Genomic DNA, 56101 nt, shown 5'->3' on the forward strand with positions numbered 1-56101 from the left:
CTGGCAAGGAGAATGCTGAACAAGTATACAATATCACCATATCTTCGAGGACGTGTACTTTCCCTCTTGGATGAACTGGAATTAGTTTTTGGTAAAGAAGAAAATAGCCAATCTATTCTTACAGACTTTGCCTAGCGGATCTTTATGTAATCGTAACCGCCATGCTTGCTTTCAAAACAATAGCGAACTTTCTGAAAATCCTTTCTAAATTTCTTGACGTCTAATGCCACTTTTTTCTTGTCTTTTTTGTCTATTACTACTTTTTTGATAAATCTAGCCACTTCTTTCATATCTGATTCCTTCATACCAAGCCGTGTGAGTTCTGCAACACCGAGTCTCATTCCACCTGGATGGAAGTAGTTACGTCCAGCCTTGATATCTCCTGGTATGAGTTGTCTGTTTACGATAATGTTTGCTTTTTCAAGATCTGCCTCAATTGTTCCACCATCACCAAATGAAAGCACATTTACAACTATCTGATGAGATTTTGTAAATCCTCGTTTTTCACCAAGCACTGAAAAACCAAATGAACTAAGGCTCTCTGCAAGAGCCCTTGCATTCTTTATGACTTGGACTGCATATTTTTTACCAAATTCTAGCATCTCTGCATAAGCAATTGCCTTTCCTGCCATATGGTGCAAATGATGATTACTGGTCATTCCTGGGAATGTAGCTTTTTTGATACTTTCACCATATTTTTCAAATGAACAGACCATGCCGCCCTGAGGACCAAACAAAGTCTTATGCGTGCTCATTGTCATTGCGTCTGCACCTTCTCTTAGTGGATCCTGAAACTGGCCTCCTGCAATAAGACCTGCAACATGTGCACCGTCATAATTGACAAACATATTGTAACTCTTCAGAAAATCTGCCAGCTCTTTTACTGGATGTGGAAACAAGAAAACTGATCCTCCAAACATTGCTAACTTGGGAATCTTTCCAGCTTTTTCAAGTTCCTTGACCTTGTCTTTTGTCTTGTCAACATCAATTGTCATCTCTTCAGCATCAAATGGATAAAATTCAATGTCTAGTCCATGGACAAGACCCGCAGTACCGGAATGCTCTTTTTTACCATGTGATATGTGACCGCCAGACGGAATGGAGGGAGCAAGCATGACATCGCCTGGATTTGTAAACGCGGAATAGATAGCTAGGTTAGCAACAACCCCTGAAATTGGTCTTACATCCACAAACTCTGCCTTGAATAGTTTTTTTGCCAGTTCCATGCACTTGAATTCTACCTCATCAATGTAGATACAACCAGCATAGACCCGTTCACCAGGCCAGCCTTCTGCATATCTATTGGCAAAATCTGATACGGTTGCTTCTCTGACTGCTGGGCTTGTTACGTTCTCGCTTGCAATAAGGGGAATTGAATTTGCAAACCACTGGTTATGCGTCTTTAGCATTGAAAGTACTTCATTATAGGATGATCGCGGTGAAGAACGAGACATGTTTAGTTCCGACAGTTTTCCTAATTTAAAAACATCGTTCAGGGGGATATTGAAAATTATTTATTTTAAATGTAAAGAAGTCTGTTCTCATAAGACATAATAAGGGAAAATTGACCTCATGCAAATATGTCAATTCAGTCTTCTGCTGGTGGAATACCAGTTGTCATTCTCAAGGACGGTGCCCAACAGACCAAGGGTCGTGATGCACAAAAAAACAATATTGCAGCAGCCAAACTAATTGCTGAAATTGTTCATTCTAGTCTTGGTCCACGTGGAATGGACAAAATGCTTGTTGATTCTCTAGGAGATGTTACAATTACAAATGACGGCGCTACTATTCTAAAGGAAATTGATGTTCAACACCCAGCTGCAAAAATGCTGGTTGAAATCTCAAAAGCAACTGATAATGAAGTGGGTGATGGAACCACATCCGCTGTAGTCCTAGCAGGCGCATTATTGGAAAATGCCGAGGCCTTAATTTTGCAAGATGTACACCCAACAATTATCGTGGATGGTTATAGAAAGGCTGCCCAAAAGGCAGTAGAACTCTTGGAAAAGATTGCAGACAAAGTTTCTGCAACTGACAAGGATGTACTTGAAAGAATTGCAAGGACATCAATGCAGACAAAACTTGTCAGAAGAGATTCTGCTAACCTAGCAGACATGATCGTAAAATCTGTAATTGCAGTAGCCGAGAGAAAAGAAGACGGTTATCTAGTTGACATTGATGATATTAAAGTAGAAAAGAAGGCTGGTGGCTCTATCAAGGACTGCGCAATTATCAAAGGAATAGTACTTGACAAAGAAGTTGTTCACAGTGGAATGCCAAAGAAAATTGATAATGCAAAGATTGCTCTAATTAACAATGCACTTGAGATTGACAAGACCGAGTTTGATGCAAAGATAAACATCACAAATCCGCAACAGATGAAATCATTTCTAGATGAGGAACAAAAAATGATCAAAAATATGGTAGACAAAGTAATTGCTTCTGGTGCAAATGTTCTGCTTTGCCAAAAGGGAATTGACGATATGGCACAACACTATCTTGCAAAGGCTGGAATACTTACAGTAAGAAGAATAAAAGAAAGTGATATGACAAAACTGGCAAAAGCAACAGGTGCCAGAATTATTAGTAATTTTGATGACTTGTTTGAAAAAGATCTTGGTTCTGCTGAACTAGTAGAAGAAAGAAAAGTAGAAACTGATAAATGGACTTTCATTGAAGGCTGCAAACATCCAAAAGCAGTTACTCTTCTCCTAAGAGGTGGTTCCCAACGAGTAGTTGATGAGGTAGAAAGATCAGTTCATGATGCACTAATGGTTGTAAAAGATGTAATGGAAAAACCATTCATAGTAGCAGGTGGAGGCGCTCCAGAAACTTATGCTGCAACAAAATTACGTGAGTGGGCAAAAACACTTGAAGGTAGGGAACAACTTGCAGTAGAAAAATTTGCAGACTCTTTAGAAGTAATTCCAATTACACTTGCTGAGAATGCAGGAATGGATCCAATTGATACATTGGCATCGTTACGCTCAAAGCAACTTAAAGGAAACAAATGGACAGGCATTGATGTTATGAAGGGCCAGGTTGCTAGCATGCATGCTAGCGATATCTTTGAACCACTCTCTGTCAAGATCCAAATAATTACATCCGCAACAGAAGCAGCATCGATGATACTAAGAATCGATGATGTTATTGCAACTGCAAAATCTGCAGGACCACCGCCAGGAGCTGAAGGCATGGGCGGAATGGGAGGCATGGGTGGTATGGGCGGAATGGGAGGCATGGGTGGTATGGGCATGCCACCTATGGATATGTAATTAACAAATTCATATTCTCTCAAAGTTTATTTGACTATTCCAGATAGGAATTATATGCAAATAGGCGGAACCAAAATTCTAACTGGCGCAAGATACATCTACCTTGTAGTATTCTTTGCATTACTCTCTGGAATGTTCTATCCTATAATCACTCATAGCGCATGGGATCCAGTAATCGTGGGAACTCTCATTCTCTTTGTAGGCCTTGCAGGAACTGTTTCCATATACAAAGCAACTACTGCTGAAAGGCACAAGAAAGCCTATCTCATTATTGGTTTAGTTATTACTTCACTTGCATTGTTCCTTGTGTATGGTGCAATTGGTAAAGTCTAGAGGACACGTACGCAATTAAATTTACAAATTCAATCAATCGCGAAAGATTTAATCAAAAATTTCCTATTTTCTAAATATCAAAATAAAGATAGAATTCATGTGGATGAGGTCTTATTGAAACCTCGTGATCATCTGCTCTTTCTACCTCGATTATCTTATCGATTGTATCATTTGAGAAGATTGGCGAAAGGAACTTTCTATCACTCTCCAACTCATCAAGTGCCTCTCCCAAAGTTGCAGGAAGGTCTTTAATTCCCTTTGCAACTCGCTGAGCTTTTGTCATCTTGTAAATATCCTCATAAACTGGTCCACCAGGATCCATTTTCTTTTTAATTCCATCTAACCCTGCTGCCTGTACTGCTGCAAACACCAGATATGGATTTGATGATGGATCAGGTGCCCTGAATTCAATTCTCTTAATCTTGGAATATTTTTCTCCCTTGAAGTGTGAAGGAATTCTAATTATTGCTGATCTGTTGCTTGGGCTCCATGCGATATACACCGGTGCCTCATAGCCTGGAACTAACCTATGGTAAGAATTTGTAGTGGGTGCAACAATTGCAGACAATGCTCTTGCATGATTCATTATTCCTCCACAATAGTATCTTGCAATTTGACTGACTTCTTCCTTGTCATCTTTATCGTAGAACATGTTCTTGTCATCCTTCCATAGACTGACGTTTGTATGCATTCCAGAACCTGCATCCATTGAAATTGGTTTTGGCATCATGGTTGCAACTTTATCATATTTTTTGGCAATGTTTCTTATGACATACTTGTATGTCTGGGCTCCATCTGCTGCATTTGTCAGGTTATCGTACCGTATATCTATCTCACACTGTCCTGCGGTAGCTACCTCATGGTGATGATTATCACATAAAATTCCAAAATATTCATTCAAACACTCGACACAATCATTTCTAAATTCTGTCAAGGTGTCAGCTGGTGTGCTTGGGTAGTATCCTTTCTTTAATGCCATTGGATAGCCCTTGCCCTCTTGATTCCATGGGGCTTCTTTGGATTCTATTGAATACGACTGGCCTTTGTATGGAGTGAGCACATCCCAGGTAATTTTATCAAATACGAAAAATTCTACTTCTGGGCCCCAATAACTATTATCAAATCCTTGAGTTTGTAGATATTTTTCTGCCTTTTGTGAAATACCTCTTGGATCTGATTCTAATCTACCCTTGTTCTTTCCCCAATATACATCACAAATCAACCTAGCAGTCTTTGCATTTGTCATCCATGGGATTATTGCAAAGGTGGTCGGATCTGGTTTTAAGATCATGTCGGAGTCTTCTATTGATGCAAATCCTACTATTGAAGAACCATCAAGTTTTGGTAGTCCATCTTGCATTTGTTGTGGAGTAAACAGATTTGCAGAAATTGTAGTATGGTGGAATCTTCCTCTTAGGCCGGTAAATTGTAAATCGATAAATTTTATCTGGTCATGCTTTATTTTTGAAAAAACATCTTCTGCAGAGTAAGAAACTGGTACTGGTTCTCCACCAATCACTTTATATGGCAATTTTGCACCTTGATCATAACACAAAGAGGTCTATGATTTAAGTATTGTTGGATATGGAAATGTCAGAAACAAAAAAAATTGATGTAAATTTATTGTATGCTATTCTTCTTCGCGAAGTAGAAAACGATACAGTTCAGGAGGTCGATCCTAATTTGTATCGTAACATTGCAGAATTTCTCGGAAACATAAAGAATCATGATTACGATGGAATAGAATCAAAGATTACTGAATCGCTTGTAAAAATGATAACGGAGATGACTTCAATTCTTCTGAAGATCAGAATTGAAAAGGCAACATCGTTAGATGAAATTGATTATTCTAATCTTCTTGATGAAGAGAGATTCATTTTAGATTCTGAAGATGAGTTGAGGCAAAGAAAAGAAACCATTCTTTCTGCAACACTCAATGGAAGACTAAAACTTTTAGAAACTGTAGGAGAAAATCACAGAGCAAGATCAATTGTGATACGATTTCTCAAACCCATGGATCAGATAATGGGTACTGATCTCCAGTCTTATGGACCATTTGAAGCAGAAGATGTTGCTACATTGCCCTTTGAAAATGCCCGTTCACTGATTGGAAAGAAAGTGGCAGTAAAGGTAAGCTGGGAAGACTAGAAATTAGACAACTGATATTGTGATATATCATGCATAATGGGATAGATCTTGATGTCTATTTTGAGATCATAATATACCCAGTTGTTGGGATATTTGTTATAGAAATGATCTGCAGACTGGCAAAGATTCCAAACTGGGCAAAACTCTTGACCCAGGCAATAATGTGTGTGGGCTTTGGCATAGCATATCTTACAATGCAGGTTGCTCATTGGTTAACAGCTGGTGTATTGCTTGTACTTTCAATAGCCCTGTTTTATCAAGCAAGACTCTCAAAGATTAATCCGCAAAAAGCTCTGTACTAGCCGAATTTTCCAAAAATTCGCTTGACAAAACTTTGCCTGCCTATACCTTTTGTTCTATGGATCTTTTTTTCTCCAAATCTCTTTGCTCTAATTTGAAATAGTTTTACACACCTGTGTGACTCGGGTAACCTATGCTCTGCACAAAATTTATCGTTGCAATAATTGCACTCAAAAGGCAAATCTTGTGTTTCTCCACAGTATGCACAATCAAATTGTTCCATACTTGTAATTAATTGAGATCCTAAATTAGTGTTAGTGAACAAAAGTACTTTTAACAAAACTTATTTACGCAAGAAAGCATGATGAAAAATAGTTTTCAGTATGATAAAAGACCAAGTAGCTGTAGTAACGGGCGCTAGCAGCGGAATAGGATATGCAACTGCCATTGCAATAGCAAAGGCTGGTGCAAAGGTTGCAATTGGTGCCAGAAGGGTTGACAAATTAGAACAGCTAAAAAAAGACATTGAAAAAATTGGAGGAGAATGTATTACTGTATCATGTGATGTAACAAAGCGCAATGATTGTGAAAATTTAGTTAATTCTGCACTAAAAAAATGGAATAGAGTCGATATATTGGTAAATAACGCAGGACTGATGCCCTTGAGTTTTGTAAAAAACCTCAAAATAGACGAATGGGAACAAATGATTGACGTAAACATCAAAGGAGTGATGTACTGTACAGCAGCTGCAATTCCTCACATGATCACACAAAAATCTGGTCATATAGTAAACATTTCATCAATTGCAGGTAGAGTGGTCTTTCCTGCAGGAAGTGTTTACTGTGCAACTAAATTCGCAGTATGGGCTTTTAGCGAGGGACTCAGACAAGAGCTATCTGTCAGAAACAATATTCGAGTTACAACAATAGAGCCTGGAATAGTAGATACTGAACTTACAAATACCATTACCGATAAATCTCTTGAATCGTTTGTGACACATTCAAAAACAATCCAGTCCCTCAAGGCAGAAGATATCGCAAATTCCATAATCTTTGCACTCCAATCTCCACCTCACATGAATGTAAATGAGATTACAATCAGGCCAACTACACAAGAAAAATAGGGACTGTGACTTTGAGACCAATAAACATTGTAATTTTAGGTGGGGGCTTTGGAGGTCTTGCTGCTGCAAATGAACTCCGAGAAAATCTTACACAGGATACAAGAATCACAGTAATTGATAAAAAAGATTGGTTCATGATGGACCTAGTCAAGTTATGGATAATAAATGGAACAAGAGAGTTTGAATCTTCCAAGAGACCGCTGGAAAATGTTACCAAGAAAGGCATTGAATTTGTAAATGAAGATATACTAAAGATAGATCCTATCAACAGATCTGTCCGAACAAAGTACAGGCAATTTCATTATGACTATTTGATAATAGCCCTAGGTGTAGAGCTTGCACCAGAACAAATTCCGGGTTTGAAGGAAAATAGTTTTGTACTTTATGACATTAATGATGTTCCAAAAATCAGAGACACATTAAGGCAGGTCAAGTCCGGCAAGATTGTAATGGCAATCACTGGCCTTCCATACAAATGTCCTCCTGCACCCTTTGAGGCAGCTCTTCTGATACGATCTGTACTCGAGGAAACAGGGGCAAGCGATTCTGTCCAGATGGATTTCTACAGCCCTACTCCAATCACACTTCCTGCAGGAGGTCCGGATGTAAGTGAAAAAATATTTCAAATTCTAAAATCAAAAAAGATAGAGTTTCATGGAAATCACAAAACCATTGCAGTAGAGCCAAACAAAATAAAATTTGAAAATGGGGAGACAAGTTTTGATATTTTAATTTCTATTCCACCTCACAAGGCTCCTTCAGTTGTGATAGAATCTGGTTTTGCAGAATACGGCAAGTTTGTGGCAGTAGACAAAACTTGCAAGACAAAATATGATCATGTCTATGCAATAGGGGATGTAAATCAGATAATGGTGACAGAAAAGATAGCTGTACCAAAGGCAGGAATTTTTGCCGAATCCGAGGGAGTAACTGTTGCAAGAAATATTGTTGCACAAATAAAAAACGAGTTTGAAAGTGCAGTATTTGATGGAAAAGGAGGATGTTTTCTAGAAACTGGCAAGGGAACTGCAGGATATATTCAGGTTGACATGTTTGCAACACCAGATCCTCTGACCCAACTAAAATCTTCATCAACAGAACACTTTGCAGAAAAAGAAAAATTTGAGCAAGAAAGACTGAAAAAATGGCTCTAGATTTTCAAATACAAATTTCTTGGCATCAAGTCAATACTACAATTTAATAATTTCAACAATAGCCAGCACCTTGAGGGGCCGTAGTCTAGCTTGGTTATGATGCTAGCCTGGGGTGCTAGAGGTCGCCGGTTCAAGTCCGGCCGGCCCCATTATGTACAAAGATATGGTTAAGACTAGGTTTTGTGCAGATAAGTCAATACGAACAAATCCACGAATTTTTCGTACTTGATAAATCCTGATCTGAAACCGAGGGAAGTAATAACATTATTTGTTAATTCTGGCATTAAGAGACCTGTCAATAATGTTGTAAGAATAAAACGCATGATTGAAAATGCAAATCTGATAATATGTGCAAGAAATGACACAAAGCTAGTTGGAATATTGCGCGCTGTGACTGACTTTAGTTATTGTTGTTATGTATCTGATTTGGCAGTTGATAAAAAATACCAACGCCTTGGAATTGGAAAAAAACTGCTCAAATTAGCGCAAAAAACACTTGGAAAAGAAACCATGATACTTTTGTTATCTGCCCCAGAAGCAGACTCATTTTATTTGCATATTGGGATGGAAAACATACAAAACGCTTGGAAGATTGCTCGCAAAAGATAGAGTTCATAATATGGTGTAAAATCAGCTGCCTAGAAATCATGTCTCATCTATTTTCATATCGCATACAAAGCAAATTTTGTCATAATTTACAATCTACTTGCTAATGTCAAATTGTCAAGTCATTTTTTGTATAATTGTGATTGTAATGGATACATGGGAAAACGAAAATTCACTATTGATCTTGGCAGCGAAAAGATTGAGGTAGAAGGACATCTTCACAAGAATGTTGCAATCAAGTACCTCATGAAGAGACGAAGATCACTGCTTATGACGCGAGACAAAGAAAAGGTAGAGAAACTCTTCCAAGATGCGCCAAAAACAATCTCAATAGTGGGTGGTCATCTGATCAAATCTTACAAAGTAAACTGGGAAAGAGAAGGAACAACTGAATTTGAAGGTTCCAGATTTGTCTTCACCTTAACCGATCTACCTGACAAATCAGTACATGCAATTACAAATTGATTTCCCATCGGTGCTTTTTTTGAGTTAGAAAATTTTTCTTACATGGTAGACTTCATGCTTGATTCATAGCTTGGAAATCCCAGTACATCTTGGTATGATTTTGGAATCATTGATTTTGATTGAAGCAAGAGATCACTTGCGGCAGAATCAAGAACATATGTAACAGCCCAATCCTCCTCACTTCTGATTGATCTACCAAAACCCTGCAATAGCTTTGTAAGTGTCTGTGATTTGTACCATAAAGGAAACTTTTGCATCTTGATCTTGGTTCGTTTCTCGCTAAGGTTTGGATATGGTACCTTTGCTATTATCTGAAATCTTGACAAGTCATCTTTCAAGTCAACTCCTTCCCATAATGATGATGACAGCAATACACCATCTTCATCAAAAGAATGTTCATGTAATACCTCGTCTTGTGTCATACCGTTTTCATTCCTGCTATGGCATATTCTGATTCGCCGTCTATTTTTTTCAGAGAGATTATTTTTTATGTCAAAACATCTTTTCTCTGAGGAAGTAAGTATCAAACCCCTCTCTGTACCATGCTGTGTCATTAATTCATCAATTTTTTTTATTACAGCAAGCTCATCATCCTTACTTGAAGAATAGCTCAGTTTTTTTGTATTAAGAAAATTGATTCTTCTCTTATCAGGTGGAAATGGAGATCTTGGGGTATCAACAAATCCGACTTTTGATGGATCAAGTCCCGTATTTTCGCAAAAACTATCCTTGTCTATAGTAGCAGACATGAAAACCTGATTTTCAATGTCAAAGAATGTCTTAACATACTTTGAAATGTCAAGTGGCTTTACAGAAATTGATCTGAAATTTCCTCGTTCATCATTAAATGGATCATTTACCACAAAATTATTCTTGTTTGAATATATCTCTGCATGGGAATTAGCCATCTTTTCATATCTTGATTCTAGTTTTGCAAGCAAGGCGTAGTCAGGGTTTAGCATAAATGACTTGCTTTCCTGCAAATCAAGTATCTGCTTTGAATATGATCGTGCCAAGTCATCAAGCAATTGAACTATCATACCAATATCTCCAAGATCGTATGTCTTTGCATCAATGCCACATTCAGATAGATATCCATTGTAGATGTCTACACCTATGAACTGGATTATCTGGTCTTCTATCTTATGTGCCTCGTCAAAAATTGCTATTGGTTTTGAGACATATTCGGAATAGGACTTTCTGTTGAACTTCATTAATTGAAAATATGCGGCATAGTTCCAGATAGAGTGGGGCGAAGTTAGTGCACGATATTTCTGTTCATAATAGTGACACAAATCCTTGGTTACATCTTGCGGCTCTCCAAGTTTTGGCTTGAACTGACAAATCTCCTTGATTTTCTTCCCGTTCTTCATTATTGTCTCTTCACAAAGGCCTTTCTCACAAGTAAGGCCTTTCTGGACTGCACTTCTTGTATCTAATTTTCCAATTGATTCTTGTTCCATCAGTTTAAGGCAAGCAAAATTTGATTTTCCCTTTACAGGCATGAGAAATTTTAGGTCTTTAGAATACTGGTCCTGTAATTGTTTTGACGCAGTAACTATGAAAGAACTACCATAATATCTTGCAAGTGTAGCAGCAATGAGAGATTTCCCAACTCCTGTTGGTGCAGACAAAATGATTGTCTTGTATCCAGACTTGATCTTTTGCTCCATTCCCTGCAAAATTTCTTTTTGTATTTCTCTTGGCTTGAAATCATCTGGAAAGTGTTCTAGAACAGTATTCATGTTGCTCGGTTGATAAAACATTCAAAGAACAATACTTAATCGCTTGTTTTGGCATTACAATTTTTAGCCACGTTCAATATCCGGTAAATAATAAATCATTAAATCTTGTTGAATTGTCGCAGGCTCTTCCAAATATACCATGTAGCTACAGTTCTGTATGGTTTCCACCTCTGACCAAGTTTTTCAGTTTCTATTTGTTTTGGAATTTCAGGTAACGAAAACAATATCTGTATCCCTTTTCTCAAAGCAAGGTCACCAACAGGAAAAATGTCTTGCCTTCCAAGAGAAAAAATGAGAAACATCTCTGCTGTCCACCTTCCTATTCCCTTGACCTGAGTTAGGTGGGATATCACATCCTCATCATTCATCCTTGAAATCGATTGCATATTCAATTTTCCATCATCCACATGTTTTGCCAAGTCTTTCAGATACTCAATTTTCATGCTAGATAGCCCAACTTGGCGAAGTGTGGATTTCCTAGTGGCAAGAATCTCAGAGGCAGTTGGAAATTTTGGGTATAATCTCTTGAATCTCTTAAAAATTGCATCTGCCGCGCTGGTTGCAAGCTGTTGAGAAATTATTGATTCAACAAGTACAGAAAAATGGTGATTTCTTTTCTTTAGTTTGTATTCCCCAATCATATCTATGACTGGGGCCATTGCCTGGTCTTTTTGAAGAAATGTTATTGCATCATCAATTGTCATTTCTAGTTTGGCTCTGGATGTATGGTAACTATGGCATTTTTTATCTGATCTTTAATCTTGCTTTCTATATCTGAGACAATATCGTGAACTTCTTCTATTGTAAGATTTTTTTCAAATGAGCAATCAATGTCCACTTTGAAGATATCTTGTAGATGTAATGTTATCACCCGGCCAATTTTTTTTACCTTAGTGTATTCTCTTATGATATTGGTAACTTGTTCTTCTATCGTTATGTCCTCTACTGGAACGCTCTCAGGAATTGAAACATATGGTTCAAGATGAATAGTAATGTGATTGACATTTGCAACAGATTTTTTTATTTGAGATTCTATTTCATCTGATACGTGATGAGCATCTTCAAGTGACATGTTTCTATCAACCATTACATGCAAGCTAATGAAGATGCCATTCTCTGCAGAAAATGAGGTTACATTATGGATTTCCTTTACTCCTTTGACTGAAGTTGCAACTGTATTTATGACATAGTTTGCTGGAACATCTTTCCATGTTGGTTCAAAGTGAATAGTGACATTTGAATTTGCAATTGCATTTTTGATGTTTTTTTCCACATTAGCACTAATCTTATGGGCTTCCTCAAAACTTGAGGCAGCACTCAATGATATTGTAATTTCAGTAAAGATGTCACTACCTGATCTGCGTATTTGTACAGACTCTGTCCTCATTACTCCTTTGGTATTGTTTACTATATCGTGTACTCTTTTGACCATGTTTGCAGGAACTGCGTCAGTTAACTCAAGACCACTTTTGTGGATCAATTTCAAGCTCAGTGCAGCAAGCAAGCCTCCAAGAATCAATGCTGCAATGTTATCACCTTGGTAGAATCCCATTATGACAAGCACAATCCCTACAAGTGCAACAGAGGTTGCACCCATGTCCGTGAGGGCATGGTACAGGTCTATCTGAAGTGAGGAACCATCTGTTTTTTTGAGTGCTCTTCTCAATATAGTAATCCTGAAAAAGATTGACCCTAGCGTATACATTGCCGCAATTACTGCAAGAATTCCAGGCAAAACTAGGGGTTTTGGTTCCTGGAATCTTGATATCGATTCATAAACAAAAAACAATGAAATTACAAGAATTATGATCCCTGCTACAAAACTGCCCATCGTCTCAATCTTTCCATGACCATAGGTGTGTTCTCTGTCCGGCGGCTTGGTAGACCATTTTGCAGCAACAAGCAAAACCATAGTTACAATGGAATCTAGTATAGCATGGATACTATCTGTAACAAGGGCAAGACTGTTAGACAAAATTCCGATCAAAAATTCTACTACAAAGGCAGAAAGTATCACTCCAAGCGAAATTTTTAATGCATTTGTCTTGATGTCATGCAAGCTCAATTCTTGTCCAACCCCAACATCTTCAGTATTTCATCGAAGTTTTCTCTTGTTTGATCATGTTTGTATTTTTTGAGTGGACCTATCATTTTTCTCTTGCTTGGTATCTTGATTATATTTTTGACCATGCTTGAAAGTACAGAGCCTATGAATATTGATTGGGTGGCAGATGTAACATTAGAAGTTCTTCTGTTTGTACTGGAGCTTTCAAAATCAATCAAGCATGGAAGTTTTCCCACAATTACATGCTTGTGTATATAGCTAAGCTCTCCATGATCAAGATGTATCTTATCCAAAGTGTGACAATCTTCCAAGACTTGTCTTACAACAGATCTGAGTGCAGCAGCTCTTCCCCTGCCCTTTAAATCTTGTACCCAATCAGTTATTTTTTTACCCTCAACATATTCCATTACCAAAAAATTTCTGCTACTGTCTATCATCTTTGGGCCTATATTTGCCATATTTGCAATCTCGAGAAGTTTTGCCTCACTTTGCATCTCTTGTCTGCTAGAATCTATTCTACGAATCTTGAGGGCTACATTTTTTTTGCCAAGCCTTGACAATACAACAACTCCCACATAGCCCTTACCAAGTACATGAATGTTGTTCAAAATTGTCTCCCCCTCAAACATAACTCCTGTAATTCCAAGTTTTTTAAGCTCGGTTAGCCTTTTTGTAATCTCACTCTTTGTTGCCTTTGGATATCCTAATATCAGAGAGTATGGTTCTTTGACAAGCTTACTTGTTGGAACCAAAGATGAGTTCATTGGTAGAGGTTAACTCGGCCAGAGCCTTTTTAATGGATTTGCTTGTCACCTGATGACCTCCAGATATCACAAAGCCACGTTTCATGTCAGATATTATACCGCTTGGAATGCCTGCTTTTGATAGGTTTCTCTTCAAAAGTGAGTGCAGGAATTTTTTGACATCATGAAATTCTCTTTGTTGCAGTGATAGGATTCTTCCTTGATCATCAACCCAGGTTATCTCGTTCTTGGAATTTCGTAAAATAAAGTTCTCTGATTCTGGTTTTCTAAATACCTCTGGACCATTTTTAACCATGAATTTTTCAATTATTGTAGATTGTAGAAGGAAAAGCATGGCAGCCTCTGATTTTTCATCGGTTGTAGCACTCTTGCGTAATACCTGAAATCCACCAAGCTCAAGTTGGCCAGAAAGTGCGGATGCTCCCCTTTTTACCTGACCCCAAATTATGTCAGGGCTTCTGTGTTTGTAATTGAACTTGACAACTAGAACATTTTTTAGGCTCTTTGTCTTTGGCAACAATTTTTTGCTATTGAAAAATTCAAGTGATGGCTTTTTGAGGTAAGCCCTTGCCGCAAGTATGAACTTGCCAAAATTTTGAGCAGAGATTGCGGTGCCAAGGTTTCTGTTGCTATCTATGGGATCTATTAACACCAATGATGTCTCAAACTTTTTTGTGGGATTTCCTATTGTTTGTCCTTGGGAAAAGTTTGCCGCAGCCTCTAACATTTTCATAAAGCTTCCATAATGGTAAATTAAAACCTCAGAAACATATCCTCCAAATCCTTCTATTGCTATCTCTGCACCGTAGATGCCAACTCCACCGAGAAATTTTTTGAGTAGCCTTACCTCATTTTTTCCCTCTGCATCTAATTTTTCAAGTATGAATTTGGTATGAAATGATGACCTGTCAGCTGCACTCTTCCACTGGCCTTTTTCTACGTCATAGCATGGAACAACGTTTACCTTGGTATCTTGAACTACTGCCTCAACGTATGGATGTTCCGAATATCTAACATACGGATGAAATTTTTTCATGGATTCAAAACCGATCTTTCTACCAATCTCCTCAAATCGCTTTTCGTCCGTCTCTTTTTTCATCTTGACAAAAATGTCAAGGTCCAGATTGCCCTTGAGCCATGTTCCCTTTGCATAAGACCCGCCAAGCTCAACAGATGTAATCTCTGGATATTTCACAATTTCTTTTTTTACCAAGGTGAGGAGATTTTCTGCAAGTATGCCTATTTTTTCCTCTTCCTGTCTTGTGGGAATTGATATTTTTCTTGCCTGTTCCAAAACGTTTCTCATTGAGCTAAAATCACCTGTAAATCAGAGTAAATTGGTCCACTAGGGGTTAAGATGCTTTGCTTGAACTTTAATTCTGTCATGTTATATTTTCCCAGATCAACTTTCTTGAATTTTTCCATGATGCCTAAGATATCCCCAACCTTGTTCTTTATCCTAAATATTGTCAGGTGTGGTTTGAAAGGCTTGTCTGGCCTAAATCCAAGGGGCTCTAGTTTTTTTTCTACCTGAGATGCAAGATCTACTAGATGTTTTGATGATGTGTCATCTACACCAATCCAGATAACTCGTGGAGATCTTGGGTTTGGAAACGCACCCACATGTGTAAAATTTACATCTATTTTCTTGAATGAAATTGTGCTCAATGCTTTTTTTACGCTTGACGCAGTATCTTCAGTTATTTCCCCCAAGAAAAGCAATGTAAAGTGCATATTTTTTTTGCTTACTGGCGTTGCACTTATCTTAAATTCAGATTGAATCTTGGCAATTGCGTCAAGTATACTCTCATCCTGAATCTCTATTGCAACAAAGGCGCGCATTAGTGGAACTCAGTTGTGGCATCTATAATGATTTTCGGTAACATCATTGACAAATTTTAGTGGTATATTGTAATTACCTTGTATTTTTAAGGGAATTTCTCTTCTTGGTTGCACCGTGAAAGTAACAAAATGCGTATGGCAGTACCATAATAAAAAAAACGAATTTGAACCAGTTTTTGATTATTTCAAGTATTGTGCTAATGAAGCAATTCGAATTGGTATTGAAAAGAACCTAACATCAAAATTTAATCTACATTATCAGTTGTATCATATACTTCGCTTGGATTCTCAATTTCATTGTAAATATGTATATGGTGCACTAGAATGTGCTGCTTCAAAGCTTAAGTTATACAAAAAAATAATTAAGAAAAAACCTGATGCTAAAAAACCACATGTTTCAACAAATCATTTGATAATGGATAACATGTCATATAAAATTGATCAAGACATAATTAGAATCCCGACAGAACCTGAAAAATATGTATTCATTAAATTAACAAAATATGTGTTAGAAAAGATAAGAAATATGAAACTTGGTCAAATCACAATAACTATTGACAAACTGATTATCTCATACTCCAAAGAAATTCCTGTACATAAATCAACTAATTTTCTTGGAATAGATAGAAACTTGAACAATCTCACAACATGTGATTCTTCTGGAGATTACATTATCCATGATCTAGCAAACGCCCAAAAAATAATCACATTATATGGTATAGTGAAAAGCAAATTCAAACGTAATGATGTAAGAATAAGGAAAAGAATATTTCAAAAATGGTAGATTACAAAGAAATAGAGTAAATAATATCCTGAATTGTACTTCAAAGAATATTACATCTAAAAATGCTGGAATCATAATGGAGAACCTAAAAGGCATTCGTAAAATATACAAAAAGGGAATGGTCAAGGAACAAAATATAGAGGAAAGATGAACTCTTGGTCATTCTATGAACTGCAACGACAAATTGAGTACAAAGCAAGATGGCTTGGTTTGCCGGTAAATTATGTAAAAGCAGGTGGAACAAGTACAAAGTGTGCAATATGTGGGTCAAAGCTAGTACCCGAAGAGCACCGAAAGATGTTTTGTTCAATCTGCAAGACAAGTGTTGATAGAGATATCAACGCTGCTCGTAACATCTTGCTTAGAGGCACCAAGGTTGTGCCAGACGGGATCACAAGTGAAGCGGTGATGGCGGAATCTGGAATAATTTCTGAAATTTTTCCAATAATACGTCGAGTCGATGTGATCAAATCAATTGTTGAAACAAAAATCTCAACAACTTGATAGTACCTTTCCGGTAGCTTCATAGACTAGGGGATGAAATTTGTGAGTGTGAAACTAATCATATGTCTTACAGGAATGCCCGGAGCTGGAAAAACCACAATAGCTGAGGGCTTGAAATCAAAAGGCTTTGATAAAATTACAATGGGCGATGCTGTAAGGGAAGAAGCTACGAGAAGAAAGATAGATCCTACGGGGGCTAATCTCGGTAAAATCATGATTGAACTGCGAGAAAAAAATGGTCAAGGCGCAGTGGCTGAACTCATAAAAGACGTAATCCAAAATTCCAAGTCTGATGTTATACTTGTAGATGGGGTGAGATCGCTTGCAGAGGTAAATGTCTTGAAAAAAATCGGCACTGTCAAAGTTCTTGCAATTCATGCATCTGGCGATACAAGATACAAGTTTCTAACAGGGAGGGGAAGATCCGATGCTCCATCTGACCGTGAAGACTTTACAAAAAGGGATTCAAGAGAAATTGGGGTAGGCATGAGCGAATCAATTGCACTTGCAGATGAAACAATCTCAAATAACAATATGACAATTCAAGAACTTGTTGATACTGCATATCGAGTAATCAAAGGTTGGATGAATTGAAGATTCCAAATGTTGTCTGCAAGATCGAAGTCTATGCTGCAGTAAATCCATCTGAAGATCCAGACAAAGTCAGGCTTGCCGTATCTCATGTCATACTGGAAACAGATTACCAGTACAAGGAAGGGAGTATCAAGGCAACCTCAAACCAGTTGAACTCGCTTGTAAAAATTCAGGAGACAATCAAGAAGCATCGAACCAACAAAATCTACCGAAGACAGATGCGATTTAATACCAAAGGAGATACTACTTGGTTTTACCTCAACAAGCAGGCAGCCTTTGTGGATGTCATTGCAGCATGCGAGGAGGCAGAAGAATCTGCTATGGGTCCAATCAAGGTAATACTTCATTCCAAAGACCTTGATAAGGTAGTAGACTGGCTTGCTCCTGAGATGACAGAATAACTGGATAAATTTACTACATTTACTCAACTAGTGTGCATTTGTGCTTTTTTATGAAAACCCCAAGAAAAGTATTGCTTGATAGGAAAATTGATCATTATTGGAATTATAATAGCTACAATAGCTATCTTGGTACCAAATGCATCAAAATTATTTCAAAGCGTACCATCATCTATCGATACTGTAAAAGGCAAGATTGATCAAGTTGCAGGCAGCAAGGGAATAATCAACGATTCCAAGTTAGCCATAAAGGAATTGGGCCTAGGTGCAAACTCGATCTTAAATACATCTTCAACAAATAACAACTTGACATCTGTTTATCAGCTTGCTCCACAATACGTAACTCAACAAAACTATACGGGCCAAGTCTTTGAAAAGACTGGCAATACATGTCAAATCTCTGTTCCAGGATTGGCCCAGACAATAAATGGAATAAAGCAGCTGACTGGAATAATTCAACTTGATCAATGTACATCAAATGTAGGTGATCCTGTGCAGGTGACAAAACTCACAGCAAAACCGAATTCTCCACCGGTAGATGTTCCAAGTGGCCTAACCATTTCCCCTTATTCTAATAACGGTAACACGGTCCCAACTGGTGCCACATCATCCAATACGCCTGCCTTGCCAACTCTCCCATCTTATTATCAAACAGTCCAGCTAACTACAATAAACCAAGGAAACAGTGCAATGCTAAATTTTGATGATACATCTGGTCAAACAAAATCAGTCATAGTCACAATGAGAAACAGTAACACTGTCTTGTTTACTGGAACATTTTACTCTTCAAAGTTTTCGACCGAAGTCAAGGATGTTCCAAACACACCACACATAATAGAGATGACAATAGATAATACAATTTATGGAACATTGCATGCATCTGTATATGCACCATCAAATATGCAGAACTCTACTATAACTGGAATTTTATCACAATAGGGTCAATAAGCAAATTTTGTATCACTTGATCTAGAATTTTGTAAAAACAGGAAAAGGTGTAATGGCGTGATCCTGTATAGGCAAAAGCATTCTCTTGCCGCTTCGTACAACGAATTGTACTTAACTATATACCATTTTTCACAGGATCACGCAAATTCATTTGTCAGAATTTGCATCTTTCCGCATTGTTCTTCATACGTTCTTCTCTTATTTAATAATTAGTGTGATTTATTTCATAAATAAATTTTATTTAATATAAATTATTGCGATTATATCTAAAATAATCAACAATCTCCTGTCAACTAGTAGAATTAATCTGAAAAATTTGAATCCTGAAACTAGGATAATATGTCAACAAGTCTTGGAAGTGCCTTTGCAGCAGATGTTCTAAGGGATAGGTACATGCTTGAGGACATTGGGGTTTGATCAATATTTACCTCAACCATTGTAGCACCATTCTGTCTGGCATAGACTGGCAATAGGTTTGCAGGAGAAACTACAAGCGAGGTTCCGACAACCACCATCACATCACAAGATCTTGCCTCTTCTATGGCAGACTCCCACACCTTCTGCGGTAAAGCCTCACCAAACCATACAACATCAGGCCTTAACATATTTCCACACTTGCAGAGCGGTGGAATCTGGGAGAACTCAGATGTAATCTTGTCGTTAAAATCACAAACAGTACACCTGATTGTAATTATACTTCCATGTAATTCATAAACACTTGAGCTTCCAGCCCTTTGGTGAAGACCATCAATGTTTTGGGTCAGAACAGAAATTTGTTTATACTTTTCAAGTTCTGCAATTGCAACATGGCCAGGATTTGGATTTGCATCAAGTATATTTTTTCTTCTCTCTTCGTACCACTCCCATACAAGTTTTGGATCCTCATAGAATGCATCTATTGTTGCAAGCTTCATTGGATCATATTTTCTCCAGAAACCATCTTTTCCGCGAAATGTGGGAATTCCACTCTCCTGAGAAATTCCTGCCCCTGTCACAAACACAATTTTTTTCGCTTGTCTTAGTTTATCAGATATGACATCCCACATTTTATTTGATATCAATCTCTAAGAGATCCCTTGCAGCAGTAACTGAACCATGAATTGTCTTTGCCTCATTGACAAGCTCCTCCACATCTTCATATCTTGCAGAAAAGTGTGTCAAGATAAGATTTGAAACACTTGCTTTTTTGGCAAGCTCTGCAGCTTCCTTTGATGTAGAGTGATAGTTTTCTTTTGCCTTGTCTTGCAATGCACCAGAATATGTAGAATCAAATGTCATGTAATTGCAACCCTTAAAAAATTCTGCAAGCTTGTGTGTAGGTCTCGTATCTCCTGATATGCCAATCTTGATACCCTGACGCTTTTCTCCTGTTACATCAGATGGCCTAACCAATCTCTCCCCAATTTTTATCTCATTGCCATTTTGAAGTTCATGCCAGAGCCTTCCCTCTGGAATGCCAAGTTCCTTTGCCTTTTCCGGGTAAAACTTACCAGGCTTGTCTTTTTCTGTAAAAAGATACGAATAGGCAGGAATCGAGTGCTCCGCCTCACATACGTGAATATTAAATCCTGAATCGTCAAAGACAAGCCCCTCCTTAATCCTAGTTATCCTGACAGGAAATGTCAGCCCAAAATTCAGTATTTTGAGATTTGCCGCAATAAATTCTTCAATTCCAGTTGGGCCATAGATGTCAACAGATTCTGTTCTATTCTGTAATGACATGGTCTGCAACAAGCCAAGTATTCCTACACAATGGTCTCCATGCAAATGCGTCACAAAGATTCGCATCTTTTTGTTCCAGCCAAGCTTTGCCTTTGAAAATGCAATCTGTGCACCCTCACCTGCATCAAACATCAGTATCTCCCTGTCAAGTACCAGACAGATGCAGGTCATGCCGCGTTCCGCAGTTGGCTGTGCTGCCGATGTTCCTAAAAATACTAGCTTCATCTTACTGCAATCACTCTGGTCAAGCTCTTATGCCTGTAGATCTCGTATTTCTTTGCTTTGCTTATTTCTTCCACCTCTAGACCTTTTTTGTATACCATTACAAGTTTTTTTCTCTTTGGTATGACTGACACAAAATCTTGGATCAATTTCTTTGGAGAAACAGATGACCTTGACGATATTCCATATGGAAGATCAGTTACGATAGCATCTATCTTATCCGTAATATTTTGTATCTCTTCATAGCCAGAATTTATCACCCTAGAATCAAATCCATTTGCAGCAAGATTTTTTCTTGTAATCTTACACATTATTTTATCAAAATCAATTCCAATAGAGTTTATTCCCATAGACTCTGCCTCTAACAAAATTGTACCAGTGCCGCAAAAGGGATCACAAATAGTATCTTTCTCCTTTAATCCAGACAAATTTACAATACATCTTGCAAGCTTCATGTCTAGTTCATGCGGATGCTTGATTAACTTTGTTGAAAATTTTGGTCTACTATTACAATCAGAATATCCTAGATATTTTTCCGAGTCCGTAATGATAAGATATACTGTAATCTGTGGGTCTGAGAGTGATACTCTAGAGCCCCATTTTCTTGAGAGTATTCCACCGACTTGTCTTTCAAGTGCAGACGAGCCTATATTTTTTGACGTCAAGTTTATTGTTCTGCATACAAATGACTGCGGCACAGGTATTTGCGGGTCAATCTTTGTGACATCATTAAATGTACCTGCTATAATTCCAGAATACCTGACAAATGTTGCCCTGCCTGATATCCTGTACCATGGTATCTTTGATGATACCATGACAAGTCTTGGATTTGATTTTATAGTTGACTTGGGATCATAGCTTTTTGATATTGTGATTATCTCGTCTCTTGCAAGGTCTTCATATTGTTTTTGCAATACAAAAAAGCTTGACATTCAGGTTATTGCCTTTGCAATTAATGGCGATACATCAACAATCGATGTCTTGCCTGGTATAGTATTCGCGCTGATTATCTTTGTAACTCCAGCTCTTATGATATTCTTCTCTGCATCTCCAATTAGCAGTGAATGTGTACAACATGCATAGACCTTGCCGCTTTTTTGTTTCTTTAAAAATTCTGCAGCCTTTACAATACTACCTCCTGTACTTATCATGTCATCAACTAGTATGATGTCTCTACCCCTGACTCCTTCAAGACCCTTGGATTTTATTGCAACATTTCCAGTCTTTCGGTCTCTATGTTTTTCTAGCGCGATATAGTCAACACCAAGAAATTCTGCAAAATTTCTTGCTCTTTCAACTCCTCCCTTGTCGGGTGATACCACAAGAGGAAAATTAAGAGACATTTTCTTGAAATGTCTTGCAAGCTCTTCTACTGCACTGATGTTTTTTACAGGGATATGGAAATGTTCTAGCGCAATCATACTGTGAATATCAACTACAATTATCTTGGTTGCCCCTGCTGCCTTGAACATTTTTGCAACAAGTTCCATGGTAGTAATCTCGCCTGGCAGAAACTGTCTATCTTGTCTTGCATATCCCATATATGGAATAACAACATATACTTGAGAAGAAAATACTCTTGCCTGTGATGTTATTGCCAAGCAGCGAAGAAGATTTGAGTCAACTGGTGGATAGATTGATTGTACCACTAGAATCTTTCCACTAGGTTTTCCCTTGAGTGTAATCTTACTTTCCCCATCTGGAAATACCCGTAATTCACAGCCAATGAATTTTGATTTTAATTTAAAAGCAATTTTTTTTGCCAATTGTTCAGAAGATGGTCCGCCAATAACTGTAAAATCAATCATCAATCAAATCGAGCCTTGGGCTATTCTTAAGTTTTGAGGGAAATATGAATAGGAGAATTTACAATCATACAAAACTTGAATACATGTTTAAAGCAAATGTCATTAGATGTTCACTCATGAAATTAGTCTCTTTTCTTCCAAGTGCAACTGAGATATTGTATGAGCTAGGAGTAGAAGATCAGGTCCTAGCTGTAACACACGAATGCAACTATCCAGCAGAGGCCATGACAAAGCCAAGAGTTATTCATTCCTCCTTTGATCCGCAAAAAATGTCTAGCCAAGAAATTGACAACAAGGTAATGGAGCTGGTAGATGCAGGAAAAGACATCTATATCATAGATGAACAAGTTCTCAAAAAAGCAAATCCAGATCTTATTGTAGCACAGGGAATATGTGAAGTGTGTTCGCCTTATACAAGAGAAATAAACAAAGCAGTAACACTACTTGGAGGCAAGCCAGAGGTTCTTGTTCTAGATCCGAAAAATCTTGACGGCATACTAGAAAACATCATTGAGGTGGGAAATAAAGTAGGAAAACAGGAAAAGGCAAAAGATTTTGTTATAAAATTACAGAAAAGAATTGATTACATACAAAACACCCCAAAAGTTTCAAGACCCAAGATACTCTGCATAGAGTGGCTTGATCCGTTCTTCTCAGCAGGTCACTGGATCCCTCAGATGGTGGAAATTGCAGGTGGCATAAACGGAATCAGCTCAACCGGAGACAGGTCAAGAAAAATACAGATTGACGAGATGATATCATTTGATCCAGACATTGTAATCCTAATGCCCTGTGGATTTGATGTAAACAGAACACTTGTTGAATACGAAAAATTGCTTGAAAACAACAAATGGAAAAAGATCAAGGCAGTAAGCAGGGGAGAAGTTTATGTGGTAAATGCAAATGAATACTTTAGCAAGCCAGGCCCAAGAACTGTAACAGGCCTTGAGATTTTGGCCAAAATAATTCATCCTGACACATTCCGAGAACTACAAATTCCTAAACAATCTGTTCAAAAAATTGATTCTGAATAATAAATCAGCTGACATCCTCAGGGTAGGATGATGAGGATGCAAGCTAATTTGATGATATGTACCAGACCTGAGATTATTTATTTGAGATCAAATTTTTACTTTCTTATTCTAAAATTCTAGAATGATATCATGCCAATTCTAGTCACAAATGAATTTATGTAGGATCTTTTTCCATAAATCAATTCCTCACACAAAAAATTTCAAATTAGGCTAAAAAACAACAGGTTCATTGGATCTAGTTTTTTCTGATATTCACGCAGACCTGAGCGGTCTTGACCTTATAATACAGACTGTATCAAGTGATGATTTTGTAAAAAAGTATGGTAATTTTTCAAGAATTATCAATCTAGGTGACTTGCTTGAGCGTGGTGTCCATCCAAAGCAAGTCATATCAAAATTACGCTTACTTGAAAAAAACTATCCAATATTTTCCGTGATAGGTAACCATGATGAAGGATTCTTGAGCGGAAAAAAAGTGAGTGCCAGTTCTCTTGAAAGTATGGATGCGCATGAAAGGCTTGGCGCTGAAGACCTATCATTTTTCAAGCAGAACAAAGACGGAACATTTGGTAATCAGGAATTCATCGATGTAAAAAATGGCCTATTCTGCGTTCACGGGGGACCACTAGATCCTAAAAAAATAACCCCAAAAAATGCCAATAGCGAAGCTTGGCTATATCAAAGAAATTGGCAGCGACTCACTGATGAAGGCTTTGAGTTCTTTAGTTACCATGGATATCATTACAAAGCGTCATCCGCCTTTGGAGAGGCGGGAAAACATGTACGCAATCATATCATACTATGCGGACATCAGCACATGGAGGCCGCTCTGGTCCACCAAGCGGGTAAAATTCGTGAGATTTACTCTAAACTTGAGTCAAAAAAAGAAAAAATTTCGGGGCATGTATTAGAAAGAAAAGAAATTGAAATCAATCCTACAAGTGATTATCTAATAAGATTGGGTCTTGGGGGACCTGCTGGATATTACGGTGTTGGCTCTTCCATGCCACATTTTGCCATAATCCAATACAACCCAAAAAAGGTAATACTATTTACAGTAAATCCCTAAGATATCAACAGAAACTTGACATGAGCGGAACTGAGATACTAAGAAACGATCATAGACAAATACGTAGACTAGAAAAAATAATTGTTAAATGCTATTCCATATTAAATGAGGGCAATGATGTTCCATTTTCTGATATGCAAATAATGGTTTCAATCATGTCAGAATTTTTGGATGCAATACATTATGCAAGAGAAGAAAACCAGTATTTTCCATGTGTTGCAAGCTATGACTCCTTAAAACAAGAGATCCGAGTATTTATGATCGAACACGAGTTTGGAAGAAGAATAGCATTAAACATTTCAAAGCATCTACAAAGGTGGAAATCAGGAGAGGACCAAAGAGAACCCGTTGCAAGATTTCTCAAGGCATATGCAATTTACCTAGATGATCATCTGACCAAGGAAAACAAATTCTTTGACACTGCAGAAGAACAAGTGCTATCCCCGGATGAGGAAAAAATGATGTATGAAGAATTTCAAGCAGTCACTGCAGTTGCTACAAAGCTTGATGAGATGATAAAATTCATAGATTATCTAGAATCTACGCCATGGGTGAAGGATTAATTTTCAAAAACCGATCTTATTCTAGGATAGACAGATGTTTTGTTTTGTTCCGATGTGAGTTTTTGTTGCATGTTTTTACATGGAATGCATAATTATTATATATCATCACCATAGTATGATAACTATACATACTAACATGAGTAAAATAGTAAATCTCCGCGTACATGTAGCACCTGTAGGCTTTGAAATTGACCGAATTGCAATTCCTGCAAAACAAATGAAAGCCGATAGAGTGTGGTTATTGATGCACGCAGAACCATCAAAGGATCAAGCTCAAGGGTTCATGGAAAAAATTCAAACTCATCTAAAAAAAGAAAAGATCGAAGTACAAGTTGCGCATTCTAATAGATTTGATCTCTTCAAGATCCTAAAGGCATTACGAGAAATTGTACAAAAAGAGGATGGAAATGATATTTTTGTAAACTGCTCTTCTGGATCAAAAATCCAAGCAATCGCATGTATGATGGCATGTATGATGTTCCAAGGGAAAACAAAACTCACTCCATATTATGCGGAGCCGGAAAGTTACTCTAGTGTAAAAGGGAAACAGCTATCATCAGGACTCAAGTCCGTTGTCAAGTTACCAGCTTATGAAATTCATACCCCGAAACCTGTCCTAGTACAAGCCCTGAAAATAATACAAGAAAATAATGGAAAAATAACTAAAAAGGAGATGGCAAAAATTGCATACGAAAGAAAACTTATCATGGTAAATGCAAGAGAAGAAAATTTTCAACAAGCACGATTTGCAAGCCTTGACAAAAATATCATCCAACCGCTTTTACACGAGTGGAAATTCATTGAAGTTGAAAGGATTGGAAGAACTAGGTGGATTAAGACAACTCCCGAAGGACTAGGCGCAGTAGAGTTTCTTGGCTAGCCACGCGTAGTAAGTTCTGGTTTTAAAGTCCAAGCAACTGCCATGGCAATAAATGGCACGGAAATCAAAGCTGCAATTTCTAGGTAGGTTTTGAATTGTTCAGATTGTTGGGGACTTGGATTAGACCACATGAAAGGTACAGGTAATGCTGCAGCAAACCAAATGATTGAAAGCATAATGATTATCTTTAGGGCACTCTTCCTCCTTGGGGTCATGATATAACCTTAGAATTAGGTTCTATTAATTTTATTAGGATACTATCAAATGATGAGATTTGTACCATATGACTTGACAGTACCTTATTTAGTGATGACTCCACCATCTACAGGTAAAATTGCACCTGTAACCCACGAGGAATCCTCTGAAACAAGATAGAGTATTGCTTTTGCAACATCCTCTGGCATTCCTATTCTTCCGATTGGATGTTCTGCTATTGCCATTGCTCTGTCAGATTCATTTCCAAGATACGGTCTTGTCATGTCAGTTTCTACAATTCCTGGACAGACACAATTCACACGTATCTTATATTTGGCATATTCTACTGCCCATGCTTTTGTAAGCAGGACCAGTGCTCCTTTTGAAGCAGTATACGCATCTGCTTCAAAATTTTCAAATGATTTCAGTCCGGCATCTGATGAAACATTGACAACACAACCGCTTGTTTTCATCAAATGAGGTATCACAGCTTTTGTAAAACGAAACTGTCCGGTTAGATTTACATCTATTATGTCATTCCACTCCTCTTCAGAAATTTCATGCAAAGGTTTTACTTTGGGGAAAATACCTGCATTGTTTACCAGAATGTCAATTTTACCAAAACTCTCTATAACATTTTTTACAACATTTTCTACATCTGTCCTTTTCCTAATATCCCCTGGTATTGCTACAACATTTTTCATTTCTGCCGCAGTCTTTTGAAGACTGGACTTGTCTTTTGATGTGATTATCACATTTGCTCCATGTTGTGCAAGTAACATTGCAGTAGCTTTTCCAATGCCTCTACTACCTCCTGTAACAATTGCAACCTTGCCAGAAAGTTTCATCTATGTCTGATCACATGTTGCATCAATTTAGTCTGTCGAAGATTAAAGCAAAATTCCTTTCAACGAATCTTCAAAAAAACATGTTATACTAATATGATGATCGTAAATTATGTCTAGATTTATTGAAATATTTTATTGAAATATTTTAGAAATATGTAAAAATATATATGAAATAATAAATATGATGATGTATTACAATAAATAATGCAGAAAGATGTAAGATCTACTGCTTAAGAGAGCGTGGCTCCGTAGACTCGAATTGTGGATCCCACTTGGGTGGGATAAAAGGAGGTAATCTCTATCTGTCTACGAATAAGGGCCACGCCATTAAATTCGAACCACTGAAAAGTGAAAACTAGTTTTGACGCAAAAACGATTTTACAAAAATTTAGAGTTTGAGTGATTCCTTCAATCCCTTGTATCTATTTCTAATTGTAACTTCGGTTACTCCGGCAGCTTGGGCAACGTCCTTTTGTGTTTTATTTTCTCCATTCATGACACATGACAAGTATAATGCAGCAGCTGCAAGTCCCATCGGATCCTTTCCAGCAGAGATCTCAATTTCAGCTGCATCTTTTAGAATCTGTAAAGCTCTTCTTTTTGTCTTTTCACTCAAGCCTGCCTTGCTTGCAATCCTTGCAACACATTTTATTGGATCTACAACTGGCATTTTTAGATCGAGTTCTCGTAACAACAATCTATAACATCTTGCAACATCCTTTCGCTTGATGTTGATCCCATTTGCAACATCCGTAAGTGTTCTTGGAGTTTCAGTGTCTCTACATGCTGCATATAGCGCAGCAGCTACAAGTCCCGGAATTGATCTGCCTCTAACAAGACCTTTGTCAAGTGCTTTTCTGTAAATGTAAGCAGTCTTTTCAATCACTGCATCAGATAATGCAAGTTTATCTTTTAGTCTATCAAGCTCACTGAAAGCCTGTCTAAAGTTTCTGTCTACTGGTTCATGAACCTGACTTCTGCTATCCCAAGTTCTCAATCTTTCTATAGTACTCTTCATGGATGCAGAAAGTGGTTTTCCTGATGCATCCTTGTCAGCAGGACCAATTATTGTTGCAAGTCCCATGTCGTGCATTGCAAGTGATGTGGGTGTTCCAGTTCTACTTCGGTCCTCATGTTCTTCTTTAGAAAATGATCTCCATTCTGGACCGGATTCTTCTACACGTTCTGTAAGTACAAAACCACAACCTCCGCAAAACATCTCTCCCGTAGTATTATCAGTTACCATTGGACCTTTTCCACAACGAGGACAACGTCCGCCAGAACCAAAGGATTCACGAGTCATATAATATCTTATAAGAATTTCGATTAACATAAATAAAAAGGTTTAACTATGAGTTCTCAATCTATTAATTAGTTATTTTATCATCATAATATACGAAAATTATAGATTATCTTTAATTGTTATCTAAATATTAGAATTCATGTATTGGAATTTCTTACATTGCTCTTTTTTTTCTAGATGATTATTCATGAAACAAGATCAAATTTGATCTTCTCAAATAATATTTTTTGATTTATTTTTTTAAAATTATTTTTGAAATTTTTTTACAATTTTTCTTGAAATTTTTTTACAAAATTATTTGAGGACTTGTGCAAAACCTTTAAATACATTTGTTCTGCAGAACCCGCATTAAATAAAATGGAACAATGTCCACTTTGTTGTGAATTCCAGCAGTCGAATCAGGCACTGGCTATTCACCTAAAAAAAATCCATCCACAGAGAAATACTGCTATTCAAATAATGCAATAGGACTTTGCGCGGGGATTAGTCGTAGGATGTATCCAATCATGGTTATCCACGAGTTTTTAGTTTTTTATTAAAATGAAAAGCAAGCGCAAGCTGAACCTGATCTTCTATATTTTGTCAGCTAAATTTAGTATACTGTGAACCGTATTTCACACCTGAAATTAAAAACCAACTTTATCAGTGGTAACCATGACAACATTTACAAACAATTGGCAAAGACCGCAAACACCAAGTCTTGGTGAAAAAATTAATGATGCACTAAAACCAAAAGGTGCGCTAAAACCAAGATTGGAGGCTGGAATAAAAAGACTCCAAACTCAAATTGTAAAACTTGATGGAATGATTACCAAACTAAAACAAAAAGATGAAAAGTTATTCAAAAGAATTGTAATTGCAACACAGAATCATGATATTACTGCAAGTAAAGTTTTATCAAAAGAATTAGCCGAGGTTAGAAAAGTAACAAAGCTTTTAGGAAACGCTAGGATTGCTCTAGAACAAATCGAGCTTAGACTAAGCACATTCCATGACCTAGGAGACACCGTGGTAACCATCATGCCAACAATAGGCTTGATGAAGAACCTCAAATCTTCTCTAGTCAAATTTATGCCAGAAGCTGACCGTGAGCTAACTGGAATGACTGAGATGCTCGGAGGTCTTATGACTGACACATTCCATAGTGGCGACTTTGGAATTGACTCGAGTGCAACAAGCGAGGAATCTGAAAAGATCCTCCAAGAGGCTTCTGCAGTTGCAGAGGCAGCAATTAATGATAAACTGCCTTCAATGCCTGCTGATCAATCATCTTCCTCAGCACGCTACGTCTAGGTTATCATATTATTTGATAATCTGTAGCGGAAGTATATTTTATACAATACTAGTGATACCACTAGTACTGCGGAAGCAGATAGAAACATAGTAGCATATCCCAAAAATTTTGTCAATTCCCCTGTAACAAAAGAGCCCACAAATACTCCTATACCTGTTATTGCACTGTTCACCCCAAGATATTTTCCCTCAAATCCCTGTGGAATGCTTTTGAAAAATATGACAGAGCTAGATGTACTATAGATTGAAAATGCAATTACCATCATACAAGCAGATGTCATTGTAATTGGAAAACCCAAAGTTCCTACCATGAAGAATAACGAAACAGCAGGAATCATTACTGCTAAAATTCGTGGTATATGTGCTAGAATGGTTGATCGTTCTTCTCCAAGCTTTGATATTATTTTTGGGGCTATGAAAAATACCAATAACATGGCTATCATTTGAATCGTATAATTCAGGAAGACATCAGCATTTGAAAAATTCTGATTTTTTAAAAATGGCGTCCAGGCAGTAAGATACATGTTACTTCCAGAATAGAAAAAAAATGAAGCCAGGTAGAATATGCCTATCTCATTGCTTATTCTTCCCTTGAATAGCGTAATTATATGCCTGAAATCATATACTTCAAGAATCTTTGGGAAAACAAAATGATGATGACTAATTGAATAGCGTATGCCATGAAGTGAGTGAGCAATACTGCTTCTTTCAATATGAATACTATCGCTGTCCCTTACAGATATACTCAAAACCAGAGATATGCCGCTTGATACAGCGCATATCAAAAAGTATGGCCTAAGATCAAAATAAAAACTTCCAACTGTTCCAATTATCATAGCAACTAACATTCCAAGTGTACTGATAATTGATGTCTTGGCAAATAACCAACTCCAGAGATTCTTTTGTACTGATTCCATCACAAGAAGTTGTGTAACTGGGCTTTTTGCAACCATGAAAAACCCAAGCACTGTTGCTAATCCATATAGAACGTAAATCGAATTGGTAAAATACATCCCAAGGCTACAGAGAAGAACAAAAAAGAATGATGTAACAAGTATTGGCCTTTTAGAATGAAATCTATCTATTATTTTCCCCCATGTCAACGAACCAATAGCTATCGAGCCATTTTGCAGAGCAGATATGATAGCTACCTCTCCTATGTCACCCCCCAGAAAGATTACATATAATGGAATTACAGTGCTTAATCCCTGAGAAGTAATCTGGGATGGTAACAAATACCACATCCATCGTTTATTCTGAAGTTGCATCGTCTAGCATCAGAGATTGGGCATTATTGTATAATGCATTTAAAAAATTTCCATGGTTTTGTCTATTCTTTGCTATTTATGGAAAAATTTTATCATGCAGAAGTGTGGAGATCACACATTGTGAGTGCTAGACTCAAAGCATGCTGACCTTTGTCATCATTTCCTTCGGGGTACCTTGGGATGCTTTATGTGGAAAGATTGCTCTTTACACATCACACATTGCTTGCATGATACCTATCTTGGGAGGATGTCCTTTGATAGGGAGTACTAATACGTGAATAAAATATTTAAGGCTTGTGTCCAATTTTATCGTAAATCTTTGATTTTTTTTGATTATTCAAAGTTGTTAGATAATTTCTCAGACATGTCCGCAAATTTTTCTATAAAGCTTTTATGATACGACGACGTAATCCAGTCATGAAAAAGGATGGGGACGTGTATCAGCTTATTTATGAATCAAATCTAGACAGCAAACTAGAGCAAATTCTAATTGGATTGGTAAAAGACAATCCTTCTCCGAAGATTGAATCAATAATTCAAAAGTTCCTTCTATATGTCCAACATTCCACAGAAAATTTCTGGACTACTTATTACAGTGCAAAAACATACGAAGAAAAACTAGATTGTTACTACCAGTATTCCAAAAACCAATGTCTTGCAACCGAGGTGTTAGTAAGGGATCTGGGTTCATTGTCCTCTGATGATGAAATAAAGGAAAATCTGGATGCACTAGTAAAAGAGAGTTTTACATTCTAGGTTAGAGAAGACTCGGTCTTTGGTCTAGTCTCTTTGAATTTTGCTATCTTGCTACCTTCTTCATTTACTACTTGATCAATGTTGACTAGCCTTTCTCGTAGGTTGGTGATCATTACTGCAACATCATCTGCTTCTTTTTCAACCTCACTTCTTTTTTGTTGTAATGTCTTGATGCCCTGTTTTTCTTCTTCTATGTATTGACCTACTTTGACAAGTTTCTCCTTTAGATTCTTGATATCGACTGATTCATCTTCAATATTTTTTTCTAGACTAGTTCGCTTGTCTTTGAGGTCCTTGATCATTAAACCTACATAGTCTATAGCTTCTTCTAACTTGGTTCTCTTGTCCATTAATGCCTGGATTCCTATATCTTCACCTGATGTGCTCATACGAGTTTGTTGAATAGGTTCCGGTATTTTTACTTGTTCTGAAGGGTGAAAATGGGATTCTTCAATGACTTCGGACGTCTTTATATTCCCTGCTTCTGGTTCATATTGAAAAACCTTGCCTGGCTGATCAGCGATCTTGCCCTCCATTCCTGAAGAAATCGATCCGTTCTCATCCTTTTTCTTTCGGAATTTGTCAAACATATTGCTTATGGGTTATTGTTATTTTTAATATATAAAAAGTTAATAAGTAAAAAGCTGGTTTTGCGAAGTTTGGAATGACAATCTATTGAATATTTCATCTAAATGGGTTGGTATGGGGATTGAGATATATTTAGAGACCTAAATCTTTGGTTCGAGTTACTTGAATAATGGCAAAGTAAACCTACTTCCAATAGTAGAAGATATCATTGGATTAGATCAAATGATGCGATTTGCTGCAATAATAGATCTAAAAGGAAACATATCTGAAGCAATAATGAAAGAAGGCAAGACTTCGTTAAAGTCCCAAAAGGAGGAAGAGCATTTCTGCAAACAAGTGGCAACAAGGAGAAAAATTAGACAACAGTTTGACAAAAGCCTCGGACCCGTAAATTATGTACACATTGAACGTCAAAAAATTACTCAGATTGTTATCTATCCAAAACGTAAGACTGTCTATGTGACAATGGAACCAGATATGGATATAAAACGAAAGTTAGAAATTGTAGAATTAATCAAAAAGAAAACTGCAAAATTATAAAATTAAAGAGCATAGAACCTCTCAATAACCAGATTTTACTCTATTTGTTGACTATTCCTTGTCTATAGGTAGTAGCAAAGCGTTTGCTTGGCTGCATAATCTTTGTTTTGTATTCTGGCATGCTTGATTTCTGCTCTCCCGCGCTTCTCAATAACCAGAAAATTGACTGTTTCAAGGCCTGAAACTGTCGTTCCGCTATGCGTTCCGCTATGAAATTTCATGCTGTCCCTGATAAAACATCAATACTATAACACCTCATGTCAAAACAACAATACAGGTCCGAAATGGGCATCATAGCCGATATCCTTGGTGTGGCCATGGATGGAGGAACCCAAGGAGTGATTATCTCCGCTATATCCCGAAGAGCAAACCTATCTCATTATGCAGTACTTGAGAAATGTCAGAAATTAATAGATGCAGGATTGGTAGAATCAATGAAATCCGACAGAAATAGGCTTTTTAGGGTTACAGAGAAAGGAATCAGGTTCTCCCAGGAATTCCAGAGATTCCAAGGCGTAATGCAGGGACTTAATCTCAGGTATTAAGAAATGTATCAGGAATACCAGATGATCGAGATACAAAAAGTATTACCAGAAAGAATGCTTTTTGTAAGGATCAATTATACTCTCACAACAATGGTAAGGGCTCCAGTTGTAGCGATATGCTTTGTTTTACTCACCCTCTCTTCCTTTGTACAGTACGCTATAGGCAGCCCCAAAGTTCTTGATTTTACAGTTTATGCAGATGGAACAACCCATGTTTTCTATCAAACTGACGTAGACGCTCGATCACCGGATTTCAGCCTGAATGTATATGGTAGTAATATTGAAAACCTTGTTGTACAGGACGAAAATGGAACACTGCTTTCAAGTAAGGTGAATGCAAATACTATAACAGTAGCAACTCTGGGAGCTTCCGCGATAAAGGTAGACTATGATACGCCTGACTTGATATCTAAGAATGGAAGAACATGGACTTTTCATGTAAATTCTCCTACTGATTATTCTATAATGTTACCAAAAAATACAGTAATTGTCGGAATGAGTGCATCTCCTTTAAACATGCAAATAGTTGATGATCAATCACTTCTATCGTTACCAAGTGGCTCGTCAGACATTGATTATGTCTTTGGTGTCCTAGGTACAAGCCAGACTGCTACTTTGGCAATTCAAAAAGCTCAAGATTTTATCAATACTTTGAATTCTACAGGTGTGAAAACTCCTTTGGCTTTGGCAAAACTTCAGGAAGCTCAATTTGCTTTTAATCAAGGCAAGTATTCCGACGCAGAATCTTTTGCTAACTCCGCAAAAAATCTTGCTCTACAAGAACAACAAACTGCCATCTCAAAACTATCCACTAACTCATCTGATAACCATATTCCAGTTAGCTCATCTGACAATTTATCGATCTATCTTTTAACTGGAGGAATTGTTGCTGCCGGAATAGCTGGAATCATAATCTTGAGAAAAGCAAGATCAACTAAGATAATAACTTCTAGTAAAATCCCACAAAATAATGACTATATTCCATCGAAAAAGGAGGAAATTTACAAACTCAAACCAGATTTACGTCAAGATGACAAAGAAATCATAGCATTCATTTCTGAAAAAGGAGGTCAGGTATACGAAAGCGAATTACGCAAAAAATTCTTGATGCCACGAACAACAATGTGGCGCGCTGTTAAACGACTTGAAAGAGAAGATGTTGTTGAAATAGAAAAAGTTGATCAACAAAATCTTATTAAACTTCGTAAAATGGAGGATCAGAAATGAAGAGTTTGACAATCTTTATTGCAACACTAGTTGTAACATTAATCTTGAATGGTCCAATCCAATCATATGCTGATCCTCAACTTGACACATTGGTGAGTATTGCTACGCAGGCACAAAACAATCTCAACATCAGCATATCTCAAATTCCTAATGTTCCAAATGAAATTGTTTCTCTATATGATCAAGGCTCTAATGAAACCGACGCCCTGACCAAGGCAGTAAATGCACAAGATATAGTATCAGCTAAACAACATTTTCTTTCTGCAATGAATTTTTTCAAGATTACAAACGATAAGATAAATTCTCTTAATGCAACAGGAATAAATGACCAAAAACATACAGACATAATAAAACTACAAAGTGAGATCACAAGATTGGCAAAGTTTGATGAAACGCTTCAATCTATAGCAATAACTAACCATATGGATTTCAACTTTACACAATCTGATCAATTAATCCAAAAAGCAAAACAGGATCTTGATGCTGGTAAAGTTGATGAAGCATCAAAATTGATTGTATCTGTAAACCAATTTCTAAATGATGCTCATGACTCGCTTACAAAAGTGGCAAAACAGCGAACCTCTGATAGGGCAAAAGATTTTACAAGTAAAACAAACCAATAGGCTTGACAAATGGGCAGTATACAGTATCTCAAACTGTAAGTGCAGCTTCTGTTTAGTGGACAGAGATCCTTAATTCGGTTCTGTCGGTTGTCGGGTGATAAATAATTTGGACATCATTTCTTCCCTACAATCAACTTGCTTCCATCCACTCGCAGGATTACTGGCTGAAAGTTTTCCAGATTCCCGTTCACCGCTTCAACTAAAAGCCCTCTAGGATGGCAAAACCTACTCCACCCCTTGTAAGCAATGTTCATGGATGCTACTACATCCCTGTCAATTGATTTCTTACAATTAATGCACAACAATTTTCGAAGTTGAAACTTGTCCTCTTGGAGTCTATCTCCGCATATTGGACAAAGCTTGCTTGTGCGTTTAGGATCTACGAATTGTACTTGAATCCCTTCCCATTCTGCCTTGTATGTAATCTGCCTTTGCAGTTCATAGAACGACCACGAGTTTAATCTTCGGCGATACTTGTTTCCCTGACCATTTCCAGTCTTGTATAGCTTACGGATTCCTTTTAGATCTTCCATAACTATGATTGATTTTGATTCTACGGCTCGTTGTACGATATCCTTTGATATTTTGTGTAGATGTTGCTGGATACGTCTTGACCTCCTATTTCCCAGTCTTTGCTGGAATGACTTTTTCTTTCTGATGTCCAATCTTCTAAATGATGCTATAACATGGCTTGTGTTTTCCTTTATTGAAAGTAACTTGTTGGTCTTGTACATTATTGATTGCTTACCATCAAATGCAGTGATGTTTCTGAGGTTTCTGTCTATACCAATAACGTTTTCTGGAATGATTTGCTCCATTTCCTTTCTGACTGAGATTGATATCGAATTAGGTGTTATCGTAAATGGCCTCGGTTCTACATTTTCTAGTTGTGATATTGTATAGTCATTTAATCTTACTAGAAACTTGTCATGGTTTGATATTGGAATTGACAATAACATGCCAATTATCTTGAAACCATAGCAAGAAACAAGATATGGTTTTGATACATATGGAGATTTTGGAGTTCTTCCCTTCTTGATGTCTTTTTTCATCAATGCTAACCTTCCAGATGCCTGAGATATTGCAGTTAACTTGTAATATGATAGTATTTTGTAATTGCTCAGTTCCTTGTATGATAATATCGATAGTCTTTTCATGGTTGAACAATTGTTTGCTATTCCAATTCTGATACAGTCATTTACCATTTGCCTGAATGTTTCCATCATTGATAATAGTTCAGGTGGTGATTGGTATGATTGTTTTATACATTTGGTTGCCAATAATGTCCAACATAGTTGTGTTTTTACATTATTTACCATTTGTTATCACTCGACAACCCGACAGAACCGATTTACATAAAATTCATATAGATTTTTACCAGACCCAAAAGCGATGGCTTCAAAGCAAATTTCTGCAGGCGTGGGAATACCAATGATAATAGTTGGCATTATACTTGCTTTCATTTTAGCACCAATACAAGCTGACTTGACAGATACTGTAGAATTTATTGGAAGTCTTATCGGAATCTTGGGAGTGATAATTTTCATAGCTGGATTCTTTTCAAGAACAGTACCTGCAATTACATCCTAAATCTTCATCGCTCCAATTGATAAGAGATGTTGGATAGCAGCCCAAAAAGTATTATCATCAATTTGGCCTGAATACCACTGTCTCACATTTCCCTTTAACCAATTTGGAATTTTCATAGTGTCATCTAGATTCATTGATGGTGTTTTGATTATGCCTTGATTTACTACATATATCACTGCTTGAGAAAAATCTTTTTTGCCTAAAACTCCCTCCGCCCACCCAATGGATGTATTTTTTATCCAGCTAGGCAAAATGTTCGCAGTTCCACCATAGAGTGCAAATTTCTGTACACTGTTCTCTTGCTTATCTACAACATAGATATTATCTGCTGCGTCAATCGCAAGACCAACGGGCTGTTCAAACCCACCCTGCCCATTTTGTTGCATACTCCAACTCCAAAGAAAGTTTCCATGAGAGTCAAATTTTTGGATTCTATGATTGCCGGTGTCTGCTACATAGATGTTATCTTTAGAATCAATAGCTATTGCTGACGGATTGATAAATCTGCCATCATCAGTTCCTGTGGATCCATACCAGTTTAGAAATTTTCCAATACTAGAATATTTCAATATCTTGTTGTCTGTTGAAATAGTGTACAAGTTATCTCTTGAATCAAATGCTAATGCTTTAATGCCTGAGAAACTAGCCCCGTCTGCAAATGATGAGTCTATCTTATCTTCATAAGTGCCCTTGTTGTCAAACAATTGAATAGATCCTCGTCCCATGTCTCCTACAACAAGATCACCACTGTGATCTGAATTTATTGCAGTTGGTATCTGAAACATGCCTGGATTATCACCATACGTACCCCATGAATAAACAAAACTTCCAGTCTTGTTGAACATGATTATTCTTGAATTTCCACTGTCTGCTACATACACATAGTTTTCATTTACAAATATGCCTGATGGATTTTTGAATTGTCCACTTGCTGAACCTACATCACCCCATGAGAGAAGCAGGTTGTTTTTATCATCGAACTTTTTTATTTTCGAATTTCCGGAATCTACAACGTAGATATTGTTGTCTTGATCAATGGCTATACCAGTTGGAGACTTGAATGTTGTTGAATTGATTGCTGAAACAAAGGTGGGAATGTTGTATTGAACTGGATCTAGAATCTCTCCACTGTCAACTGGTGACCCATCTACGTTAAAAGATGAATTTTTTATAATTCCATCATAATTCACATACAGTTTCCATGTCCCCCGGCTGTCATTTTGAGCAATCTTGTGGGGTATGATAATTTCAGTTGTATCCATTGGCAATAATATGGCTGGGCTTGCATTACCGTTGGGACTTGTTATCCATGTACTTATTGAATTTGTAGTAACATTTGATACATGTATCTCAAAGTTAGCAATTTCGCCTGGTCTATAGTTTAGTTTGTTTGGAAATATGTCCAATTTAATGTTAGGCAGCTCCAGAGAATTCTGAACTATCTTGAAAGAACCTGTCTTTACTATGCCAGCATAATCGATTTCAAAATTATAGGTTCCAATTATCTTGGGCAAGTTATTGAGCGCTAAAACATAATGTACAGATTGTGGGTAAAATTGACTGCTGGTTGTATTTCCCAAAGGATCTGTTATTTTTATAGTACCGCTTGATTCAGTTAACTTGGTAAATATCAAATCAAGCTCTACCTGATTTCCTGAATAAAAGGTGGCCGAATTCTCTACTGATATGTCTATTAGCTTGTTTATGTCGCCTAAGATAAATGGTACATATTTGACAGAATTAAAATATTGAATTTTTAAGTTGTATAATCCTGGAGGATTGTATTTAGCAAATTGTAACATTGGAAAATGATATGTTACACTTGGCTGGTCTGCTTTTACTTCAATTTCTGTTATTCCAATTGCATTATTTCCGTTCTGATCATAAAAATCTAGAAAATAAGAATGAGCAAATTTGGCATATGGGCTATAGTAAGATGAAGAAATGTTGATGTTCATTGTGTCCGGTTCATAATATGTTATCTTGTCTGTTATTACAGTTAAATCAAGAGGCATGACATTGACACGAACTGTTTGATTACTGCCTTCATATGCATAATTGATTAACCATGGACCAAACTCATTATCGTTTGCACTTCGTATAATTTGGTGTATTGCTTTTCCTGACCTTATTTGCTGGTCCAATACTCCTGATATTGTTGAATTGTCGGGTCTGTGGGCAACCCAATTTACCTGACCACCATTATATCCCTGAATTGTAACATTGACCTTTATCCAATCATTTGCTCCAAACTCTTGTTTTTCAGGAACAGCATTTATCGTTAAGGCACTTGCATCTTGGTAAACAACAAATGGCAAGGTCACAAGTACAAATAAGAAAATTAGCTTTTCCACTGTAAATTATTGTATTTGCTATTATATCCTCTTTGGCAAAAAATCATTCATAAGAAGATCCAATTAAATAATGAATAAGTACAGATCGAATACTTGAACGTACGGCTTTATGAGATATTTACATCTGTTGAAGGGGAAGGAATACTGTATGGTACAAAGACTCTCTTTGTAAGATTGTCAGGATGCCCTTTCAAGTGTTTTTATTGTGATACTAAAGGGGCACTCCCAATGAATTCTGGAAAGGAATATTCAATTAGTAAAGCAAAAGAACTAATCAAAAAGAATCTCAAGAAAAATACATACAAAGTTAATTTTACTGGCGGAGATCCGCTTGCTCAGTCAAAAGCTGTTGCAGAATTGGCAAACTTTGTTCAAAGTAAAAAAATTCATACTTATCTAGAATCATCTTGTTATGATTCTTCCAAGTTTGCAGAAGTTCTTCCTTACATCAATTTTGTAAAAATTGAATTTAAAACTCCAGAATCAGGCTTTGTTGATTCAAAACATTATTCTAAACTTTTAGAAAATGAACTTGAATGCCTAAGGCTAGCGAAAAAATCAAAGAAAACAACCTATGTAAAGGTAGTAATAAGTTCAAAGACACAATTGGGCCCATTCAAGAAACTTCTCAGACAAATATTCAAAATAATGTCAAAAACGGAACTTGCAGGATTTATAATACAGCCTACGTATGGTATTTCCGAACCTAGTTTGGAACATCTATTTAGCTTTTATGATTTAGTTTATGCCTATGATGATCAAGTTAGAATAGTACCACAGCTTCATAAATTCATAGGTGCACCTTGATGAATAAAGAAAGAATCAAGAAATTAATTCGAGAGATAATTGCAGAGATAGGCGAAGATCCAACAAGAGAAGGCCTAGTTGATACTCCAAGCAGAATAGCGGATATGTACGAAGAAATCTTCAAGGGGTATGAGGGAGAATCAGAATTATCCGTAAAATTTTCTGAGGACTCTGATATTGTAATTGCAAAAGATATCCAGTTTTATTCCATGTGTGAACATCACATGCTGCCATTTTATGGAAAAGTAAGTGTTGCATATGCACCAGATGGTAAGGTATTTGGAATATCCAAGTTGGTTCGACTTGTGGAAAAATATTCTACTCGATTACAAATACAGGAACGAATTACAAAGAATATAGCTGACGAACTATACTCTGAAGGAGTCAAAGGCGTAGTTGTCATTGCAGAAGGCGAACATCTTTGTATGAAAATGCGAGGAGTACGAAATGATGCTATAGTAACAACAATAGCATCAAGAGGAATTTATGATAAAAAAGAATCAAGATCAGATGTTCTGAATCTGATATATAATGGAAAATCCAAACCAAATATTGGTTAATCTAAAAAATTAAATAATAACAGTTAATCCAGAACTACTGTGGGAACACACAATAACATACACGTTCCAAAAGAATCATGGCCGGCCTTTATGTGGTATGCCATAGAATTCTTTATTGCACTGGGCGCTGGGTTGGGAATATCTCTTAATTCGATGGATTTCTTTAAAAAAATTGGCTTTGATGATTCCATGACAGTGTGGGCCTTTTGGGGAATTGTCGGTGTAGTGTTTCTTGCCTATTATCTAATTATAAGACCAATTATACTAAAAAAGCCAATTTTATCAAAAATCTGAATATCTAGTCTTGTCCAAAATTTTGGATTTAATAAAAGCCAATTTTCTGTTATTGCATGATTCGCATTTTCCACAATGGATCTTACCACTTCCATAACAACTCCAACTTTTGAAAATTTGCTCGCCCAACTCTTTGTATCCTTTCTTTAGCAGATCACTCTTTGAAAGATTGTCCATAAATGGGCTCCAAATTTTTATCTTCTTTCTAAGACCTAGATTTATTCCATCAACTTCTCCTTCATTCAAAGCCTTTGCGAGTAATTTTGTAAATATTGGTCTACAATCTGGATATCTAGTGTCTCCAATATGAGCACCATAGACAACAGCCTCTGCTTTTTTTGAAAATGCCCATGCTGAGGCTATGCTGAGAAAAATGGCATTTCTTATTGGGGCAACTATGGAATAATCAAATTTTGAAGGAATTGCTATTTTAGAATTAGTTAGGGCATTTGTATTTTCGTACAGGTCTTTCATAAATTCAATATTTACTATCTTATGTTCTCTAAATTTTAATAATTGTGAAAATTGGTGTGCAATTTTTACTTCTCTGCTTGCCTTTTGCCCGTAAGAAAAAGTTATTCCATGCAATTCATATCGTTTTTGAAGATAGGCTGCAGTGCATACTGAATCCAGACCTCCACTAAATACTATGACAGCTTTCAATTTGAAAACAATTCTATCATACCAAATAAAATGCTTGACTAGGCAATAGAGAGCAATGCTGCCCCAGACAAAATCATGACAGATCCGGTGATGACCCTAAGCATATTGTGCTTGTCAGATATTTCCTTAAAATACAAAACTCCCCAGGACACGGCAAAAAGTGTAGCTGTCTGGGAAATGGGATATGCTACTGTAATTCCTATTGATGCTATGGCTATCAAGACAAACAAGCTACCTGCATTGAATAAACTTCCTGAAATTATTCCAGCCGTGATCTCTTTCTTGATCCAGCATCGTGATAAAAACAATAATGGGATCCCTATTGCAAAAATAGACAAGCTAGATGAAAAGAATCCAGATTGTAGCGTATGTGTTGCCTGCATTGGGATAACATAAGAACCTCCAATAATGCCTGACGCTGCAGCGATCAAGTATCCCCTCCGTTGAATAGTTGAAGTCTTTGTAGCGCTTGCAATAACTGGTAAACCAGCTAACAGTAATCCGATTGCCCCAATTGCTAATGTCATATAGCTAAACTTCTCCCCAAAGAACAAAATTCCCCACAGAAATGAAACTAGAATGCTAAAACCTGCAAGAAATGGTGAGGTTCTTGAGAGTCCAATGAGCTTGACTGAATAAAGTGCCAGAATGTTTCCCACCGTCCAAATTACTCCACTGAGAAGACCGCTAGGTAAAATTTCAAATCCCCAGAAAAAACCAATTGGTATTGCAAAAAGGAGAACTCCTATTCCTGTAGATCCTTGGAGTTGCCAAATGTTTGCAACGTGAACCTTTTTGATTGGAACAAAAAAAGTACCCCAACAAACAGCTGAGCCAATAGATGACACCAATCCAAATGGATTCAAAGACGGTTTCATTGTGAGAGCGGTATTATAACTCGGTTTCTATCTAAAACATGTCTCTAAAGTTTAATTTCTGCTAAAATATTTTTCATATATGACGTATCTAAAAGTTGAACGAGAAGAAGAAATTGTTCAAATTACAATCAATAGGCAAGACAAACTAAATGCAATGAATCTGGATGTCATGAATGAATTTATCTCTCTTCTTGATGACTTGGAAAAAGACTCTTCCAAAGTCATTATTATTACTGGTGACGGTCCAAAAGCTTTCTCAGCCGGTGCAGATATTGAATATATGAGTAGCATTGGCCCAGCCGAGGCAGAAAAATATGCACTTTGTGGACACGAAGTTTTGAACAGGATTGAAAAATTAGAAAAACCTGTCATTGCAGCAGTAAATGGGTATGCTTTGGGAGGAGGATGTGAACTTGCACTCTCATGTGATATCAGATTTGCATCACCGAACGCACAACTTGGCCAGCCAGAGGTTACATTAGGAATTTGTCCAGGCTGGGGTGGTACACAAAGACTATTACGAATAATTGGTCCAGCCAGAGCCAAAGATCTAATATTTTCCGGTAGAAAAATTCTTGCAGAAGAAGCATTTTCAATGGGCTTGATAAATAAAATATTTCCATCTGAGAGTCTACTTGCTGAAACTAGAGCATATGCAAAAGCAATATCTAAAAACAGTAGTTTTGCAATAGGAATCTCTAAGATGCTTGTAAACAGAGGAACTGATACAAATCTTGATACCGGATTGAAACTTGAAATCTATTCATGGGCTGTATGTTTTTCAACCAAGGATAGAGAAGAAAGAATGCGTAAATTCATTGCAAAGAAATAACTAAAGCACAAAAGCGCCTTTGCTTGGCCTACAAATTACAGTAGTACATTTTGTATCTGCTGATGCAAATCCTTTTTCCATTGCTTTACAGATCTTCTTATGATCAGCAGATTTTGATGTGAATGAAATTACTGATGGACCTGCACCGCTTATTGTTACACCTAGCGCACCAGCTTTTAGTGCATTTGTCTTGACCATGTCAAAGCCTGGAATCAAATGTTTTCTAGCAGGCTCTACAATTATGTCCTTTATTGAATGACCTATCAATTCTACATCTTTATTGATGAATCCTGTAGTTATTGCAGATGCATTAGCAAGATTTTTCACATAATCTGATAATTTTACTTGTTGAGGAAGAACTCCCCTAGATACTTGTGTCTTTTTTTTTGGAACATTGATTTTTGGTATTGCTACACATAAAACCAAATCCTTTGGAGGGTCAATTTTTATCACGTCAAGCGGATCTGTTCTTACTATCACAAATCCGCCTAGAACTGATGCACTAACATTATCATAGTGAATAGATCCGGCACTTGCTTTTTCTCCAATTCCTGCAAATTTTACAAGGCTATTTGGGTCAAGGCCAAGGTCAAATAATGCATTAAATGCAATTGCCGCAGCTGCAGCAGATGCTGCACTACTACCCATTCCAAACCCCGCTGGAACTCCTTTCTTGATTTTAATTAAAAGCCCGTCTTTTATCTTGAATTTTTTTGCCATTTCCCTGACTACTAGTCCTGCTGAATTTTTTTCTGGCTCCAAAGGAACAGAATCTGAACTCTCAATAGTTATTCCCCTTCCTTGCTTTGTTATCTGTACTTCATCATAATATGCGTCAAGAGCTAATCCAAACACATCAAAACCAGGACCCAGATTAGCTGTAGAGCTTGGAGCTCTAGCACTTACATTCTTCATTAATCCTCTACCTCTTCGCCTAAATTGAGTACACGGCTTAGCGCAGCTTGAAGGTTTGCCATTCCTTCCCCAGTAGCATTAGAAATGGGAATTGTCCCCTGTGCAAATCCTCCCAAATTCAGGCCTCTAAGAATATTTATCGCAAGAGTATAATTTTCACCATCAGAATTTTTTGCAAGTGCATCTTCTAGACTTGTCATGTTTGTTGACCATTTTAATATCTCTTTAATCTTATCTTCAATAAGATCTGTTTTTGTTAGGACATTTATTTGTGATAAACCAAGTCGTAATTTTACTGAAGTAGCAAGTAATGCAATTGAAATAAAATTGCTAGGAGATGTCATAAGCGATCCATCGTGAAGAAATATAGACGCCTTTTCTTCTGCATTCAAGTTTTGTATAAGAAATGGTCCACTGGCTCTATAAGCAAACAGCTCAATTTGGCCAGGTGTATCTATTATGAGATAATCTGGATTTACATTATCTATTTCATTTTGCAGATCATCTATTTTTGACGCAATAAGATCATTTGCCATGATCATAGCTCCATTTGGGCCAAGATCATATTGTTTCATGATCTGCATGATGTCTATGTAATCCCTAACATCTATGTCACATGTATAGGGGAGATTCTCAACACCTGGATCTAGATTTAACATTCCAACGAAAGCGCCATTTCTAGAATAATAATCCAGAATTTTAGAAGCTAGCAAAGATTTTCCCGCTCCTGCAGTTCCTACTATGAAAATCGCCTTCATTTTTCTGATAATTTATTTTATGTTGAGCTTATATTTCCATCTCTAAGTAAGGCAGGCAATGAATTGGAAGATTCTTGCCATTCCTGTTAGTGTAATACCGTTTCTTATCATTGCAGCCACATTTAATGTGAATCTTGAAAATCTTCTTGCAATAGGCTTCCTACCTTTCTTGGGAGCCTCAATTGCCATGGCTGGTAAATTATTCACTCAAGGACTAAAATTTAATTATCTTGTAAAGAAATTCTTGGGTCCCGTGGATGTAAACTGGAGAACAATTTCTGTAAGGATAGGCAGCGAATTTGTAACGTCTACTACTCCATCTTTTGTAGGTGGTGAATTGGTTAGAATAATGTGGTTAGGAAAAAAAGGCGTTCCTATTGGAAAAGCATCCTGGGTAACAATAATAGAAATTGTAACTGAAGTACTGGTCTCAGGGGCATTTGCAATTGTTGCTGCAGCAATTTCATTTGTATATGGCGCTTATGCTATGGGAATAACAATACTTGCAATTAGTATTCCTATAACTGGACTTTGGGCTACTCTATTCTTTTTGTCATCAAAAAGAACCTTTCAGATACCTGGCTGGGCTTCTAGAATTGCTACAAAAATAGGAAAAGAGCGCTCATTGAAATATGTTGATAAAACCAATCTGTGGATGAAAGAAATTTGCGACATGAGTAGACAGACCCTTCATACCAAAGAGATCAAAAAAGCATTTACAGTTTCAATAATAATTTCTGTATTTACGTGGTCACTTTATGGTTTATCCTTTATGATAATTGCAAATGGTGCAGGATATGTGATAGACTTTTTCCATTCTCTAATGGCTACAATGGCATCCATCGCAGTAGGCAATCTACCAATTACCATTGGGGGTTCTGGTCTTACTGAATTTTCAATCTGGGCATATTTGGGACACTTGAATAGTTTGACATTTGAGGCTGCCAAGAATAGTCTCCAATGGAATATTGTGATTGCGTGGAGAATAGCTACCTATCACGTTGGCCTTGTAATAAGCTGGCTCTTCCTTATGAAAGTGGTTTATCCAAGCATAAAGAAAGCAAAAACCGTATAGAAAGCACTTTATTTTCAGTCTTTCAATTTTTAATTATTGGATTATTCTGGTAAAGTAGTTGTTATTACAGGCGCATCAAGTGGAATCGGCGAACAGTCAGCTGAAAAATTTGCAAAACTACATGCCAATGTTGTACTTGTATCCAGAAATGAGAAGCGATTGCAGGAAATAGCTACAAAATTATCAAAGTATAACATTGAGGCTTTTGCTTACGCATGTGACATTTCTAACAAAGATCAGGTGGATAAAATGGGAAAAATTATAATTGAAAAATTTGGTAAAATCGATGTACTTGTAAATAATGCTGGTTTTGGGATATACAATACGGTAGAAAAAACAAAAATCAATGAAATGGAGTCACAAATATCCACAAATTTTCTTGGAATGATGTATTGCACGAAGACATTTCTACAAAAAATGCTAGAACAAAGATCCGGACATATTGTTAATGTGGCATCTGTAGCGGGAAGTATTGGAATTCCAGGAATGGCATCTTACTGTGCATCAAAATTTGCCATGCTGGGATTTTCTGAATCATTATTTCACGAACTAAAGGGGACTGGAGTAGGAATAACTGTTGTAAGTCCAATAATGGTGAGAACTAATTTCTTTAATCACGAGTCTTTTGGCAAGATGCCGCGATATTCAGCCACATCACTTGATTCAAAGACAGTGGCAAATGCTGTGGTCAGAGCCGCATCATCACCTAGAATCGAGATTGTTGTTCCACAAATAGTAAGATTCGTAATATGGCTAAAGCAGACTTTTCCATATTTGATAAATCCTATAGTAGGCGAAATTTTCCGAAAATCAGTAAAATCCAAACTGGATTGAAAAGAATGATCTATTCTTCTTCCGACTCTTCTTCTCCTGAAGAATCCGAGTCTACATCCATTAGTTCAAGTTTTGCAAGTTCAAACTGATAAATTGCATCCATATCAATTTCCATTTCCTTTTTAAGAAATTCGATAACTTTTTTGCTTAACGGGGCCTTTGATGAGTTTATTGTAAATTCATAAACAACTCCCTTCATGAGGTCTGCGGGCTTTGTCTTCTTTGGCAGATTCATTCCTTCTATTATCTTTCTTCCATCTTCGATGGCCTCATAAAGTTGAGAATCAATCTTCATATCTTTTTCATAAATCTCAAGTATGTAACCAGTTCTTGTAAAAGATTCTGGCTTGCCAAATTTGGCATCCCTTATCTCATCTTGTACCCACTTTGGAATTTCTTTTTCTTTTCCCATCATACTCACTATAATTAGCCCTGTTTTTCTTTCTTACTTGTTGTCCACCAATCACGATATTCATCATGTTTGTCTTCACGTGTTTTCTCTCGCTTGTTCAATCTGTATCTGATATCACTTACTTGTTCCCTTGTAGCAAACAAACCGCATTTTTTACAAATGAAGTGTTTAGTATTGGCATCAAATTTCATTTCTACCACTACTTCTTTGGCTGCACATTCGGGACATTCAGTCAACGACGGCGATCATCAAAGTTATCCATAAAAGCTTTTGGTCAGTTTCTGGTACGCGGTCTATGTCTTCATCCCTAAAAGGTCAGTTCGCCCATCTAAAATGCCGCGTACCAGAACTATGTACTAGGATTAAAAAAATTATAATTCTTTCTACTTTTCTAACATATCGGAGATTATTTTGACTGTATTCTTTGTACCGCCGGTACTGTAGTTTCTTGAAAATTCCAAAAGATTTTCTTGGTACTTGTTGTAATCATTGTGTATCAAAGAAACTGCTTTGATAGTGTGTTTAACGGTTGTAGACAAGATCCCCAGATTCCTATCTTGTGCCCATTTTATCTGATTGGTGTGTTCGTCATAGACTGGTATTCCTATGATTGGTTTTGCTTTTCCTCCCAATATTTCTCCCATAGCTGTATGTGATCCATTTATCACTGCATATTTACATAAGCTAAGAACCGTATCTTTTTCCTGCTCTGACAAAAACCCAACATCTATCTGAATCCAGTCTATCTTCTTTTCCAATGCTTCAGAAATGGAATATGTTTTTCCATCATTTCCTAAAACTTTGTCCAGAGATGGATCAGCACTTGCATGTGAAATTATTCTTCTCTCACCTCTCATCTCGGAACTGTAAAAAGCCCTTTTGTAATTTTCCAGAGTTATTTTTTTTGTAGATTTGTTTCCTGTTATCATCCAATATCCAAAACTATCCACATTTTCAATTAGCTTTTCTATATCGGATTTTGGCGTAGAATGTGTTACTACACCATTTGAAAAATGACCCACATACGCTACCTTATCCTTTAATCTTTCAGGAAAGTTGAGATTATACTCACATATGGTATAAGGCGGAGGGGAATCTGCAACTATTATCTTCGTTGCTTTTTCAATATTTTTTGATACGTATAATACTCCTGGATAAAGATAAAATCTAGAGGCCCAGAGCCTTGGCCTAAACTGGTTTGTGATGAAAACGCACTTTATGTTTCTTCTTAATGCAATTGCATTTGATCCCACGTCACCGTCATTTATGACGAGGTCGAATTTCTGACTATTGTAAAGTCTTGCTTCCTTTTTCAAGTAGTTAGTTACAACTGAAAGTAGAGGAGGCCTTCCAGATATTGGTAAGAGGAAATTAAGTGAAGACAAGGCAACGCTGGGACCTTTTTTACCATCTATTGGTGTTGGCATCTCGATGTTGTGGATTGTATCTTTTCTTTGGGAAAATTTCTGTATTAGCTTTTGATAAATTTCACCGCTACTTGTGTAATGCATTTCAACATTATCTTTCATCATATCTTGAATTGTATTGTCAAGATTCATCATTCTTGTAAAATGGCCATTTCCCCAAGGATAGATGAATCCGCCTATTTTTTTCATAACAGCAAGTAAATTTGACCCGTTTAAATTCTCAATGATTTGATTTTAATGAGTCAATTATATCGTGTATGTTTTTTGGACCTGTAGTAACTTGGATGCTCTTGATTGTCTTTAGTACACTCTTTGCATGTTTTGATATCTGGGACATGGGGATTTTCTTATAGTTGGAATGTTTCTTACAAAGATCTTCCAAGTTTGCAATATATTTCTCCAATCCTATTTCTTTTGCATTTTCCAAAATTCCAGAGTCTATGCCAGAAAGAGAAAACCATGGAATAATCTTGTTCTGAAATGCCAAGTTTGCGTTGTATTCACAAAATGATGCTGGGAAGATCATGGGAGATATTCCCAAAGATATTCTTCCAATCTTTTCCCTTGATGCTATTGATATCATAACTTGAGTTATTACGGTGATTGTGGTTGGTATTCCTGGGGATCTATCCATCTTGCATATGTGAAGGACTGTGTTTTTTTCTATGATTCTTGGTAGCATTTTGTTTACAATTTTAGCTAATTTGAGCAAATCTGATTCATTATGATAACAAATCAATATCTTCACCTCAAAACCCATTTTTATGGTTTGGAGACACGCTATGGCAGAAAGCTCATCGTAAATACAGCATAGAATTTTTTCTCTTTGTGAATTGTATGGGATGCCACTCAATCCACTGTCCACAAAAATACATACATAGGCATATGCATCTGTGAGATAAGCGTATACGAGTCTATCGTGGTCTGATTCTGAGCCAGGCTTTGCTTCCAGATGCATACTTTTCTCCACCAACATTGCAGTTGATGCAACTTCCAAATCTTTTGCTAGGAATTTTTCTGTTTTTCCTTCAACTTTTACATAAAATTTTTCTCCTTTTAAGAGCAAGCTCAGAGCAGTGTTTGTAATGGCCGACAAAACAGAATCAAAATTATTATCTACTTCTTTTGCAATCGCAATCTTGTCTATTCCGAATAAAAGGTTTACCGCAGATGAGGCTAGAACTGGATCAACTGCTTCTACAATAATGAGTGACTCGTTTTTTCTTATGCCACTATGATGTTGATTTTTTATCTTGAGAATTTTTGAGATATTTGCTGCGAGATTGTTTATTTTGTTCAAGGAATAAATAGATGGAAAAATGACAAGCACGGTTTTTTCTAACATTATGTTTTCATGGTTTATCTTATTTATAACTCTAGAATGAAGTCTTCATCATGGATACAATTCTTCTGATGGTTTCAATGATTGTTTGATGGATTTATGATATATATCATTACTAAATGAGAGATTATTTACAAGAAAAAGGCATGTCATACTGTTGTTATCTTTAGTAATCAAGAAAATTAAGATCAGTCAAAGTTTACAGTACGAATAATTATATGACGAATAATAATAAATTTTATCATGCCCAAGTTTACTGTTTCACAAATCCAGCAGTTAAATGAAAGTCTGAAAACTCCTCAGGAAGTTCTTAAATGGTCATTAGATAATCTTCACCCTAGAATAGCCATGGCATCAAGCTTTGGTGCAGAGGATGTAGTTGTAATTGATATGATGATGAAAATAAACCCAAAATCAAGAATTTTTACTCTTGACACTGGAAGGCTTAATCAGGAAACATATGATATAATGGATGAAATACGCAAGAAATACAACATGAACATAGAAGTAATGTTTCCAGATCAGAACGAAGTGGAACAAATGGTTCGTGTAAATGGATTGAATCTATTCTATGATAACATAGGCAACAGAAAACTTTGCTGTGGAATAAGAAAGGTCCATCCACTAAATAGAATTCTTTCAACATTAGATGGATGGATTACGGGATTAAGAGCAGATCAAACTGAGGTGAGATCAAATGCAAACAAGCTTGAACTAGATGAACAACATAACTCTATCATCAAGATAAATCCTATAATAGAATGGACCTGGGAGCAAACTTGGGATTATATCAGGAAAAATGATGTTCCATATAACAAATTACATGACAAAGGATTTCCCAGTATTGGATGTGAACCATGTACGCGTGCAATAAAATCTGGAGAACCGCTACGAGCTGGACGCTGGTGGTGGGAATCTGATTCCCAGAAAGAATGTGGATTACACGCAGAACACAACAAGTGATATAGATGACAAATATTGGTGTAGCAAAACCACATGGTGGTAAACTAGTAAACAGGATTTCAAAAGAAGATCCAAACCAGTTGTTTTCAATCAGTGTTAATGTTGATCTTGCAAATGATATAGAAAATATTACTGATGGAATTTTTAGTCCACTTGAAGGATTTTTAATGCAAGAAGATTTTGAGAAAGTGGTTTCTGAAGGTAGGCTTGGAAACGGTTTGCCGTGGACAATTCCCATCGTACTTGATGTAGACAAGGATACTGCTACAAAGATGAAAGATGCAGGAGATGTTGCCCTGAATGTGGAAGGCAAAAATTTTGCTATCTTGCATGTTGAGGATGTTTATAATTTTGATAAGGATTTAGTCTCAAACAAAGTCTATGGTACATCTGATCTAAAGCATCCGGGTGTGGCAAAAACTATGAATATGAAAGAATTTCTTATTGGTGGAAAAATTGATTATGTGAAAAGATCAGACGAAACTCAAATCCGGAGATACAGAAAGACCCCTATTGAAACAAGAGATTTTTTCCAAAAGGCGGGGTGGAAAACAATTGTGGCATTTCAAACAAGAAATGTTCCACACGTGGCGCATGAAATGCTTCAAAAAGCGTCTCTTAATACTCACGATGGATTATTTGTGAATCCTCTAGTAGGTAAGAAAAAATCTGGAGACTATAAAGACGAAGCAATCGTTACTGCTTATGAGACTCTTATATCATACTACTATCCTCTAAACAGGTGTTATCTTGGTACATTGCATACAGAAATGAGGTATGCAGGACCAAAAGAAGCAATACACCATGCTATAATGCGAAAAAACTTTGGCTGCACTAATATCATAATAGGTCGAGATCATGCAGGTGTAGGTACCTATTATGATCCATTTGCCTCGCAAAAAATATTTGATTCGTATCCTGACATTGGCATAGAACCAATCTTCTTTCCAGCATTTTTCTATTGCAGAAAATGTTTGTCATTTGCAAGTGAGCGAAATTGTCCACATGGTACAGAATACCAAGAAAGTCTGAGCGGGACTAAACTTAGGGCGATGATTCTTGACAAACAGAGTCCATCTGAGTATATGATGAGGCCAGAGGTATTCAAGGTACTAACGAAATTAGATAATCCTTTTGTGGATTAGATTTTTATTGAAATGATATATTACTGAAAGCTATGCGTGTCTTGCTAGTTGTACTCTTATTGGCAGGCACCATTTTGCCTGCATATGCTCAGGAATCAACCATGAACAAGTCTGAGCGTTATGATTCAGTTCTAGTACCATATAGTGCATTTAATGTATATGCCAAAAATGCCACGCTTTTCAAACTTGATCACGAGCATGTAACCAATTGGGATATTGAAATGCAAAATAAGCTCCACTATACAAATCAGGACGGCAATACGGTAGTGAGATTGTATGAGGATGTTAATGCACCCAAGTTTATAGAAATTGGGATGGGAGGTCCACCAGACTACAGATTCTGGGTTGCAGTAAATACCCCGGAAGATGGATACTTTATAATTCATGATGAAAAACATCTAGGCTGGACTCCTGACAAACTTATCACTGCAACCCACTCAAGTAGTGGCGGTCTTACTGTTAGTGTTGGTGAAAAGGAGGCAGTTTCCAACTTGGATATCGCCGGTTTTACAATGAGAGAATTTACCGTTTCTGGAATGAATTCTGCTTCTGATCCTCCTCCAGTAGATTCGGGAGCATTTACCTTTAGTATTATTTCTGGAGATCCCTCTCAAAATATAATATTTTACATGCCATTTATGGTACTTGCAGTAACATTGGCATTGATTTTTGTATTATTAAAAACTAAGAATAGAAATTCAGAAGAGGCAAAAAAAATCCCCGAGACTAAACCGTCCTAGTCTTTGGTCTTGTAATAATTACAGTCTTTTTTTATCTTACAGACAGAACACATTGGTGAAATTGGCTTGCAAATATTTTGGCCATACATGACAAAAGTGTCATTTATCCTAATCCATTGCTCCCGTGGAATTTTTTTCATCAACTCAACTTCTGTTTCTTCTGGAATTTTTGTTTGTACCAGTCCAAGTCTATTGGAAATTCTATGTACATGTGTATCAACAGGTATCGCCGGTTCATCAAAGGCATAGACTAGAACACAATTGGCAGTCTTTCTTCCCACCCCTGGCAGACTCAGCAAGTTTTCCATAGTTTTAGGGACCTTGCCTGAATACTTTGAGTCTATGATTGATGCAACCTCGATTATTCTTTTAGCCTTGACATGATAGAAACCAGTTCGCTTGATTATCTTTTCAACATCTGCTAACTTTGCACTTGCAAGTGCACGGGCAGTCTTGTATCTTGAAAATAATGTCTTTACCACAGCTGCGGTGCTTTCATCTCTAGTTCTGGCAGAAAGTATTGTTCCTATCAAGATACTAAGAGGACTTCCATTTTCCGCCTCACGTAGCTCTCTGAGTGCTGTCATACGAGGCGGCTTGACAGAATTCATTGTTGAAATCATACCATCTAAAATTCTTACAATCTTTTCCAACTGATCTTGTATTGATCATACAAGTATTATATCTGTTATAACAAAGTAATGTAATTGGAATTAACAAAAGAAGAAGAGGCGGCACTTGATGGAAAACAAGGAGAGACTCTTGCACTTGCGTATAGGACTCTTGTAGCAATTGGGGAGGCATCAAATGCTGATAGGCTAATTCCAATAGAATGGGCACATTTGTCTGGGGTCAATTACAATACCATAGGCGATGCAGGAAAAGAATTTCTTTCACATCTAAGTAAGGATGCCAGATTCAAAGTAAAAACAACAGTAAACCCAATGGGATTTGATTTTGATTCAGTTTCACAATACAAACTAGATGACAAATTTATTGAAAATCAACGCAGCATTAAAAACTCATATGAAAAAATGGGGGTAATTCCATCTTATTCTTGTATTCCATATGAAATTTTTGATGTTCCAAAACAAGGAACCCATGTTTCTTTTGCAGAGAGCAATGCTGCAATTTATGCAAACTCATTTTCTGGGCTCAAGACAAACAAAGAGGGCGCATTCAGTGCTCTTGCAAGCGCACTTACAGGCAAAAGTCCGTGCTCTGATCTAAGAGATGATGATGTCAGAAAGCCAAACCTGACAATTCGTATGAAGGTAGAACCGCGTGATGAATTGACTTATGGAATGCTTGGATATTTTGCAGGCAAAGTTGCAGGTAGTTCCGTTGCTCTGTCTGGCGTAAACAATCTTGACAGACGCAGCTGCAAGTCTTTGTGTGCAGGCATGGGCACATCTGGAGCATGTGGTATGTTCACATTTGGAGAAGAAGAAGGCGAGAAAATTGATTTTGACAAAAATGAAATGCAAAAAATTCATGATGAACTCAATACTTCTGAGAAGGGAGATTTGATCACACTTGGCAGTCCTCAACTTGGCATTGAAGAAATTGCCGACTTGGCTTTAATGCTCAAAGGAAGATCATTTCAAAAACGTTGCATGATCTTTTGTCCACGGGCAATTAAAGGACAAATAACAGACTTGGGTTATGCAAATGAAATAAAGCGAGCCGGAGGAGAACTCTTGTACGACTGCTGTACTTGTTTGTCTCCATTAGTTGATAACAAAGAGGTAGATTCTGTTGTCACAAATAGCGTAAAAGGCGCATATTATTTGAGAACATCTAACAATGTTGATGTCAACCTAAAGAGCCTCAAAAGAATCGTAGAAGAGGAAACAAAATGAATGTCAAAATAATCGTGCGAGGAAAAGCACAAGGTTCATTACTTGTAGCTAAAAACCCAATAAACTTTCTTGGAGGAATTGATAAAAAATCAGGTCTAGTACATGATAAAAAACATGATCTTTTTGGAAAATCAATTGGCAATAAAGTTCTTGCATTTCCTTTTGGCGTGGGAAGTAGTGTTGGTGCATATACAATATACTCTCTAAAATATAACAACTGTGCACCACTTGCCATGATTTGTCTAAAGGCTGATTTGACAACAGCATCTGGATGTGCTATATCAAATATCCCACTGGTTGTTGTAGACAAAAATGATTATGATTTACTCCAAGAAAATGATCAAGTCACACTTGATGCAATTGCAGGTAAAATTCTATAGCTCTAGTCTTTTGACTTGCCCGTTTGGCTTGGTTTCTTTGAAGACAATTCCCTCAAATTTCAAAATCCTTGCACTTTTTTGTTTCCAATAGTTGAAAGGAGCCCCAGCCTTTTCACAGGTATGATTTAGAAACTCTTCTGCGTTCCATCCATATTCAACAGAAACCTGAGGTAAAAGCAGACCTGACCCAAATTCCCATCTCATAATCAGACCATCTCTTCCTACCTTGATCATTTTAGGATATTCAGACGTATCCTTAACCTTGATCTCAATAGGTGGAGTAAGCACAGTTACTTCAAATATAATTTCATTTAGCTCCTCAAATACTACAGGTGGAAAACGAGGATCCTCTGTGGATGATGCAATGGCTGCATCTAAAAGAGATTGGTGCAATATTCTATCAGGCATTGGAAATCCTATACATCCTCTCAGTTTTTCTTTTTTATTTAGTGTGACAAATACTCCTGATTTGTACGCAAATTTGGATTTAATCTCTTTTGATAATTCTATTTTTTTTCCTTCTTTGAGATATTCTGTAACAACTAGGCGTGCAGTTTTTACTAATCTCTGACCATCTTCATCTGATATACTCAATTCATTCTATCATTTAGTTTCATTATAAATTCTTGAAGTTTTTTAAAGTGAGTTCCTTCCCAGTAAATCTTTTTACAAGAATCACACATCCAAAACTTTTTTTCTCGTTCTAGTACACCTTCTGGAATTTTTCCTATAATACGATATTTTTCAACTGATTGCAGGTTCCCATTGCATAAAATACATCTAGAATTGTTTGT

General features: G+C 36.9%; 67 protein-coding genes and 1 tRNA gene (2 of these 68 running past the window's edge). 37 read left to right on the forward strand and 31 right to left on the reverse strand.

Annotated features, from left to right (window positions below):
* Positions 1-135 carry the 3' end of a DNA polymerase II large subunit gene (locus tag BQ3481_RS08765; RefSeq protein WP_157927919.1) on the forward strand. It extends 3240 nt beyond the left edge of the window, so only the last 135 of its 3375 coding nucleotides appear in the window; the start codon falls outside the window, past its left edge; the stop codon is at positions 133-135.
* Here the strand turns inward: BQ3481_RS08765 and BQ3481_RS08770 are convergent.
* Entirely contained in the window at positions 132-1454 is a 1323-nt protein-coding gene (locus tag BQ3481_RS08770; RefSeq protein WP_157927920.1) for a serine hydroxymethyltransferase, read from the reverse strand. The genes BQ3481_RS08765 and BQ3481_RS08770 overlap by 4 nt on opposite strands.
* Positions 1455-1580: 126 nt before the next feature.
* Here BQ3481_RS08770 and thsB point away from each other — a divergent pair, with 126 nt between their 5' ends.
* Both thsB and BQ3481_RS08780 read left to right on the forward strand, forming a co-directional pair.
* Positions 1581-3278 (forward strand): thermosome subunit beta, encoded by a 1698-nt coding sequence (gene thsB / locus BQ3481_RS08775; protein WP_157927921.1) that lies wholly within the window; start codon positions 1581-1583, stop codon positions 3276-3278.
* Between the two features lie 54 nt (positions 3279-3332).
* The gene (locus BQ3481_RS08780; protein ID WP_157927922.1) at positions 3333-3611 is read left to right on the forward strand and encodes a hypothetical protein; all 279 of its coding nucleotides are present in this window, start codon (positions 3333-3335) and stop codon (positions 3609-3611) included.
* Between the two features lie 70 nt (positions 3612-3681).
* Here BQ3481_RS08780 and glnA read toward each other — a convergent pair whose 3' ends face one another.
* On the reverse strand, positions 3682-5142 hold the full coding sequence (gene glnA / locus BQ3481_RS08785; protein ID WP_157927923.1) for a type I glutamate--ammonia ligase: 1461 nt from the start codon (positions 5140-5142) through the stop codon (positions 3682-3684).
* A 59-nt stretch (positions 5143-5201) separates the two neighbouring features.
* Here glnA and BQ3481_RS08790 point away from each other — a divergent pair, with 59 nt between their 5' ends.
* The gene (locus BQ3481_RS08790; protein WP_157927924.1) at positions 5202-5759 is read left to right on the forward strand and encodes a DNA replication complex subunit Gins51; all 558 of its coding nucleotides are present in this window, start codon (positions 5202-5204) and stop codon (positions 5757-5759) included.
* A 29-nt stretch (positions 5760-5788) separates the two neighbouring features.
* Entirely contained in the window at positions 5789-6061 is a 273-nt protein-coding gene (locus BQ3481_RS08795; RefSeq protein ID WP_157927925.1) for a hypothetical protein, read from the forward strand.
* On the opposite strand, the gene BQ3481_RS08800 is transcribed toward BQ3481_RS08795, so the two are convergent.
* Positions 6058-6282 (reverse strand): AN1-type zinc finger domain-containing protein, encoded by a 225-nt coding sequence (locus tag BQ3481_RS08800; protein WP_157927926.1) that lies wholly within the window; start codon positions 6280-6282, stop codon positions 6058-6060. The two genes, BQ3481_RS08795 and BQ3481_RS08800, sit on opposite strands and share 4 nt — an antisense overlap.
* A 100-nt stretch (positions 6283-6382) precedes the next feature.
* On the opposite strand from BQ3481_RS08800, the gene BQ3481_RS08805 reads away from it, so the two are divergent.
* The 5 genes from BQ3481_RS08805 to BQ3481_RS08825 all read left to right on the forward strand — a co-directional run bounded on the left by BQ3481_RS08805 (position 6383) and on the right by BQ3481_RS08825 (position 9348).
* Entirely contained in the window at positions 6383-7123 is a 741-nt protein-coding gene (locus BQ3481_RS08805; protein ID WP_157927927.1) for an SDR family oxidoreductase, read from the forward strand.
* An 11-nt stretch (positions 7124-7134) separates the two neighbouring features.
* Complete coding sequence (locus BQ3481_RS08810) at positions 7135-8277, forward strand: NAD(P)/FAD-dependent oxidoreductase (protein WP_394336723.1); 1143 nt, start codon at positions 7135-7137, stop codon at positions 8275-8277.
* A 74-nt stretch (positions 8278-8351) separates the two neighbouring features.
* Positions 8352-8426 (forward strand) — tRNA-Pro (locus tag BQ3481_RS08815).
* A gap of 76 nt (positions 8427-8502) precedes the next feature.
* Positions 8503-8886 carry a GNAT family N-acetyltransferase gene (locus BQ3481_RS08820; RefSeq protein WP_231911777.1) on the forward strand — a complete coding sequence of 128 codons (384 nt, stop codon included), beginning with the start codon at positions 8503-8505 and terminating at the stop codon, positions 8884-8886.
* A 153-nt stretch (positions 8887-9039) separates the two neighbouring features.
* Positions 9040-9348 carry a hypothetical protein gene (locus tag BQ3481_RS08825; RefSeq protein ID WP_157927929.1) on the forward strand — a complete coding sequence of 103 codons (309 nt, stop codon included), beginning with the start codon at positions 9040-9042 and terminating at the stop codon, positions 9346-9348.
* A gap of 38 nt (positions 9349-9386) precedes the next feature.
* Here BQ3481_RS08825 and BQ3481_RS08830 read toward each other — a convergent pair whose 3' ends face one another.
* The 6 genes from BQ3481_RS08830 to thpR form a co-directional block, all read right to left on the reverse strand.
* Entirely contained in the window at positions 9387-11093 is a 1707-nt protein-coding gene (locus BQ3481_RS08830; RefSeq protein ID WP_157927930.1) for a helicase C-terminal domain-containing protein, read from the reverse strand.
* A 98-nt stretch (positions 11094-11191) separates the two neighbouring features.
* Positions 11192-11797, reverse strand: coding sequence for a DNA-3-methyladenine glycosylase family protein (locus BQ3481_RS08835; RefSeq protein WP_157927931.1), 606 nt, complete (start codon positions 11795-11797; stop codon positions 11192-11194).
* A gap of 2 nt (positions 11798-11799) precedes the next feature.
* The gene (locus tag BQ3481_RS08840) at positions 11800-13158 is read right to left on the reverse strand and encodes a cation diffusion facilitator family transporter (protein ID WP_320410693.1); all 1359 of its coding nucleotides are present in this window, start codon (positions 13156-13158) and stop codon (positions 11800-11802) included.
* The gene (locus tag BQ3481_RS08845) at positions 13155-13922 is read right to left on the reverse strand and encodes an RIO1 family regulatory kinase/ATPase (protein WP_157927932.1); all 768 of its coding nucleotides are present in this window, start codon (positions 13920-13922) and stop codon (positions 13155-13157) included. The genes BQ3481_RS08840 and BQ3481_RS08845 overlap by 4 nt, the downstream gene beginning before the upstream one ends.
* On the reverse strand, positions 13894-15228 hold the full coding sequence (gene cca / locus BQ3481_RS08850; RefSeq protein ID WP_157927933.1) for a CCA tRNA nucleotidyltransferase: 1335 nt from the start codon (positions 15226-15228) through the stop codon (positions 13894-13896). Before cca ends, BQ3481_RS08845 begins: the two co-directional genes overlap by 29 nt.
* On the reverse strand, positions 15225-15764 hold the full coding sequence (gene thpR / locus BQ3481_RS08855; RefSeq protein ID WP_157927934.1) for an RNA 2',3'-cyclic phosphodiesterase: 540 nt from the start codon (positions 15762-15764) through the stop codon (positions 15225-15227). Before thpR ends, cca begins: the two co-directional genes overlap by 4 nt.
* Before the next feature lie 115 nt (positions 15765-15879).
* On the opposite strand from thpR, the gene BQ3481_RS08860 reads away from it, so the two are divergent.
* From BQ3481_RS08860 to BQ3481_RS08880, 5 genes are all read left to right on the forward strand, one after another.
* Entirely contained in the window at positions 15880-16548 is a 669-nt protein-coding gene (locus BQ3481_RS08860; protein WP_157927935.1) for a hypothetical protein, read from the forward strand.
* 105 nt (positions 16549-16653) lie between these two features.
* A complete protein-coding gene (locus tag BQ3481_RS08865; RefSeq protein ID WP_304441951.1) occupies positions 16654-17052 on the forward strand; it encodes a transposase in 399 nt (132 codons plus the stop codon).
* Between the two features lie 48 nt (positions 17053-17100).
* Positions 17101-17646: an AAA family ATPase gene (locus BQ3481_RS08870; protein WP_394336724.1), complete on the forward strand. Its 546-nt coding sequence runs from the start codon at positions 17101-17103 to the stop codon at positions 17644-17646.
* Positions 17643-18047 (forward strand): RNA-binding domain-containing protein, encoded by a 405-nt coding sequence (locus BQ3481_RS08875; RefSeq protein ID WP_157927937.1) that lies wholly within the window; start codon positions 17643-17645, stop codon positions 18045-18047. The genes BQ3481_RS08870 and BQ3481_RS08875 overlap by 4 nt, the downstream gene beginning before the upstream one ends.
* A 75-nt stretch (positions 18048-18122) precedes the next feature.
* Complete coding sequence (locus BQ3481_RS08880) at positions 18123-18983, forward strand: hypothetical protein (RefSeq protein ID WP_157927938.1); 861 nt, start codon at positions 18123-18125, stop codon at positions 18981-18983.
* Between the two features lie 338 nt (positions 18984-19321).
* Here the strand turns inward: BQ3481_RS08880 and BQ3481_RS08885 are convergent, their stop codons facing one another.
* Genes BQ3481_RS08885 through BQ3481_RS08900 form a run of 4 tightly spaced genes read right to left on the reverse strand, consistent with a single transcriptional unit; the run spans position 19322 to position 22744 of the window.
* On the reverse strand, positions 19322-20038 hold the full coding sequence (locus BQ3481_RS08885; RefSeq protein ID WP_157928544.1) for an SIR2 family NAD-dependent protein deacylase: 717 nt from the start codon (positions 20036-20038) through the stop codon (positions 19322-19324).
* Between the two features lies 1 nt (position 20039).
* Positions 20040-20939 carry a ribonuclease Z gene (rnz, locus tag BQ3481_RS08890; RefSeq protein ID WP_157927939.1) on the reverse strand — a complete coding sequence of 300 codons (900 nt, stop codon included), beginning with the start codon at positions 20937-20939 and terminating at the stop codon, positions 20040-20042.
* Complete coding sequence (locus tag BQ3481_RS08895) at positions 20936-21868, reverse strand: TRM11 family SAM-dependent methyltransferase (protein ID WP_157927940.1); 933 nt, start codon at positions 21866-21868, stop codon at positions 20936-20938. Before BQ3481_RS08895 ends, rnz begins: the two co-directional genes overlap by 4 nt.
* Positions 21869-22744, reverse strand: a complete 876-nt coding sequence (locus BQ3481_RS08900; RefSeq protein WP_157927941.1) for a ribose-phosphate diphosphokinase — start codon at positions 22742-22744, stop codon at positions 21869-21871. It lies immediately after the preceding gene.
* A 116-nt stretch (positions 22745-22860) separates the two neighbouring features.
* Here BQ3481_RS08900 and BQ3481_RS08905 point away from each other — a divergent pair, with 116 nt between their 5' ends.
* The 4 genes from BQ3481_RS08905 to BQ3481_RS08920 all read left to right on the forward strand — a co-directional run bounded on the left by BQ3481_RS08905 (position 22861) and on the right by BQ3481_RS08920 (position 26290).
* On the forward strand, positions 22861-23778 hold the full coding sequence (locus tag BQ3481_RS08905; protein WP_157927942.1) for a cobalamin-binding protein: 918 nt from the start codon (positions 22861-22863) through the stop codon (positions 23776-23778).
* Positions 23779-24007: 229 nt separating this feature from the next.
* A complete protein-coding gene (locus tag BQ3481_RS08910) occupies positions 24008-24847 on the forward strand; it encodes a metallophosphoesterase (RefSeq protein WP_157927943.1) in 840 nt (279 codons plus the stop codon).
* Positions 24848-24867: 20 nt separating this feature from the next.
* Entirely contained in the window at positions 24868-25410 is a 543-nt protein-coding gene (locus tag BQ3481_RS08915) for a hemerythrin domain-containing protein (protein WP_157927944.1), read from the forward strand.
* 136 nt (positions 25411-25546) lie between these two features.
* Positions 25547-26290: an HFX_2341 family transcriptional regulator domain-containing protein gene (locus tag BQ3481_RS08920; protein ID WP_231911779.1), complete on the forward strand. Its 744-nt coding sequence runs from the start codon at positions 25547-25549 to the stop codon at positions 26288-26290.
* On the opposite strand, the gene BQ3481_RS08925 is transcribed toward BQ3481_RS08920, so the two are convergent.
* From BQ3481_RS08925 to BQ3481_RS08935, 3 genes are all read right to left on the reverse strand, one after another.
* Positions 26287-26505, reverse strand: coding sequence for a hypothetical protein (locus tag BQ3481_RS08925; RefSeq protein ID WP_157927946.1), 219 nt, complete (start codon positions 26503-26505; stop codon positions 26287-26289). The two genes, BQ3481_RS08920 and BQ3481_RS08925, sit on opposite strands and share 4 nt — an antisense overlap.
* Before the next feature lie 84 nt (positions 26506-26589).
* Positions 26590-27333 (reverse strand): SDR family NAD(P)-dependent oxidoreductase, encoded by a 744-nt coding sequence (locus BQ3481_RS08930; RefSeq protein WP_157927947.1) that lies wholly within the window; start codon positions 27331-27333, stop codon positions 26590-26592.
* A 388-nt stretch (positions 27334-27721) separates the two neighbouring features.
* Positions 27722-28636, reverse strand: a complete 915-nt coding sequence (locus BQ3481_RS08935; protein WP_148692977.1) for a transcription initiation factor IIB — start codon at positions 28634-28636, stop codon at positions 27722-27724.
* A 654-nt stretch (positions 28637-29290) separates the two neighbouring features.
* Here BQ3481_RS08935 and BQ3481_RS08940 point away from each other — a divergent pair.
* Positions 29291-29929: a Snf7 family protein gene (locus BQ3481_RS08940; RefSeq protein ID WP_157927948.1), complete on the forward strand. Its 639-nt coding sequence runs from the start codon at positions 29291-29293 to the stop codon at positions 29927-29929.
* Here BQ3481_RS08940 and BQ3481_RS08945 read toward each other — a convergent pair.
* A complete protein-coding gene (locus BQ3481_RS08945) occupies positions 29926-31197 on the reverse strand; it encodes an MFS transporter (RefSeq protein WP_157927949.1) in 1272 nt (423 codons plus the stop codon). The two genes, BQ3481_RS08940 and BQ3481_RS08945, sit on opposite strands and share 4 nt — an antisense overlap.
* A 417-nt stretch (positions 31198-31614) precedes the next feature.
* On the opposite strand from BQ3481_RS08945, the gene BQ3481_RS08950 reads away from it, so the two are divergent.
* A complete protein-coding gene (locus BQ3481_RS08950; RefSeq protein WP_148692980.1) occupies positions 31615-31953 on the forward strand; it encodes a hypothetical protein in 339 nt (112 codons plus the stop codon).
* On the opposite strand, the gene BQ3481_RS08955 is transcribed toward BQ3481_RS08950, so the two are convergent.
* Positions 31950-32543 carry a transcriptional regulator gene (locus BQ3481_RS08955; RefSeq protein ID WP_157927950.1) on the reverse strand — a complete coding sequence of 198 codons (594 nt, stop codon included), beginning with the start codon at positions 32541-32543 and terminating at the stop codon, positions 31950-31952. The genes BQ3481_RS08950 and BQ3481_RS08955 overlap by 4 nt on opposite strands.
* 220 nt (positions 32544-32763) lie before the next feature.
* On the opposite strand from BQ3481_RS08955, the gene BQ3481_RS08960 reads away from it, so the two are divergent.
* The 4 genes from BQ3481_RS08960 (at position 32764) to BQ3481_RS08975 (ending at position 35476) form a co-directional block, all read left to right on the forward strand.
* Positions 32764-33081: a DUF6659 family protein gene (locus BQ3481_RS08960; protein WP_394336736.1), complete on the forward strand. Its 318-nt coding sequence runs from the start codon at positions 32764-32766 to the stop codon at positions 33079-33081.
* 257 nt (positions 33082-33338) lie between these two features.
* Entirely contained in the window at positions 33339-33626 is a 288-nt protein-coding gene (locus BQ3481_RS08965; protein WP_173848096.1) for a winged helix-turn-helix domain-containing protein, read from the forward strand.
* Between the two features lie 21 nt (positions 33627-33647).
* Positions 33648-34853: a helix-turn-helix transcriptional regulator gene (locus BQ3481_RS08970; protein ID WP_157927953.1), complete on the forward strand. Its 1206-nt coding sequence runs from the start codon at positions 33648-33650 to the stop codon at positions 34851-34853.
* Positions 34850-35476, forward strand: coding sequence for a hypothetical protein (locus tag BQ3481_RS08975; protein WP_157927954.1), 627 nt, complete (start codon positions 34850-34852; stop codon positions 35474-35476). Before BQ3481_RS08970 ends, BQ3481_RS08975 begins: the two co-directional genes overlap by 4 nt.
* A gap of 113 nt (positions 35477-35589) precedes the next feature.
* Here BQ3481_RS08975 and BQ3481_RS08980 read toward each other — a convergent pair whose 3' ends face one another.
* Positions 35590-36756, reverse strand: a complete 1167-nt coding sequence (locus BQ3481_RS08980) for an RNA-guided endonuclease InsQ/TnpB family protein (protein ID WP_157927955.1) — start codon at positions 36754-36756, stop codon at positions 35590-35592.
* 112 nt (positions 36757-36868) lie between these two features.
* On the opposite strand from BQ3481_RS08980, the gene BQ3481_RS08985 reads away from it, so the two are divergent.
* Entirely contained in the window at positions 36869-37066 is a 198-nt protein-coding gene (locus tag BQ3481_RS08985) for a hypothetical protein (RefSeq protein WP_157927956.1), read from the forward strand.
* Here the strand turns inward: BQ3481_RS08985 and BQ3481_RS08990 are convergent.
* Positions 37063-39420: an NHL repeat-containing protein gene (locus BQ3481_RS08990; RefSeq protein WP_157927957.1), complete on the reverse strand. Its 2358-nt coding sequence runs from the start codon at positions 39418-39420 to the stop codon at positions 37063-37065. The two genes, BQ3481_RS08985 and BQ3481_RS08990, sit on opposite strands and share 4 nt — an antisense overlap.
* A 93-nt stretch (positions 39421-39513) precedes the next feature.
* On the opposite strand from BQ3481_RS08990, the gene BQ3481_RS08995 reads away from it, so the two are divergent.
* The 3 genes from BQ3481_RS08995 to BQ3481_RS09005 are packed head-to-tail and all read left to right on the forward strand — an operon-like array spanning position 39514 to position 41081.
* Complete coding sequence (locus tag BQ3481_RS08995; RefSeq protein ID WP_157927958.1) at positions 39514-40227, forward strand: 7-carboxy-7-deazaguanine synthase QueE; 714 nt, start codon at positions 39514-39516, stop codon at positions 40225-40227.
* Complete coding sequence (folE, locus tag BQ3481_RS09000) at positions 40227-40787, forward strand: GTP cyclohydrolase I FolE (protein WP_157927959.1); 561 nt, start codon at positions 40227-40229, stop codon at positions 40785-40787. The genes BQ3481_RS08995 and folE overlap by 1 nt, the downstream gene beginning before the upstream one ends.
* Before the next feature lie 39 nt (positions 40788-40826).
* Positions 40827-41081, forward strand: coding sequence for a hypothetical protein (locus BQ3481_RS09005; RefSeq protein WP_157927960.1), 255 nt, complete (start codon positions 40827-40829; stop codon positions 41079-41081).
* On the opposite strand, the gene BQ3481_RS09010 is transcribed toward BQ3481_RS09005, so the two are convergent.
* Both BQ3481_RS09010 and BQ3481_RS09015 read right to left on the reverse strand, forming a co-directional pair.
* Complete coding sequence (locus BQ3481_RS09010; protein ID WP_157927961.1) at positions 41070-41744, reverse strand: 7-cyano-7-deazaguanine synthase; 675 nt, start codon at positions 41742-41744, stop codon at positions 41070-41072. The genes BQ3481_RS09005 and BQ3481_RS09010 overlap by 12 nt on opposite strands.
* Positions 41745-41782: 38 nt before the next feature.
* On the reverse strand, positions 41783-42610 hold the full coding sequence (locus BQ3481_RS09015) for a GRP family sugar transporter (RefSeq protein ID WP_157927962.1): 828 nt from the start codon (positions 42608-42610) through the stop codon (positions 41783-41785).
* Positions 42611-42701: 91 nt separating this feature from the next.
* Here BQ3481_RS09015 and BQ3481_RS09020 point away from each other — a divergent pair, with 91 nt between their 5' ends.
* A complete protein-coding gene (locus tag BQ3481_RS09020; RefSeq protein WP_157927963.1) occupies positions 42702-43454 on the forward strand; it encodes an enoyl-CoA hydratase/isomerase family protein in 753 nt (250 codons plus the stop codon).
* Here BQ3481_RS09020 and BQ3481_RS09025 read toward each other — a convergent pair whose 3' ends face one another.
* Together BQ3481_RS09025 and BQ3481_RS09030 are read right to left on the reverse strand one after the other, a co-directional pair.
* Entirely contained in the window at positions 43455-44369 is a 915-nt protein-coding gene (locus BQ3481_RS09025) for a homoserine kinase (RefSeq protein ID WP_157927964.1), read from the reverse strand.
* Positions 44369-45127 (reverse strand): ATP/GTP-binding protein, encoded by a 759-nt coding sequence (locus tag BQ3481_RS09030; RefSeq protein WP_157927965.1) that lies wholly within the window; start codon positions 45125-45127, stop codon positions 44369-44371. Before BQ3481_RS09030 ends, BQ3481_RS09025 begins: the two co-directional genes overlap by 1 nt.
* 58 nt (positions 45128-45185) lie before the next feature.
* Here BQ3481_RS09030 and BQ3481_RS09035 point away from each other — a divergent pair, with 58 nt between their 5' ends.
* Both BQ3481_RS09035 and BQ3481_RS09040 read left to right on the forward strand, forming a co-directional pair.
* Positions 45186-46202, forward strand: a complete 1017-nt coding sequence (locus BQ3481_RS09035; RefSeq protein WP_157927966.1) for a lysylphosphatidylglycerol synthase transmembrane domain-containing protein — start codon at positions 45186-45188, stop codon at positions 46200-46202.
* A gap of 36 nt (positions 46203-46238) precedes the next feature.
* Positions 46239-47036 carry an SDR family NAD(P)-dependent oxidoreductase gene (locus BQ3481_RS09040; protein ID WP_157927967.1) on the forward strand — a complete coding sequence of 266 codons (798 nt, stop codon included), beginning with the start codon at positions 46239-46241 and terminating at the stop codon, positions 47034-47036.
* Between the two features lie 10 nt (positions 47037-47046).
* Here BQ3481_RS09040 and BQ3481_RS09045 read toward each other — a convergent pair whose 3' ends face one another.
* The 4 genes from BQ3481_RS09045 to BQ3481_RS09060 all read right to left on the reverse strand — a co-directional run bounded on the left by BQ3481_RS09045 (position 47047) and on the right by BQ3481_RS09060 (position 50220).
* Positions 47047-47448, reverse strand: coding sequence for a hypothetical protein (locus BQ3481_RS09045; RefSeq protein ID WP_231911780.1), 402 nt, complete (start codon positions 47446-47448; stop codon positions 47047-47049).
* A 14-nt stretch (positions 47449-47462) separates the two neighbouring features.
* A complete protein-coding gene (locus BQ3481_RS09050; protein WP_157927969.1) occupies positions 47463-47684 on the reverse strand; it encodes a hypothetical protein in 222 nt (73 codons plus the stop codon).
* 147 nt (positions 47685-47831) lie between these two features.
* Positions 47832-49064 carry a glycosyltransferase gene (locus tag BQ3481_RS09055; protein ID WP_157927970.1) on the reverse strand — a complete coding sequence of 411 codons (1233 nt, stop codon included), beginning with the start codon at positions 49062-49064 and terminating at the stop codon, positions 47832-47834.
* Between the two features lie 31 nt (positions 49065-49095).
* On the reverse strand, positions 49096-50220 hold the full coding sequence (locus BQ3481_RS09060) for a thiamine biosynthesis protein (RefSeq protein ID WP_157927971.1): 1125 nt from the start codon (positions 50218-50220) through the stop codon (positions 49096-49098).
* Positions 50221-50460: 240 nt separating this feature from the next.
* Here BQ3481_RS09060 and BQ3481_RS09065 point away from each other — a divergent pair, with 240 nt between their 5' ends.
* From BQ3481_RS09065 to BQ3481_RS09075, 3 genes are read left to right on the forward strand one after another with little or no spacing between them, the layout of a single operon-like run.
* Positions 50461-51180 carry a phosphoadenylyl-sulfate reductase gene (locus BQ3481_RS09065; protein ID WP_157927972.1) on the forward strand — a complete coding sequence of 240 codons (720 nt, stop codon included), beginning with the start codon at positions 50461-50463 and terminating at the stop codon, positions 51178-51180.
* A gap of 5 nt (positions 51181-51185) precedes the next feature.
* Positions 51186-52325 carry a sulfate adenylyltransferase gene (gene sat / locus BQ3481_RS09070; RefSeq protein ID WP_157927973.1) on the forward strand — a complete coding sequence of 380 codons (1140 nt, stop codon included), beginning with the start codon at positions 51186-51188 and terminating at the stop codon, positions 52323-52325.
* Positions 52326-52357: 32 nt separating this feature from the next.
* A complete protein-coding gene (locus BQ3481_RS09075; protein ID WP_157927974.1) occupies positions 52358-53065 on the forward strand; it encodes a hypothetical protein in 708 nt (235 codons plus the stop codon).
* Here the strand turns inward: BQ3481_RS09075 and BQ3481_RS09080 are convergent.
* Positions 53062-53676 carry an endonuclease III domain-containing protein gene (locus tag BQ3481_RS09080; protein ID WP_157928545.1) on the reverse strand — a complete coding sequence of 205 codons (615 nt, stop codon included), beginning with the start codon at positions 53674-53676 and terminating at the stop codon, positions 53062-53064. The genes BQ3481_RS09075 and BQ3481_RS09080 overlap by 4 nt on opposite strands.
* Positions 53677-53772: 96 nt before the next feature.
* On the opposite strand from BQ3481_RS09080, the gene BQ3481_RS09085 reads away from it, so the two are divergent.
* Positions 53773-54927, forward strand: a complete 1155-nt coding sequence (locus BQ3481_RS09085; protein WP_157927975.1) for an aconitase X — start codon at positions 53773-53775, stop codon at positions 54925-54927.
* Entirely contained in the window at positions 54924-55307 is a 384-nt protein-coding gene (locus BQ3481_RS09090) for an aconitase X swivel domain-containing protein (RefSeq protein ID WP_157927976.1), read from the forward strand. Before BQ3481_RS09085 ends, BQ3481_RS09090 begins: the two co-directional genes overlap by 4 nt.
* On the opposite strand, the gene BQ3481_RS09095 is transcribed toward BQ3481_RS09090, so the two are convergent.
* A complete protein-coding gene (locus tag BQ3481_RS09095; protein WP_157927977.1) occupies positions 55302-55901 on the reverse strand; it encodes a TIGR00296 family protein in 600 nt (199 codons plus the stop codon). The two genes, BQ3481_RS09090 and BQ3481_RS09095, sit on opposite strands and share 6 nt — an antisense overlap.
* Positions 55898-56101: the final stretch of a Mut7-C RNAse domain-containing protein gene (locus BQ3481_RS09100; RefSeq protein WP_157927978.1), read on the reverse strand. It continues 285 nt past the right edge of the window; the window shows 204 of its 489 coding nt (coding positions 286-489); the start codon falls outside the window, past its right edge; it ends in the stop codon at positions 55898-55900. Before BQ3481_RS09100 ends, BQ3481_RS09095 begins: the two co-directional genes overlap by 4 nt.

Source organism: Candidatus Nitrosotalea okcheonensis, from assembly GCF_900177045.1.
In the GTDB taxonomy this organism is placed as follows: Archaea; Thermoproteota; Nitrososphaeria; order Nitrososphaerales; family Nitrosopumilaceae; genus Nitrosotalea; species Nitrosotalea okcheonensis.

Excerpts from the sequence above, each read along its gene's own strand:
- BQ3481_RS08905 (WP_157927942.1), top strand. The coding sequence starts at position 22,861 with ATGAAATTAGTCTCTTTTCTTCCAAGTGCAACTGAGATATTGTATGAG.
- BQ3481_RS08985 (WP_157927956.1), top strand. The coding sequence starts at position 36,869 with ATGGCTTCAAAGCAAATTTCTGCAGGCGTGGGAATACCAATGATAATA.
- BQ3481_RS08795 (WP_157927925.1), top strand. The coding sequence starts at position 5,789 with ATGCATAATGGGATAGATCTTGATGTCTATTTTGAGATCATAATATAC.
- BQ3481_RS08965 (WP_173848096.1), top strand. The coding sequence starts at position 33,339 with ATGTCAAAACAACAATACAGGTCCGAAATGGGCATCATAGCCGATATC.
- sat (WP_157927973.1), top strand. The coding sequence starts at position 51,186 with ATGACAAATATTGGTGTAGCAAAACCACATGGTGGTAAACTAGTAAAC.
- BQ3481_RS08915 (WP_157927944.1), top strand. The coding sequence starts at position 24,868 with ATGAGCGGAACTGAGATACTAAGAAACGATCATAGACAAATACGTAGA.
- BQ3481_RS09090 (WP_157927976.1), top strand. The coding sequence starts at position 54,924 with ATGAATGTCAAAATAATCGTGCGAGGAAAAGCACAAGGTTCATTACTT.
- folE (WP_157927959.1), top strand. The coding sequence starts at position 40,227 with ATGAATAAAGAAAGAATCAAGAAATTAATTCGAGAGATAATTGCAGAG.
- BQ3481_RS08845 (WP_157927932.1), bottom strand. The coding sequence starts at position 13,922 with ATGAACTCATCTTTGGTTCCAACAAGTAAGCTTGTCAAAGAACCATAC.
- BQ3481_RS08950 (WP_148692980.1), top strand. The coding sequence starts at position 31,615 with ATGAAAAAGGATGGGGACGTGTATCAGCTTATTTATGAATCAAATCTA.
- BQ3481_RS09060 (WP_157927971.1), bottom strand. The coding sequence starts at position 50,220 with ATGTTAGAAAAAACCGTGCTTGTCATTTTTCCATCTATTTATTCCTTG.
- BQ3481_RS08825 (WP_157927929.1), top strand. The coding sequence starts at position 9,040 with ATGGGAAAACGAAAATTCACTATTGATCTTGGCAGCGAAAAGATTGAG.
- BQ3481_RS08920 (WP_231911779.1), top strand. The coding sequence starts at position 25,547 with ATGAGTAAAATAGTAAATCTCCGCGTACATGTAGCACCTGTAGGCTTT.
- BQ3481_RS08790 (WP_157927924.1), top strand. The coding sequence starts at position 5,202 with ATGTCAGAAACAAAAAAAATTGATGTAAATTTATTGTATGCTATTCTT.
- BQ3481_RS08830 (WP_157927930.1), bottom strand. The coding sequence starts at position 11,093 with ATGAATACTGTTCTAGAACACTTTCCAGATGATTTCAAGCCAAGAGAA.
- BQ3481_RS09025 (WP_157927964.1), bottom strand. The coding sequence starts at position 44,369 with ATGAAGAATGTAAGTGCTAGAGCTCCAAGCTCTACAGCTAATCTGGGT.
- rnz (WP_157927939.1), bottom strand. The coding sequence starts at position 20,939 with ATGAAGCTAGTATTTTTAGGAACATCGGCAGCACAGCCAACTGCGGAA.
- BQ3481_RS08800 (WP_157927926.1), bottom strand. The coding sequence starts at position 6,282 with ATGGAACAATTTGATTGTGCATACTGTGGAGAAACACAAGATTTGCCT.
- BQ3481_RS08900 (WP_157927941.1), bottom strand. The coding sequence starts at position 22,744 with ATGATTGATTTTACAGTTATTGGCGGACCATCTTCTGAACAATTGGCA.
- BQ3481_RS08940 (WP_157927948.1), top strand. The coding sequence starts at position 29,291 with ATGACAACATTTACAAACAATTGGCAAAGACCGCAAACACCAAGTCTT.
- BQ3481_RS08770 (WP_157927920.1), bottom strand. The coding sequence starts at position 1,454 with ATGTCTCGTTCTTCACCGCGATCATCCTATAATGAAGTACTTTCAATG.
- BQ3481_RS08805 (WP_157927927.1), top strand. The coding sequence starts at position 6,383 with ATGATAAAAGACCAAGTAGCTGTAGTAACGGGCGCTAGCAGCGGAATA.
- cca (WP_157927933.1), bottom strand. The coding sequence starts at position 15,228 with ATGAGAAACGTTTTGGAACAGGCAAGAAAAATATCAATTCCCACAAGA.
- BQ3481_RS09030 (WP_157927965.1), bottom strand. The coding sequence starts at position 45,127 with ATGAAGGCGATTTTCATAGTAGGAACTGCAGGAGCGGGAAAATCTTTG.
- BQ3481_RS09020 (WP_157927963.1), top strand. The coding sequence starts at position 42,702 with ATGACGTATCTAAAAGTTGAACGAGAAGAAGAAATTGTTCAAATTACA.
- BQ3481_RS09055 (WP_157927970.1), bottom strand. The coding sequence starts at position 49,064 with ATGAAAAAAATAGGCGGATTCATCTATCCTTGGGGAAATGGCCATTTT.
- BQ3481_RS08885 (WP_157928544.1), bottom strand. The coding sequence starts at position 20,038 with ATGTGGGATGTCATATCTGATAAACTAAGACAAGCGAAAAAAATTGTG.
- BQ3481_RS09075 (WP_157927974.1), top strand. The coding sequence starts at position 52,358 with ATGCGTGTCTTGCTAGTTGTACTCTTATTGGCAGGCACCATTTTGCCT.
- BQ3481_RS09035 (WP_157927966.1), top strand. The coding sequence starts at position 45,186 with ATGAATTGGAAGATTCTTGCCATTCCTGTTAGTGTAATACCGTTTCTT.
- BQ3481_RS09065 (WP_157927972.1), top strand. The coding sequence starts at position 50,461 with ATGCCCAAGTTTACTGTTTCACAAATCCAGCAGTTAAATGAAAGTCTG.
- BQ3481_RS08925 (WP_157927946.1), bottom strand. The coding sequence starts at position 26,505 with ATGACCCCAAGGAGGAAGAGTGCCCTAAAGATAATCATTATGCTTTCA.
- BQ3481_RS08895 (WP_157927940.1), bottom strand. The coding sequence starts at position 21,868 with ATGTCAAGCTTTTTTGTATTGCAAAAACAATATGAAGACCTTGCAAGA.
- BQ3481_RS08945 (WP_157927949.1), bottom strand. The coding sequence starts at position 31,197 with ATGCAACTTCAGAATAAACGATGGATGTGGTATTTGTTACCATCCCAG.
- thsB (WP_157927921.1), top strand. The coding sequence starts at position 1,581 with ATGTCAATTCAGTCTTCTGCTGGTGGAATACCAGTTGTCATTCTCAAG.
- BQ3481_RS09045 (WP_231911780.1), bottom strand. The coding sequence starts at position 47,448 with ATGGGAAAAGAAAAAGAAATTCCAAAGTGGGTACAAGATGAGATAAGG.
- BQ3481_RS08835 (WP_157927931.1), bottom strand. The coding sequence starts at position 11,797 with ATGACAATTGATGATGCAATAACATTTCTTCAAAAAGACCAGGCAATG.
- BQ3481_RS08960 (WP_394336736.1), top strand. The coding sequence starts at position 32,764 with ATGATGCGATTTGCTGCAATAATAGATCTAAAAGGAAACATATCTGAA.
- BQ3481_RS08935 (WP_148692977.1), bottom strand. The coding sequence starts at position 28,636 with ATGACTCGTGAATCCTTTGGTTCTGGCGGACGTTGTCCTCGTTGTGGA.
- BQ3481_RS08975 (WP_157927954.1), top strand. The coding sequence starts at position 34,850 with ATGAAGAGTTTGACAATCTTTATTGCAACACTAGTTGTAACATTAATC.
- BQ3481_RS08780 (WP_157927922.1), top strand. The coding sequence starts at position 3,333 with ATGCAAATAGGCGGAACCAAAATTCTAACTGGCGCAAGATACATCTAC.
- BQ3481_RS08955 (WP_157927950.1), bottom strand. The coding sequence starts at position 32,543 with ATGTTTGACAAATTCCGAAAGAAAAAGGATGAGAACGGATCGATTTCT.
- BQ3481_RS08930 (WP_157927947.1), bottom strand. The coding sequence starts at position 27,333 with ATGAAACTTTCTGGCAAGGTTGCAATTGTTACAGGAGGTAGTAGAGGC.
- BQ3481_RS09080 (WP_157928545.1), bottom strand. The coding sequence starts at position 53,676 with ATGAATTCTGTCAAGCCGCCTCGTATGACAGCACTCAGAGAGCTACGT.
- BQ3481_RS08970 (WP_157927953.1), top strand. The coding sequence starts at position 33,648 with ATGATCGAGATACAAAAAGTATTACCAGAAAGAATGCTTTTTGTAAGG.
- thpR (WP_157927934.1), bottom strand. The coding sequence starts at position 15,764 with ATGCGCGCCTTTGTTGCAATAGAGATTCAGGATGAGAGTATACTTGAC.